Consider the following 45,326-nt stretch of genomic DNA (forward strand, 5'->3'; position numbering starts at 1 on the left):
GTAGACACCCGGATTCAGGTTCGTCGCGACCGACACCGAGACCGCGACCGGGGTCGTGGCCTTCGGCTCGGCCACAAAGCTGGCTGGGTCGTACGTGATGGACGGAAAACGGGGATCCGCCCCAACCCTGACGTCCAGGACGCCATTGTTCTGGGGGACGGCCGTCGCCGGGGCGACGGTCACCGGGATCGGCGTCGCCGTCTGGTTGGTGACCCAGAACGTCCCCTGCGCTCTCGATCCAGGGGTAGCGATGGTCGGAACCGAGGTCGGGAGCCACGAGACCGTGATCCCCACATGGCTGGCCGGGCCGCTGACAGCTCCGGGCGGCACGACCTGGGCCCCGGCCGGGGTTACCGCGCCGCCGCCGGCGGCCAAGAACAGCACGCCGATCGCCGCAGCGAGGATGAAGGCCCACTGGACGCTGCTAGCATGAACCCGGCTCACCGCCGTCAGCCCGCCATGAGGCCGGTTACGCCCAGCTCATGGCTCAGTAGCCCGGCGTGAGCAGGTAGTTGATCGTGCCCGTGTAGGTACCTGCCGCCTGGGTGGCCGAGATGCTGGCTGCGTTGGTGGGGGTGATCGTGTCCCCGCTGGTGGGACCGGCGTAGGCCACGAGGGGGCTCGAGGGCGCCCCGCCGCCGGTCGGGGTGACCGAGCACGTGGCGGCGTAGCCGATGTAGGTGCTGCTCGACCACGGGCTCTGCAGGGACGCCGATCCCCCCGAGACCGAGGCCGTGGCGCCGAAAGCCGAGCCGGTCAGCCCGGCGACCACCGTGGACTGCTGGGGAATCGTGTTCGAGTGGCCATCAGACAGCGAGGCGGCGCAGGCGCTCAAGGTGTAGCCGCTCCGCGCGTTCGTCGACACTGTAAGGGTGGCCGGGGTCTGCTCCACGGCCGGCGTCCCGGGAACGGGGGTGAGGGTGATCGAACTCTTGTTGTTGGTGAAGGTGAGCGACTCGGGGACGATCACCGTCACCGAGGTGGTGTTGTTGGCGAAGTTCGTCGAGGCGGTGCCCGAGTCGGTGTTCGTGCCGTCCGAGGTCGTCACGGTGGTCAACTTGGACCCGGTCGCCGTGCCGTTGGTAAAGCCGGCGATGGCCACCTCGACCGAGGTGCCCGCGGCGATCGACGCGCCGCCGGTCAATGTCAGGGTCGCGGTGGTCCCTGTGAGCGCCGCTGACGCGCTGTCGCCACCCAAGCCGTAGAGACCGGGAACCGTCAGGCTGGCGCCCGTCGTCCCCGTTGGGACCGTGAAGGTGATGCTGGTCAAGGTCAAGGTCGTGGCCGTCGTGAACGCCCACGTGTAGGTGGCCGCATTCCCCTCCGCCGCTACGTTCGCCGTGTTGTTGCTGACCGACCAGCTGACCCCCGTGAGGCTGCCGTTCGTAGCGAAGGCCGGGCTCTCACTGAGCACCAGCCCACCCCCGACCACGGCAGCGGCCATGAAAGCGCCAGCAAGGATTCTTAGCTTAGTAGCAGTTCGACTTTCGCTCGTTTTTCGTGCGCTTGACTGAAGCCTCATCCGGTTACCCTGCCCCCCCCTCTGTCAAATTCCAGGCCAAGGGGGAGCCGCGGTTTGAAGCTCGCCCTGGCCAGCGTGCGAAGCGTGCGAGCCCCTGCGGATAGGTTGCCACGCGCGTGGAAGCTGCCGCTGGGCGCCCTTCAGATAACCGCTGCTGGCCCCGCGAAGCTCCGCAACTGCGCCGCCCCCTCGGCAGCGCGCGTCCTCGAGATCTTCGACGACGTCCGACGTCACCGCCTGATCAGCGAGGGCGAGGTCGTCCAGGTCTTCGAGCCCAAGCTCACGCCGTTAATCAGACAGTCCCCGAGCCCGCATCCGGACTCGACCCGGGCGCGCGCGTCGCGCTGCAGAGTCTGCTGCGGAATCTCGCCGCACAGGGTCGCACCGTGCTGGTCTCGAGCCATGTGCTCAGCGAGCTCGAGGAGTTCTCCGATGCCGCGGTCTTCATCGAGGCCGGAACGACCGTGAGCGCCGAACGTGTCGCCGCGGCCCGGGTCGGGCGCCGCGAGTGGCGGATCTTCTCGCCCTCACCCGATCGTCTGCGCCAGGTGCTCGCCTCGCTCGCGCTGCCGCCAGGGTCGAGCCGCGAGGCGAACGGCTCGTTCTACATCGTGATCGAGGGCGGTGAGAGCGCGGCGGCCGCCCTGCTGGAGCGCCTGGTCGCCGGCGGCGCCCCCGTCGCCGTCTTCGCCCCCGCCGTCGGCGAGCTGGAGCACACCTTCCTCGACCTCCAGCAGGGGGGTCGATGATGGCCGCCTGGCTTCGCCTGCTGTGGACGGTGACCTCGATCGACCTGCGCCAGCGGGTCCGCGGTGCCGCCTGGTACGTACTGCTCGGCGTCTTCGTCGCCCTGGTCTTCGCCGTGACCGCGCTCGCGACGATCGCCGTCGGCTTCGAAAGCCAGGGGGGCGGCGGCGTCTACTCGACGGTCATCTTCTTCGTCCTCCTGCTCGCCTCGCTCGTCAGCCCCGCCCTCAGCGGCAACGCCATCAACGGCGACCGGGATGCGGGCACGCTTGCGACGACCCAGGTGACGCTCGTCACGACGACGCAGCTCCTGCTGGGCAAACTGCTCGCGTCGTGGATCACGGCTCTGGCATTCCTCGTCGCGGCTGTTCCGCTCATCCTCTACACGTTCGCCCTCGGCGGTGTAGCCCCTGGGACTGTGGCGATCTCGATCGGAATCCTCGCCCTCGAACTCCTCGCCGTGGCGGCGTTCGGCGTGGGGCTCTCCGGGCTGCTGCGCCGGCCTCTCTTCTCCATCGTGGTGGCGTATCTGGTCGTCGCCCTGTTCAGCGTCGGAACGCTGATCGCCTTCGGGCTCGGCGGGCTCGCCATCCACACGACCTTCACCCAGGAGCAGCGCAGCGTCGACTGGAACGCCGTCGGCGGCAAGGGCATCGACATCTACGATCCGGTGACCGGAGTGCCCGATCCGAAGTACTGCACCGTCGTGTCGGAGACGAGAGTCACTGTCCCGCGATTCGATGCCGTGTGGTGGATGCTCGCGGCCAATCCGTATGTGGTGCTCGCCGACGCGGTCCCGACCGCGTACGGAGACGGCGGCTACCCGAGCGATCTCTTCGGAGTGATCAAGCTCGGCGTGCGCTCCGCGCAGCTCACGCCCCAGATGAGGCCGTACTACTCCGACTGCGAAGCCACCCCCGCCGATAGCAGGAGCCCTCGCGCGATCATCGACTCGACGGTGCCGGGCTGGGCGGTAGGCCTTGCGATCGAGCTCGCGATCGCCGCCGCGCTGATGGCAGGGGCCATAGCCGCGACGAGAGCCCCGGCACGCCGCCTCGGCGCAGGGAGCCGAATCGCCTGAGGGGTTGACGCGCGCCGGCGCTCGATGCCGGCGGCGCTAATCCGTCGGCGCGACGAACGCGGCGAACTCGGCGAGGTGAGCCGGCTCGATCCGCGCCCGCACCCTGGTGCCGTCCTCGGCGTACTCCGTCGACAGGACGCGGCCGCGCTCGTGCACGGCGGCGATGACGTCGCCGCGGTCGTAGGGCACGAGCAGCTCGATCGCGACGGAGTGATCGGGCAGCATCCGCTGGATGGCGGCGAGCACCTCGTCGACGCCTTCGCCGGTCGTGGCGCTCGCGAACACCGCATCCGGCTCGAGACCGCGCAGCACCAGACGGGTGGAGTCGTCGATGAGATCGGCCTTGTTGAAGACGACGAGCTCGGGGATGTCGCGGGCGCCGGCCTCGCCGATGACGTCGCGCACGGTCTGGATCTGCGCGGCGGGGTCGGGGTTCGACGCATCGACGATATGCACGACGAGATCGGCGCCCTGCACCTCCTCGAGCGTCGAGCGGAACGCCTCGACGAGCTGGTGCGGCAGGTTGCGGACGAAGCCGACAGTGTCGGTGATGGTGTACGGGCGGCCGTCGGCGGTCTTCGAACGGCGCACCGTCGCATCCAGCGTCGCGAACAGCGCGTTCTCGACGAGCACCCCGGCACGCGTGATGCGGTTGAGCATCGACGATTTGCCCGCATTGGTGTACCCGACGATCGCGACGGACGGCACAGCGCCGCGGCGGCGGCCTTCGCGCCCCCGCGCCCGGGCCGGCGCCATGTCCTTGATCTGGCGGCGCAGCTTCGCCATCCGCGAGTGGATGCGGCGGCGGTCGAGCTCGATCTTGGTCTCGCCGGGCCCGCGGGAGCCCATGCCGGCACCGCCCGAGACCTGGCCGCCCGCCTGGCGGCTCATCGACTCGCCCCAGCCGCGCAGGCGCGGCAGCAGATACTCGAGCTGGGCGAGCTCGACCTGCGCCTTGCCCTCGCGGCTCTTCGCGTGCTGGCTGAAGATGTCGAGGATGACCGCGGTGCGGTCGATGACCTTGACCTGGGCCACGTCCTCCAGGGCGCGGCGCTGGCTCGGCGCGAGCTCGGTATCGGCCACGACGGTGTCGGCACCGAGGTTCGCCACGATCGCCTTGAGCTCTTCGGCCTTGCCGCGGCCGAGGTAGGTCGACGGGTCAGGGTACGGCCGGCGCTGCAGCACGCCATCCAGGACCTCGGCGCCGGCCGTCTCGCACAGCGCGGCGAGTTCGCGCAGCGAGCTCTCGGCGTCCTCGACGGAGCCGCCCGGATAGACGCCGATGAGCACGACCTTCTCGAGGCGCAGCTGCCGGTATTCGACCTCGGTGACGTCCTCGAGTTCGGTGCGCAGGCCGCCGACGCGGCGGAGCGCGGCGCGCTCCTCACGGTCGAACTGCTCCCCGTCGAAGTCGATCCTGTCGGCGTCGAGGAGGCTCTGCGGGGCCTGGGACATTCCGTTAACTGTAGTTCGCGAGTGTGCGGTACCGTGACGGCTATGTCGATTGGCGATCACTATTTCAGTGCATCGCCGGAAAGCAATCCGAAGTTCCGACCGCTCTCGGTGACGCTCGCCGGCCGTGACCTCGAATTGACCACCGCCTCAGGTATTTTCAGCCCCGACCGGGTGGATTCCGGTACCGCGGTGCTGCTGTCGTCCGTGCCCGCTCCCCCGCCGGGCGGCAATCTGCTCGACCTCGGCTGCGGCTGGGGGCCGATCGCTCTCACGCTCGCCTTGGGGTCCCCGCACGCGACGGTGTGGGCCGTTGATGTCAACGAGCGCGCACTGGAGCTCGTTCGGCGCAATGCGGATGCCGCGGGCGCCACCAACATCCGGGCGCTCACCCCCGAACAAGTGCCCGCCGACATCGAATTCACCGCGATCTGGTCGAACCCGCCGATCCGCGTGGGGAAGGACGAACTGCACCGGCTGCTCGCCGCCTGGCTGCCGCGCCTCGAACCCGAATCGGACGGATGGCTCGTCGTCGGCAAGAACCTCGGCGCGGACTCACTGGCGCGCTGGCTCGAGGGTGCGCTCGGCGACGAGTTCCACATCACGAAGCCCGACAGTGCGAAGGGCTTCCGCGTCCTGCGCGTGCGCCGCCGCTGAGGCTGCGGTTATTGCCGCGCCGCCGCCGCGGCGCGGGTCGCTGCGCGATCCGGCGTACGCGCCGCCGGATCGCTATGACCGGTCAGGTGCGCACGTCACCTGGGCGCCGCCGCCGCGTCACCTTTCAGAAGGGCGGCAAGGGCCTCGGGGGTGGCGCCGGCGATGTCGACGATCTTGGTGCGCGCGGTGCGGCCGCTGACCAGCTCGACGTCGCGGCGCTTGACCCCGAAGGCGGCGGCGAGCGCCGCCAGTGCGGCATCCGTCGCCCTGCCGTCGACCGCCGGAGTCGCGACCGCCACGACGAGCGCACCGTCGTGCGCGCCGCCGACGCGCGTGCGCCCGGCTCCCGGTTTGACGCGGATCGTCACCCTCATCGGTTCTGGACGCCCGGCGGTCAGCCGAGGGAAAGCTCGCCGTCGTATACCAGCTCTGCGGGGCCGGACAGTGCGACGTGCTCGCCGTCCTCCGCCGGGAACATCCGCACCGCAAGGCGGCCGCCGTCGACCTCGACGCTCCAGTCGTTCGGTGCCCCCTCACCCGCCCAGTAGCGGGTCGCGAGGGCGGAGGCAACGATGCCGGTGCCGCAGGAGAGCGTCTCCCCGCTGCCGCGCTCGTGCACCCGCATCCGGATCCGGCCGACCCCGTCTTTGACGAGCGGATCGCGTGGCACGACGAACTCGATGTTCGCACCCGCCTCGGGCGCCGGCTCGAGCACCGGCGAGTAGGCGAGGTCGAGGGCGTCGAGATCGTCGTCACTCGGCAGGGCCACGACGACGTGAGGATTGCCGACATTGACGCCGAGACCGTCGAGCGCCAGGCCCAGCCCCTTGGCGCGCACCTGCGGCTCGCCGCCGTCGAGCTTCCAGCGGCCGAGGTCGACCTGGTAGCCGAGGATCGAACGCTGCACATCGCGCACGCCGGCGCGCGTGCCGATGGCGATCGTCTCGCCGGGTGCGAGGGTCGCCAGACCGCTCGCGATGAGGAACTCGATGTAGACCCGGATGCCATTGCCGCACATCTCGGCCACCGAGCCGTCGGCATTGTGGTAGTCCATGAACCACTGGGCGTCCGGATCCTCGGCAAGGGCCGCCGCCCCCTCGGGCAGACTCACCGAGCGGACGGCGCGGATGACGCCGTCGGCGCCCACCCCGAAGTGGCGGTCGCAGATCGCGACGATCTGCTCCGGGGTGAGCTCCAGCTCGCCGTCCGGGTCGGCGAAGAGCACGAAGTCGTTGCCCGTGCCCTGCCCCTTGGTGAATCGCAGCGTCACTCCCACGTTTCCAGCCTATCGACGGCCGCGCGCACCCTCTCGGCGGGCGTCATGACGCTCGTGTCGAGCCAGACGGCGCCCGGATAGCGTCGGAACCAGCTCACCTGGCGGCGGGCGTAGCGTCGGGTGAGCGCTTGCGTCTGCGCGATCGCGGCGGCCTCGGTCGCCTCGCCGCGCAGTTGCGCGAGCGCCTGCGCGTACCCGATGGCACGGTTCGCCGTCACGCCCTGCTCGATGCCGAACTCCCTGAGGCGCTGCACCTCGTCGAGCATCCCGTTCGCCCACATCCGCTCGACGCGGCGGTCGAGCCGTTCGACGAGGATGTCGCGCGGCGTACTCAGGCCGATGATCAGCGTCGGCCGCCACCGCCGCGGCTCGTCGGGAAGCGCGGCGCCGTGCCCGGTCTCGTCGAGTTCGAGCACCTCGAGGGCGCGCATGACCCGGCGGCCGTTGGCAGGGTCGATGCGCTCAGCGGTGACGGGGTCGCGCTGTCTGAGGCGTTGGAAGAGGACGCCGGGCCCGAGAGCCGCCAGTTCGTCCTCGAGCCGCGCGCGCAGTTCGGGATCACGGGCGGGGAACCGGAAGTCGTAGATCGCCGCCGAAACGTAGAGCCCCGACCCGCCGACGAGGATCGGCGTCTTAGCTGCGACGACCACCGCCTCGATCGCGGCCCGAGCGGCCGGCTGATAGGCGGCGACGCTCGCCTCTTCGGTGACCTCGAGCACGTCGAGGAGGTGGTGCGGGATGCCGCGCCGCTCGGCCACCGGAACCTTCGCAGTCCCGACGTCCATCCCCCGGTAGAGCTGCATCGCGTCGGCGCCGACGATCTCAGCCGCCGCCGCGCCACCCAGGGCTTCTGCGAGGGCGAGGGCGAACTCCGACTTTCCGGTGCCCGTCGCGCCCACGATCGCGACCAGCGGTGCGCCGGCACCTCGATTCCCAGACGGGCCCGCGGCGCTGCCCAACCGTCGGCGCTCCTAGCCGCGCAGCGTCGGCATGCCGATCGAGACCGGCCCGCCGGCGACGTCGTGCGAGTGCCCTGTCGGGATCTCGCACGCCTCCGCCTGCTCGCGGTCCCACGCGTCGCCGGCGCGGGTCCGGCGGATGCGCAGCGGGGTGCCGTCGGCGGAATCCGCGAGGAGATGGAACGGCGCGGCGTGCGTCACCTCGACGGTGACGACATCGCCGGGACGGGGCATCTCAGAGCCGGCGGGCACCTCGAAGTGGACGAGGCGGTTGTCTTCGGCGCGGCCGCTGAGGCGGCGGGTCTCGCCATCCTTCTTGCCCTCGCCGATGGCGACGAGCACCTCGACCGAGCGGCCGACCACCTTCCGGTTCTCCTCCAGCGCGATGCGGTCCTGCAGGATCGCGAGACGCTCATAGCGCTCCTGCACGACCTCCTTGGGCACCTGGTCCGCCATCGTCGCCGCCGGCGTGCCGGGCCGGATCGAGTACTGGAAGGTGAAGGCCGAGGCGAAACGCGCCTGCTCGACGACGCGCAGGGTGTCCTCGAAGTCCTCCTCGGTCTCACCGGGGAAGCCGACGATGATGTCAGTGCTGATCGCCGCGTTGGGGATCTTCGCGCGCACCCGGTCGAGGATGCCGAGGAACTTCTCGGACCGGTACGAGCGGCGCATCGCGCGCAGAATGCGATCCGAGCCGGACTGCAGCGGCATGTGGAGCTGCGGCATGACACTCGGAGTCTCGGCCATCGCGTCGAGGACGTCATCGGTGAACGCAGCAGGATGCGGGCTCGTGAAGCGGATGCGCTCCAACCCGTCGACCTGCCCGGCGGCGCGCAGCAGCTTGGCGAACGCCTGGCGGTCGCCGAACTCGACACCGTAGGAGTTGACGTTCTGGCCGAGGAGGGTGACCTCGATGGCGCCGTCGGCGACAATCGACCGGATCTCGGAGAGGACGTCGCCCGGGCGGCGGTCGCGTTCCTTCCCGCGCAAGCTGGGGACGATGCAGAAGGTGCAGGTGTTGTTGCAGCCGACCGAGATGCTCACCCAGCCGGCGTAGGTCGACTCCCGCTTGGTCGGCAGGGTCGACGGGAAGACCTCGAGGGATTCGAGGATCTCGATCTGCGCCTCGTGGTTGTGGCGGGCGCGCTCGAGCAGACTCGGAAGGGCGCCCATGTTGTGCGTGCCGAAGACGACGTCGACCCACGGCGCCCTCTCGAGGATGACGCTCTTGTCCTTCTGGGCGAGGCAGCCGCCGACCGCGATCTGCATGCCCTCGTGGCGACGCTTGACCGAGGCGAGGTGGCCGAGCGTGCCGTACAGCTTGTTGTCGGCGTTCTCGCGCACCGCGCAGGTGTTGATGACGACGATGTCGGCCTCTTCGCCGTCGGCCTTGACGTAGCCGGATGCCTCGAGCGAGCCGGCAAGGCGTTCGGAGTCGTGCACGTTCATCTGGCAGCCGAAAGTCCGCACCTCGTAGGTGCGTGCGCGCTCGGGAAGAACAGTGCTCATGACGAGCCCATTGTATTTCGAGAAACGCAGCCTACTGTCGGGTCCGCATCGCCTCTGAGACGGCATAGCGCACGGTGTCGGCCTCGTAGCCGCGGCGTTGGAGGTAGCCGATGAGCCGCCGCTTCGCGGCATCGTCCGCGACGGAACCCATCTGGCCGATGCGCTTGACGGCGAGTGCGGCAGCCCGCTCGCGCTCACCGTCAGGCAACCGATCGAAGGGCTGGCCCGGAATCGCCCAGCCGTCATCCGCCCGGCTGCCGGCGTCCGTCGGCAATGGCGCCCCGGTCGCAGCCGTACCTGCCGCAGGCCCCTCCTCGGAGGTGGGAACGGCCCACGGCAGGTACGTGACGTTGTCGCGCTCGGACACTAGGCCCCGCGGCGCTGCTGCAGCTTCTCGGTGATCTCGGCCACGGGCGCCTCTGCCTCGACGGCGGCGACCTCGACGGCGGCGACCTCGGGGGCGTTGGGATCCTTCACGACGCCGAGCTTGATGAGGAGCTTGCGCTCGATCTCGGCGGCGATGTCCGGGTTCTCGATGAGGAAGGAACGGGAATTCTCCTTCCCCTGGCCGAGCTGGTCGCCGTCGTAGGTGTACCAGGCGCCGGACTTCTTGACGATGCCATGGTCGACGCCGAAGTCGATCAGGCTGCCCTCGCGTGAGATGCCGGTGCCGAACAGGATGTCGAACTCGGCCTGTTTGAAGGGCGGGGCCATCTTGTTCTTGACGACTTTCACACGGGTGCGGTTGCCGACGGCGTCCGCCCCGTCCTTGAGGGTCTCGATGCGACGGATGTCGAGGCGGACCGAGGCGTAGAACTTCAGCGCCTTGCCGCCCGAGGTGGTCTCCGGACTGCCGAAGAACACGCCGATCTTCTCGCGAAGCTGGTTGATGAAGATCATCGTCGTGTTGGTCTGGTTGAGCGCGCCGGTGAGCTTGCGCAGCGCCTGGGACATGAGACGCGCCTGCAGCCCGACGTGGGCGTCGCCCATCTCGCCCTCGATCTCGGCGCGGGGCACGAGTGCAGCGACGGAGTCGATGACGATGACGTCGATGGAACCCGAGCGCACGAGCATGTCGGCGATCTCGAGCGCCTGCTCGCCGGTGTCGGGCTGCGATACGAGCAGGGAGTCGATGTCGACGCCGAGCTTCTTGGCGTACTCGGGGTCGAGGGCGTGCTCGGCGTCGATGAACGCTGCGATGCCGCCGGCGCGCTGCGCGTTGGCGATGGCGTGCAGCGTCAGCGTCGTCTTGCCCGAGGACTCAGGGCCGTAGATCTCGACGATGCGACCGCGGGGCAGACCGCCGACGCCGAGGGCGACGTCGAGCGCGATCGAGCCCGTCGGGATGACCTCGATAGGGGCGCGCTCATCGCTGCCGAGGCGCATGACGGAGCCTTTGCCGAACTGGCGGTCGATCTGGGCGAGAGCGGTTTCAAGAGCCTTATCGCGGTCGGCAGGAGTGGGCATTTCGTTATTCCCTTCGCAGGACTGCTGTGACGGCTAGACGCTACGTGCGGGGTACGACATCGATGCGCAGCGCCCGCGATACGAGTGTGAAACTCGGCCCGGACACTCGGTTGTGTGTGCCGAGTTGCCGGTACGCACAGCATACCGATATTCGAATTGGTGTTCGATCGCGATGCGGCGTGTCGTGACTAGCGCCGACGCGGTTCGGGCACCCCTGCGCCGTACCAGCGCGTCTTCGGAACGTCCATCGCAGCGCAGAGCGCGAGCCAGACATCCCGCGCCGGAGCGCCGGCTGCGAGAGCGGCCGACGCCGTCCGTCCGCCAAGCTGAGTCAGCACGAGATCGCGCACCAGCACTCGGCCGTAGGCCGCGCCGAACTCGTCGTCGACGGCGCGCTCGAACTCGGAGAGGCGCACCTACGCCTTCGAGAGGAGGCCCGCGTCGAAGCCCATCGCGAGGTCGTCGAGCGAGTCGGGCACGATGGAGTCGAACCCCTCGACGACGGCGATGCGATCGCCCACCTCGCGCATGATGACCGAGATCGGGATGTCGAGAGCATCGGCCACCGAGGCGAGGATCTCGCTCGAGGCCTCCTTCTGCCCGCGCTCCACCTCGGAGAGGTAGCCGAGCGCCACACTCGCCCGTGTCGCGACCTGGCGGAGGGTCTGACCCTTCTGCAGCCGGAAGTCCCGAAGCACGTCGCCGATTTCCTGACGAACCAGAATCATGGGGACCCTCCTCACCGTCCGACGGTTGCTTGAACTGTAATTCACGAATCCTTCGCGACTCATGTTAATTCGTAGAACTGTAACGCGACAGAAACCGTCGTATTCCATCAACGGCCTCCGACACGCTGCGAGCGCGGATCGCGGCCCTGTCCCCTTCGAGAAGCAGGGTCGTCACGTCCGCACTATCGGCCGTCGCATAACCGATGTACACCAGCCCGACCGGCTTCCCGTCCTGCTCGTCGGGACCGGCGACCCCGGTCGTCGCGATGCCGAGGTCGGCCGGGCGGGTGCCGACGGCGAGGCGCTCGCGGATACCGCGCGCGAGCGCGAGCGCGACATCCGGGTCGACCGGCCCGCGCTCGGCGAGCAGCGCGGCGTCGACGCCGGCCAGGGTGTGCTTGAGTTCGGTCGCGTAGACGACCGCTCCCCCGAGCACGACGCGGGAGGCGCCGGCCGGACGGGTGAGCTCCGCGGTGAGCGCACCGCCGGTGAGCGATTCGGCGACGGCGATCGTCAGGCCGCGCGCGGCGAGGTCCTCGAGCAACGCGGACGTCGCGTCAGGCATCCGGCCCGCTCCCGTGCGAGCGCGCGAGCCTCGCCGCGTTCCACGCGTAGTCGAGCCCGGAGAGAACGGTGAGCAGGAGGGCCAGACCCATGAGGACGAGGTCCGGCCAGAACGTGACGCCGGAGCCGAGCGTCTGGGTGAACGGCAGCAGCGCGGCCGAGATCGCGATCGCCTGGAGGAGCGTCTTCGCCTTGCCGCCCCGGGAGGCCGGAATGACCCCGCCGCGGATGACGGCGAAGCGGTAGACCGTGATGCCGACCTCGCGCACCGCGATGACGATCGCCACCCACCACGGCAGCTCGCCGAGGACACTGAGGCCGATGAGCGCGCCCAGGGTGAGCACCTTGTCGGCGATGGGGTCGAGCAGCTTGCCGAGCTCGGTGACCTGGTTGTTGCGCCGAGCGAGGTAGCCGTCGACGCCGTCGGTGGCGATGCCGACGATGAAGAGCCCGCCGGCCCACCAGCGCTCGCTCCCGCCCTGGCCGGCGTCGGCGAGCATCAGCCAGAGGAACGCCGGAGCGAAGAAGATCCGGACGACCGTGATCGCGTTGGGTGCGTTCCAGTTGGACGGCTTCGCCGCGGCCTCTGTCACGACACCAGGCTAGTCGCGACCCGTCAGGCCCCAGGCGTCCTCGTCGGATTCGGGCTCGACCTCGTCCAGGCCCGCGTACTGGGCGGCGACGGGGTCGGGCGCGGAGTCTTCGCCACGGAGCCGGGCCATCACATCGGCCAACTGGTCGGGGCTCACCAGCACGTCGCGGGCCTTCGAGCCCTCCGACGGGCCGACGATCTCGCGCGATTCGAGGAGGTCCATGAGGCGGCCCGCCTTCGCGAAGCCGACGCGCAGCTTGCGCTGCAGCATCGACGTCGAACCGAACTGGGTCGACACCACGAGCTCTGCCGCTGCCAGAAGCAGCTCGAGGTCGTCGCCGATGTCACTGTCGATCTCGCGCCGCTCGGTCGGGGCGGCGACGTCCTGCCGGTAGTCGGGGCGCGCCTGCTGCTTGACGTGCGCGACGACCCTGTTGATCTCGGCCTCGCTCACCCAGGCCCCCTGCACGCGCACGGCCTTCGCCGCCCCCATGGGCAGGAAGAGCCCGTCGCCCTGGCCGACGAGCTTGTCGGCACCGGGCTGGTCGAGGATGACGCGGGAATCCGTCACCGAGGTCACCGCGAACGCCAGCCGCGACGGCACGTTCGCCTTGATCAATCCCGTCACGACGTCGACCGACGGGCGCTGCGTCGCCAGGACCAGGTGGATGCCGGAGGCGCGCGCGAGCTGCGTGATGCGGACGATCGAGTCCTCGACGTCGCGCGGAGCGACCATCATGAGGTCGGCGAGCTCGTCGACGACGATGAGCAGATACGGGTACGGCTTGAGCACGCGCTCGCTGCCGGCCGGAAGCTGCAGCTCGCCCGAGACGACCGCCTTGTTGAAGTCGTCGATGTGGCGGAATCCGAAACTGGCGAGGTCGTCGTACCGCATGTCCATCTCCTTGACGACCCACTGCAGCGCCTCGGCCGCCTTCTTGGGGCTCGTGATGATGGGCGTGATGAGATGCGGGACGCCGGCGTAGTTCGACAGCTCGACGCGCTTCGGGTCGATGAGGACCATGCGCACCTCGCTCGGCTTCGCGCGCATGAGCAGCGAGGTGATCATCGAGTTGATGAACGACGACTTGCCCGAGCCGGTGGAGCCGGCGACGAGGAGGTGCGGCATCTTCGCGAGGTTGGCGACGACGAATCCGCCGCCGACGTCCTTGCCCACACCGATGGTCATGGGATGCGTGCTCGACACCGCGGCCTGCGAGCGCAGCACGTCGCCGAGCGACACGATCTCGCGATCGGCGTTGGGGATCTCGACGCCGATCGCGCTCTTGCCCGGGATCGGCGAGAGAATGCGCACCTCGTTGGAGGCGACCGCGTAGGAGAGGTTCTTCGAGAGCGCGGTCACGCGCTCCACCTTGACGCCAGGGCCGAGCTCGATCTCGTACTGCGTCACGGTCGGCCCGCGCGAGAACCCGGTGACTCTCGCATCGACACCGAACTGGTCGAGGACGCCGGTGATAGCGCGCACGATCTCGTCGTTGGCACCGGAGCGCGCCGTGACCGGCGTTCCGGCGACGAGGGTGGATGCCGCGGGGAGCCGGTACGGCGCAGGCGCCACGGGCGGCCTGATGACGGGGGCCGGCGCCGACGAGCCTGCGTCGGCGATGCCATCGGCGGGCAGGATGACGTCGGTCGCGTTGTCGGAGCGCAGGCCGCGCTCGCCGACCTCGCCAGTGAAGTGCCTGACGGCGAGCTCGGCGGCCTGGAGGTCCTCGATGACCTCGGCGGGAGCCGCAAAGCCGACGACCGGAACGGAGGTCGCGGGCGCGATCGGCGAGTCGAAGCCGCCGGTGTGGGAGTCGCCGAAGACCGCGGTGAGCGCGTCCGGCGCAGCACCGAACTGCGGGTCCTGCTCGCGGCCGCTCGTGTTGCGGCGCCACCAGGGCAGCTGGCCGCTGGTCGAACCATCCGGGATCTCGCCGGTCTGGTCGGCGTCGAACAGCGACTCCAGTCCGACGAGCTCGGTGGGAACCGGCCTGCCCTTGAGCGCCTTGCCGCGCTTCGCCTCGTACTGCTCCTCGCTCGGCACGCGGGCACCGAAGAGGAATCCGTAGAGTTCCCGCAGGCGCCGCGCGATGCGATTCGGCGGCGTCTTCGTCACGATGAGGATGCTCATGACGAGCAGCGCGATGACGAGGGCGCACGCGCCGACGGATGTCGTCAGGACGATGAGCGGCTGGCCGAGCATCCAGCCGAGGACGCCGCCGCTTCCGGCGAGCGTCTCCATGCCGGAGGCGGGCTGCGGCTGGCCGCCGACGACGTGGCACAGTGCGGAGATCGCGACGAGGCCGATGACGCCGCCGATGCCGATGCGCGTGTTGTCGTGCACGGAGGACGGATGGCGGAACAGCCAGACGGCGAAGACGAGGAAGACCACGGGCAGCCCGAACGCGACGCGGCCGAAGAGGCCGCCGAAGGTCCACGCCTCGAGTACTCGGGCGGTGCGGTCGTTGATGAGGAACCACTCGACGACTGCGCCCGCGACCGCGAGCAGCACGAGGAAGAACGGCACCCCGTCGCGGCGGTCCTCCTTCGCGAGGGTCTCCGGGCCGAACGCGCGCGCGGCTCCGCCCGACAGATGGGCCAGACCCAGCCACGCGCGGGCCAGAACCCCGTGCTCGCGCGTCGTGGTGGCCGGCACGGGAAGCTTCCTGGTCGGCTGGGCCTGCGCGCGCGCCGTCTGACGCGCAGAAGTGCTGCGGGCGCGCGAAGACTTGGTGCCGGTGGCCATGGCATGAACCTAAACGAGAGGGTGAAGTTAGCCGCGGATCCCCTCGGGAGTGTTCTCAAAGAGTTTCACAAGCCTGCTCACCGCTTCCCGGCCGGCGCGGTTCGCGCCGACGGTGGATTGCGACGGCCCGAAGCCGACGAGCTGCACGCGCGGCTCGCCGAGCACCTCGGTGCCGCGCATCGTGATGCCGCCGAGTTCGCTCCGCAGCTGCAGCGCGTCGAGATGGGCGAGGGATGCCCTGAACCCGGTCGCCCAGAGAATGACATCGACCGGCGTGAACGAGCCGTCCGCCTCCCGCACCCCGCCGGGCTCGATCGCCGCGAACATCGGCCGGCGCTCCAGTGCGCCGCGCGCCTTCGCGGCGAGCGCGTACGGTGTCCAGACGAGGCCGGTGTAGCCGACGACGCTGCCGGGCGGGCGGCCCGCCTCGACGTCGGCGACGACCTTCGCGATGGTATCGCGGCCGGTCGTCTCGGGGCTGAACTCGCCCTCGATGAAGACGGGTTCGCGCCGGGTGTACCAGAAGGTGCTCGCCACCCGCGAGATCTCCTCGAGCAGCTGCACCGCCGAGATTCCGCCACCGACGATCGCGACGCGCCGGCCGGCGAACTCCGCATTCGAGACGTAGTCGCGGGAGTGGAGCTGGCGACCCGCGAAGGCCTCGGCGCCGGGGTAGTGCGGCAGCACCGGGTTGTCCCAGGCGCCGGTGGCGTTGATGACGGCGCGGACGAGCCACGGGCCTGCGGTGGATTCCACGACGAGGTCGCCTGCCGGATCGGAATCCGCCCTGCTCACCCGGTCCACCCGCACCGGGCGCAGGATCGGCAGCGCAAACTCGCGCTCGAACTCGGCGAAGTAGCGCGGTACGGCGTCGCGGCTCGGCTCGGCATCGTCGATGGCCGGTTTGGGGAGGCCGGGGAGGTCGAAGATGCCGTTGACGGTCGCCATCCGCAGGGATTCCCAGCGGTGCTGCCACGCCCCGCCGGGCACCGGGTTCTCGTCGAGCACGACGAAGGTGCGCGGCGCATCGGGCTGCGCCACGGCGCTGACGAAGCCGCGGCGCTGCAGGTGGTAGGCGGCGGAGAGCCCCGCCTGGCCGCCGCCGATGACGGCGACCGTCGCGCGGCGGGACTCTTCACTCACGCCCTGCCCAACGCCGGGAGCCCCCCTGGGATTCCGGCGACGCTCGAGCGCCACCTCCGGTGTCGGCGGCCGGTGCGAGACAGAGCGCAGGGAACTGCACCTGCAGCCCCGGGCCCGGTCAGCGCAGGCGCCTGACCATGATGTCGGAATCCGGGCCCGACGACACGGTGGCGAAGCCCTCGCTGACGTAAAGGCGCCGCGCGTAGTTCTCGCGCTCGACGCTGAGGCTGAGGCGCTGGTAGCCCTGCGTCCGGGCGAGGTCGACTGCGGCGCGCAGCAGCGCGCGGCCCGCGCCCTGCGCCCGCCAGACGCTGACGACACCGAGAGTGAGCTCGGGCACGCGCGGGCCCAGTCCGCCGTGGCCGGCCTCGTCGGGCGCGAACAGCCGGTACCAGCACGCCCCGATCGGGGCGCCGTTGCCGTCGACCGCGACGACGCCGGCGTCGCCGGGCCGCATCCAGCCCTCGATGTAACGGCGGAACTCGCCGTCGGCGACGAGCTGCGCGCGGGGGCGGCGGCGGACGGGATGCCAGTTCAGCGCCTCCACGAGCATGTCGCCGATGAAGCGCGAGTCGGCCGGCGTCGCCTCGCGGATCTCGAAACCGGCCATGAACAGGACGTTACGCCGCGCGAGAGACGCTACGCCTCGACGACGAGGGGGACGATCATCGGCCGGCGGCGATAGCTCGTGTTCACCCAGCGCCCGACCGTGCGCCTGACGACCTGGGTGAGGGCCTGGTTGTCGCGCACGCCGTTCGCGGCCGCCTCGCGCAGCGCCGCCTCGATCTTCGGCTTGACGGCCTCGAAGACGGCGTCGTCCTCGGCGAAGCCACGCGCGTGGATCTCGGGTCCGGCGATGACGCGGCCCGTCGAGGCGTCGACGACGACGATGGCTGAGATGAAGCCCTCTTCGCCGAGGATGCGGCGGTCCTTGAGGTCGGCGTCGGTGATCTCGCCCACGCTGGAGCCGTCGACGTAGACGAGGCCGAGATCGAGTTGGCCGACGATGCGCGCCACACCGTCGCGGAGGTCGACCACCGTGCCGTCCTCGCCGGCGAGGGTGCGGGATGCCGGGACGCCGGTGTCGATCGCGAGTCGCGCGCTCGCCGCGAGGTGGCGGAACTCGCCGTGCAGCGGCAGGACGTTCTTCGGCTTCACGATGTTGTAGCAGTAGAGCAGTTCGCCCGCCGCCGCGTGCCCTGAGACGTGGACCGCGGCGTTCCCCCTGTGCACGACGGTCGCGCCGAGCTTGGTGAGCCGATCGATCACCCGGTACACCGCGTTCTCGTTGCCGGGGATGAGACTCGAGGCGAGGATGACGGTGTCGCCCTCGCCCGGTTCGATCTCGTGGTCGAGGTTCGCCATGCGTGCGAGCACCGCCATCGGTTCGCCCTGCGAGCCCGTCGACATGTAGACGATCTCGTCGTCGGGCAGGTCGGCGGCCGACTTGTAGTCGATGAGGACGCCGGCGGGCACCTTGAGGTAGCCGAGCTCGGCGGCGATGCCCATGTTCCGGACCATCGAGCGGCCGAGCAGGGCGACGCGGCGGCCGTTGCGGGCTGCGGCGTCCATCACCTGCTGCACCCGGTGCACGTGCGACGAGAAGCTCGCGACGATGACCCGGCGCGGGGCGCGCGCAATGATGTCCTCGAGCACGGGGCCGATGGAGCGCTCCAGCGGCGTGAAGCCAGGCACGTCGGCGTTGGTGGAATCCGGCAGGAAGAGGTCGACACCCTCCTCGCCGAGACGCGCGAAAGCGCGCAGGTCGGTGAGGCGGCCGTCGAGCGGGAGCTGGTCCATCTTGAAGTCGCCGGTGTGCAGGGCGAGGCCCGCCGTGGTACGGATGGCGACCGCGAGGGCGTCAGGGATGGAGTGGTTGACCGCGACGAACTCGAGGCCGAACGGCCCGAGTTGCTCGACCTGGCCCTCCTTCACCGTGAGGGTGTACGGCTTGATGCGGTGCTCCTTGAGCTTCGCCTCGACAAAGGCGAGGGTGAGCGCCGAGCCGATGAGCGGGATGTCCTGGCGGAGCTTGAGGAGATACGGAACCGCGCCGATGTGGTCCTCGTGGCCATGGGTGAGGACGACGCCGAGGACGTCGTCGAGCCGGTCCCTCACCGGCGAGAAGTCGGGCAGGATGAGGTCGACGCCAAGCTGATCGGGCTCGGGGAAGAGCACGCCGCAGTCCACGATGAGGATCTTGCCGTCGATCTCGTAGACGGTCATGTTGCGCCCGACCTCGCCGAGACCGCCGGTGGGGATGATCCGCAGGGTGCCCGGTTCGAGTGCGGGCGGCTCGAAGATGCCGTCGACCATCAGCGGGTCGCGCCTGCGACCTTCGGGAGCGCGCCGCCGGCCGCAGCGTTGCGGTCGGGGCGGAAGTTGCTGAAGTCGACGCCGTCGACATCCTTCACGAGGTCGAGCTCCTCCTCGATGAGGGCCGCCTCGAAGTCCTCGGGGCCGACGAGCGGAAGACGCACCCGCGGGCTGCCGATGCGGCCGAGACCGTGGAGCACGTACTTGACGGCCACCGTTCCGGGAACGTGCGTCATGAGCGCGCGTACGAGGGGCTCGAGCTTCTGGTGCTGGGCGGTGGCGGTGGCGAGGTCGCCCCGGTTCACCGCGTCGACGATCGCGCGGTACGGCCGCGGCGCGACGTTGTTGGTCACCCCGATGAGGCCCACCGCCCCGATCGCGAGGTGCGGCAGCACATTGGCGTCGTCGCCCGAGAAGTAGAGCAGGTCGGTGTTGTTGAGCACCCGGCTCACCTGCGCGAAGTCGCCCTTGGCGTCCTTGATGGCGCGGATGTTGGGGTGCTTGGCCGCGCGCAGGATCGTCTCGTACGCGATGGGGATGCCCGTGCGGCCGGGGATGTCGTAGAGGATGACGGGCAGGTCGGTGGCGTCGGCGATGAGACGGAAATGCGCGAGCACGCCCGACTGCGTCGGCTTGTTGTAGTACGGGGTCACGATCATGACGGCGTCCGCGCCGGCCTTCTCGCTCGCCGTGTAGAGCTGGATGGCGTGCGCCGTCTCGTTCGAGCCGCCGCCCTGGATCACCTTCGCGCGCCCGTTCGCGACAGACTTGGCCACCTCCACGAGCCGGAGCTTCTCGGCATCCGTCAGCGTCGAGGTCTCGCCGGTCGTGCCGGACACGACGATGCCGTCCACGCCGTTCGACACGACGTCGTCGATGTGCTTCTCGACACCGGGCCAGTCGACTTCGCCGTCGGCCGTCATCGGGGTCACCAGGGCGGTGAGGACCTGGCCGAACGGGTTCTCGGGAGCGGACACCTCACAAGGCTACCGGCCCCCGTGGTGTAACCGTTCGTCACGACCGGGTCCGCGCGGCCCGTCGCGACCTACCGTGTGAAACATGTCACCGCTCGCAGCAGCAGCAGTCGTCGTCGCGCTCGTCGCCGCGACGACGCTCCTCGGCGTGCTCTGGCGCTCGCGTCAGGGGCGGGTGCGCACGACGGTGCATCCCGCGCTCGTCCGCCCCTCTGACGTGGGCGTCGACGGCGGATTCGGCGAGCGAGCAACCCTCCTGCAGTTCTCCACCGAGTTCTGCGCCTACTGCCCGGCCACGCGGCGCGTGCTCGGCGGCCTCGCCGGTGAGCGGGACGGCGTGGAGCATGTCGACATCGACCTCACCAACGCGCCCGCCGTCGCGAAGCGCTTCAACGTCCTGCAGACCCCCACCACCCTGGTGCTCGACGGCGCGGGGGCGATTCGCGCCCGCATCGGCGGTGCGCCGCGCCCCCGCGAACTCGCCGAGCGCCTCGACCAGATCCTCGGAGAAACCCATGTCGCAGCCTGAACAGCGCGGAATCGACCCGCGCGGACCCCGGTTCGGCGCCGGCATCACCGCCGTGCTCCTGCTCGTGACGATCTTCCTCGCGCTGCTGCCCACCGCGGGAGCGAAGCTCGCCGCGTTCGTCCTCCTCATCGTCATCGCGCTGCTCTTCGCCTGGGGCACGTTCGCCGGCATCCAGCGGCACCCCTACGGACTGCTGTTCAAGAACCTCGTGCGTCCGCGCCTCGCGCCGCCGGCCGAGCTTGAGAATCCGGCGCCGCCGACCTTCGCCCAGTTCGTCGGCCTCCTCTTCACGGGTGTCGGCGTGATCCTCGGCGCGGGCGGCGTCGAGTGGGGCGTCTGGCTGTTCGCCGCCTTCGCCTTCGTGGCCGCGTTCCTCAACTCGGTCTTCGCGTACTGCCTCGGCTGCCAGATCTACCTGCTGCTCGCGCACGCCGGCCTGCTCGGCCGGTCGCGGCGCGGCGAGACACTGCACGCGTAGCGCGCCGCGCGCCCCCTGCTTAGGCTGAGGCCGTCGGCGATCGCCGGCTGAACCGAGCAGGAGGACGCACCATGGCTCTCACCAGCGAAGCATCCGCGGTATGGAACGGCACCCTCGCCGAGGGCAACGGCAGCATGAGCCTCGACTCGTCGCATCTGGCGACGTTCGCGTACAATTGGAAGGCCCGGTCGGAGGGTGAATCCGGGGTCTCCACCCCTGAGGAGCTGCTCGGCGCGGCCCACGCCGCCTGTTTCTCGATGGCATTCTCCAACGAGTTGACGAGCGCAGGATTCCCCCCGGTGCGGGTGGCGACGACCGCCGCCGTCACCTTCGACATCTCCAAGGGCGGCATCACCGGCAGCCACCTGCTCGTCAGCGCCGAGGTGCCCGGCATCACCGCCGAGCAGTTCCAGACGATCGCCGAGGGCGCGAAGACCGGATGCCCCGTCTCGAAGGCGCTCGCGGGCATCCCCATCACCCTCGAAGCCTCGCTCGCCTGACATCGAGATCAGTAGCTGAGCAGCGAGAACACCGACGCGCGATCGCCGATGCGCTCGCGGCCGCCGAGACCGGCGAGTTCGAGCGCGACCGCAATGCCGGCGACCTCCCAGCCGGCTGCCTCGATGAGATCGGCGGCGGCGCACACCGTGCCTCCGGTGGCGAGCACGTCGTCGACGATGAGCACGCGTGAACCCGGCGGAAGTTCGCCGGCATGCACTTCGAACGCCGCGGTGCCGTACTCGAGCGCGTACTCGCGCTTGAGGACGGCGCGCGGCAACTTGCCTGCCTTGCGCACCGTGAGCACGCCCGTGCCGCTGAGGGCGCCGGCGGCGCCGGCGATGAGGAATCCGCGCGCCTCGAGCCCCGCGATCGTGTCGTAGGAGCCCTCGAAGGGCTCGGCCAGCGCGCGGCCGAGAGCCTGCAGGGCCGGGCCGTGGGCGAACACCGGGGTGAGGTCGCGGAAGACGATGCCCGGCGCGGGGAAGTCGGGGATGGTCGCGATGAGGCTCTCTACGAGAGCGGCGTCCCCGGTCACAGCGGCGCGGGTCTCGCGGAGTGCTCGGCGCGTTCGAGCCGCACGGCCTCCCGCAGCGCCCAGCGCGCGCGCCTCCGGTCGCCCGAGGCATCGTAGGCGAGCCCGAGGCGGAACCAGGCGCGCCACGAGTGCGGATCCGCCTCGACCTCGGCCTGGTACTTCGGGAAGGTCTCGTCGGCCGCGGCCCGGCGCTCCAGGCCACGCAGCCGGTCGCCGGACTCATACGGCAGGCCTCCCTCGACATCGAGGCGGGTGACGAGCTGCTGAGTGCGCCAACCGAAGAGCAGCTCGCGCCAGAGCAGCCAGATCATGAGCACGGGGAACACGGCCAGCGCGATGCCGCCGACGATGCCGGCGACTGAGTGCGAGGCGAGCAGGATCACGGCCCGGTCGCCCGCGATGGCGATATAGATGAGCAGCAGCCCCGCCATGACAAGGGCGGCGACGCGGTTCTTCACGAGCGGTGGCCGAGGTCGAGGCCGAGCACTCGGTCGAGGCCGACGACGAGGCCGGTCGCGGTCGGGGCGGCTCGGACGGCAGCGACGATGCCCTTCGAGTACGCCGAACTGCTCACGGTCTCGTGGCTGATCGTGAGCGTCTCGCCGTCGCCGCCGAAAACGACGCGCTGCTGCGCCACGACGCCGGGCAGGCGCAGCGAGTGCACCGGAACCGAGGCGACCAGCTGACCGCGGGCGCGCTGATCGGCATGCGGAGCCTCCACCGGGCCGAGATCACCGCGCGCCGCCTCGATGCTCTCCGCCGTGCGGATGGCCGTGCCCGACGGGGAGTCGCTCTTGCCCGCACCGTGCGTCTCGACGATCTCGACGGCGTCGAAGAACCGCGCGGCATAGGCCGAGAACAGCGTCCCGAGGACCGCGCCGAGCGAGAAGTTGGGGATGACGAGGACGCCGCGCTCGGGGTGCGCCTCGAGCAGGGTGCGCAGCGTTCCGAGGCGCTGCTGCGTCCAGCCGGAGCTCCCGGCGACCACGTCGCGGCCGTTCGCCACCGCGTACTCGACGATCGCAGGGGATGCCGCGGAGCTCGTCGCGTCCAGGACGACGTCGCTAGGGGAATCCGCGGTGCCGAGCATCTCGTCGAGGGCGCTCCCGGAGCGCAGTTCGGCGACCACCTCGATGCCTTCGGTCGCCCTCAGCAGGGTCGCCGCCGCAGAACCGAGCTTGCCGGTCGCGCCGACCACCGCTACGCGGATCGTCATGAAGACAAGGCTACCCGGCGGAGATAGGCTCGTCCCGTCCGACCTCGCGGCCCGGCCGCCCTCGAAAGGGGGCAGAATGTGCGGCACAAGCCCCCTAGGATCGCACCCATGCCGATCGATGCGCCGCGCCCGCCCGCTCCTGCCAAGGTGCGTATCCTCGCCGTCGCCGATGAGCTGTTCTACCACGAGGGCATCCGCAATGTCGGCGTCGAGCGCATCCTCGAGCAGGCGAGCGTGACGAGGGCGACCTTCTACAAGCACTATCGCTCCAAAGAGCACCTCATCATCGCCTACGTGCGCGGCCGCCACGAGATGGTACAGCGGGACATCCAGCTGGTGCGGGATTCCGTGGCGAGCCCCGTGGAGGCGCTGCTGCTCATCGCCGAGTTCGTCGGCGACGTCGCCCGGCGCGAGGGATTCCACGGCGACCCGTTCTTCGACGCCGCGGCCTTTTTCGACGATCCGGAACACGCCGTCCGTATCGTCGTCGCCGAGCACCGCTCCTGGGAGCGCGGTGTGCTTCGCGAACTGTTGACCGAGGCGGATTACCGGGGCGACCTGGACGGCGCTGTCGAGGAGCTCATGCTCCTGCGCGACGGCAGCCTGATGGGAACGGATGTCGGCGAATCGGCCGCCGTGGGAGCGGCACTCCACCGTGCTGTCCGCCGGATGCTAAAGGCGGACAGCTAGCCCTCGACCGCGCGATCATCGGCGCGTGACGTTGCGCGATGCGTCTCACTCGAACGATGCGGACACGGTGTTGCGATGATATTCGAAGATGATGCTCGTGCGCGTCGAAGCGACGCTGTGCTGAGCCGACAGGTGCTCGACGACGAATTCCCGTGTCTGGCTCGAATCTGCGACGGCGATATGGACCAGGAAGTCGTCAACACCGCCGACGAAGAACAATTGCAGCACCTGAGGCAGTCGGCGGACGGATTCCGCGAACGCCGTAATGCTGCTCTGGCGCGAGCCTGGGCGGAGCGTGACGCCGATGATCGCCTGAAGCCCCCGGCCGAGACTGTGGTGGTCGACGCTGGCATGGAAGCCGGAAATGATTCCGCGGTCGACGAGCGAGCGCAACCGAGCGTGACATGTGGATGCCGCGATGCCGAGACGCGAGGCGAACTCGGCATTCGCCATCCGACCGTCGGCGGCCAGCAGCTCGATGAGCCTGAGGTCAGTGTCGTTCAACCCGCCCCGCGGGCGTGAAGATCCTTCGCTCGAGTGTTCGGCATACGGAGACTCGCTTTCTGTTTCAGCTGCAAACCCCGCGTTCTGGCGAAGAATATTCTGATTTTACGTTCCAGAAACGGAGTCTCATCGATCCTTGTCAGCGACGACGATCATCTTCGTCGAACAGGAAGTGAAGGAGTCACCCGTGGACGTCGGCATCCCCGTCGAGATCAAGAACAACGAGAACCGCGTGGCGATCACCCCTGGCGGCGTGGATGCCCTGGTGTCCGTCGGCCATACGGTGCGCGTGCAAGCCGGGGCCGGCGCCGGCTCGCGCATCGACGACGCCGCCTACCGCACGGTCGGCGCGCTCATAGTCGACACCGCCGACGAGGTCTGGGTCGAGTCCGACCTGCTCGTCAAGGTGAAGGAGCCGATCGCGGCCGAATATCCGCGGCTGCGCGAGGGCCAGACTCTGTTCGCCTACCTGCACCTTGCCGCCGACCGTCCGCTGACGGAGGCCCTGCTGGCCGCCGGTACAACAGCAGTCGCATTAGAGACTGTGCAGCTGCTCGACGGCAGCCTTCCGCTGCTGGCACCCATGAGCGAGGTCGCCGGACGGCTGTCGATCACCGTCGGATCGCAGGCGCTGCTGCGCACGGCTGGCGGTCGGGGCACCTTGCTCGGCGGAGTGGCGGGCACGCCCAAGGCTAAAGTCGTCGTCATCGGTGGCGGCGTCGCCGGTGAACACGCGGCCGCCAACGCACTGGGGTTGGGCGCCGAGGTCACCGTGCTCGATGTGTCGCTCCCCCGCCTGCGCGGGCTTGAGAAACGCTACCCCGGCCTTCAAACGCGCGCATCAACCCGCTACGAGATCGCCGAGCAGCTCGCTGGCGCCGACCTCGTGATCGGCTCGGTGCTGGTCCCCGGGGCCGCAGCTCCCAAGCTGGTCACGGACGACATGGTCGCCGCGATGCGACCGGGTTCGGTACTCGTGGACATCGCGATCGATCAGGGCGGATGCTTTGAGGGATCCCATCCGACGACCCACGACGACCCCACGTTCGCCGTGCACGACGCCCTCTACTACTGCGTCGCGAACATGCCCGGCGCGGTACCGGAGACCTCGACGCGAGCGTTGACCAACGCGACGCTGCCCTACGTCCGTGCCATCGCAGACCACGGCTGGGAGGCCGCGGCCAGCAATGACCCTGCTCTCGCCAACGGACTCAACATCCACGCCGGGCGCGTAATGAACCCCGGGGTTGCGGCCGCGTTCGGCAGAACCATCCTCCGAAACACCGACGGCAGACGCTGATGGTAACTATTTTCATTTAGAGCGAATGATAGAAAACAGTTCGCCTACAGTGGCGTGCATGGTCACCCTTCGCAATGCGGAACGCTCCGATCTGGAGCAGATCGTCACGGTGTTCACGGACTGCTGGCGGATCAGCTATCCCGCGGCCCTCCCGGAGGAACTGGTTGCGACCATGACTCCCGAGAAGGCCCGGTCCCTGTGGGCCGATGCCTTGACGCGGCGCGCGTCCCCCATTGTCGTCGCGGTCTCAGACGCCGACCTGCACGAGGTTTGCGGTTTCGTCGGCTTCCGGCTCGAGCCGGACGACGTGGGATATGTGAGTTCTTTGTATGTCTCTCCGTTCCTCCAGGGCGGCGGGGCAGGAAGGCTCCTGCTCGCCGCAGCCGAGACCAGACTGTACGCCATGGGCGCCGCGACCGGGCAGCTGTGGGTCTTTCAGCAGAACGCCCCTTCGATAGCCTTCTATCGCCGTCAGGGCTGGGAGCCCGACGGGCGCGTGGAAACCCTCGCCGAGTGGGGCCAGCCGCAACTGGGGATGGCCAAAACGCTCGGCGGATGAGCACGGCGGCTTCCGCCGCCGCAGCCGCTGGACAAGGCTAAAGCGTGTCGTTCTTCCGCGGCCGACGCCGGCCTGCGACAGCAGCGAGCGTGCGAGACAGCAGGTCGGAGATCGCCTCGGGCTTGCGCTGCGCTACGCCCATGAAGATCACATCGACGATCATCAGCTGAGCCATGCGGCTCGACATCGCCCCATAGCGGAAGCGCGTCTCGCGCGAGGCCGTGGTCAGGACAGCGTCGGCGATCTGCGCCAGCGGCGAGTCCGGAAAATTGGTGACCGCCGCCGTGAAGGCGCCGCTGCGGGCTGCAGTTTCAATGGACGAGATGGCCTCTTCCGTCTCGCCCGAGTGCGAGAAGGCGATCGCAACGGCATTGGGCGGCAGTACTGCGGCGCTCGTGAGCGCAAGGTGGACATCGGTCCACGCGTTGGCCTGATAGCCGATGCGTCTCAGCTTCTGCTGGAGGTCCTGCGCGGCGAGTCCAGAGCCGGCGGAACCATAGAGGTCGATCACGGGGGCACCGCTGATCGCGGCGACGAGGCGATCGACCTCGGCGAGGTCGAGCATCGCCGCGGTCTCCTCAACAGCGCGGGCCTCCTGATAGGCGAGCTTGCGGACGACCTCGGCGGTGGTATCCGTCGGGTCGATGTCACCCTCCGAGATACCGAACTCGACGCGGCGACCGCTTTCGTCGACCGCCGCGCGCGCCAGCGCAAGGCAGAAGCTCTTGTATCCGTCGAAGCCGATGTTGCGGCAGAAGCGTGCGACCGTGGTCGTCGAGGTGTCGTTTCGCGACGCGAGCTGAGTGATGTTCAGGCCGGAAACTCCGGCGGGATCCGCGATCGCGGTTCGCGCTATTCGCTGCTCGCTGGGCCGCAACGCCGGCAGCTGCTGGCGCAATCGCACCAGAACGTCCTCCGTCATCAGCTCACCCCATCCGTGCTCGTGTAGGACATCACCGTATATCGAATCGCGCGGTCGCTAGGGGACCGCGGCAAGCCGCGGTTCGGCTCTCCGGAGCCGGATGGTCCATAAGTTGACGTTGGCCCCAACACCATGTAAAAAAATTTACAGCTTAGAAACAATTTGGGAAACAAATTTGCCATAACGTCGATGCTGGCAGCGCCGCCAGTGTTGCCGACCACAGCAGGCGCATCACCCGATACCAAGGAGACCCCGTGAATCAGGTCAGCCGCTCCACCCGCCGTGCGCTCGTCGCCGGCGCCGCGGTTACCGCCGCCACTCTGCTGCTCGCAGGGTGTTCCGGCACCAGCAACTCCAGCACCGGCTCGTCGAACTCCGGCAGAACGCTGGTCTTTGGCATCACCGCCGACCCCACTCAGATGGTCCCGTGGACACTGACGTCCGAGCAGTCGCTGCAGGTGCTGTCGCAGCTGTACAGCCCGCTGCTGGACTCGAATGCTCAGAAGGAGCCGATCGCCGGCCTCGCCGACCTGCCGAAGGTGTCTTCCGACGGCTTGACCTACACCTTCACCCTCCACAGCGGCGTCAAATTCGCCGACGGATCCACGCTGGACTCGACCGATGTGAAGTACACGTTCGACAAGATCATGGATCCCGCCTCCAAGGCGAGTTCGACGTCCTACTTCGCCTCGGTCGCGAGCGTGGAGGCCCCGGACCCGCAGACGGTCGTCGTGAAGCTGAAGAAGGCGGACGCCTCGTTCCCCGCCGGCCTGACCCAGCCGAACACCGGCATCGTGCCGTCTGACGTCTCGGTCGACAGCCTGCAGACGAAGCCCGACGGCTCCGGCCCGTACACGTTCGTCAGCCGCGTCCCGAACGAATCGATCACGCTCAAGCGCAACGCCGACTACTTCGGCGGCGAGCCGGGAGCAGCGGGACTCGAGTTCCGCATCATCCCCGACGATCAGTCGATGGTCCTGGCGCTGAAGACCGGCGCCGTGGACATCGCGGTCTTCGACAACCCCGTCACGGCGAAGACGGCAACATCACCGACGGTGACGACCGATTCGGTCGGCTCGCTTCAGTACCACGCCCTTCAGCTGCGCGCAGCGTCCCCGGTGCTCTCCAATGTAAACACCCGCCTCGCGATCCAGTGCGCGATCTCCCGCCAGGACGTCGTCGACTCGGCAGCTCTCGGCGCCGGTGACATCACCGGCCCCATCACGTCGCCACAGTTCAAATCCGACACCAATGATCAGCCCTGCCCGACGCAGGACCTCGCCAAGGCGAAGTCGTACCTTGCCAAGGCCGGAACGCCGAACGGCTTCACGTTGAACCTCATGACTTCGCAGGGCCTCTACTCGAGCGCGGTCGACGAGGCCCAGAACATCCAGGCGCAACTCGGCAAGGTCGGTATCAAGGTGAACGTCCAGACCCTGGACTCCAACACCTATGTGCAGAAGTGGCTGGCCGGTGACTTCGACGCCGCCATCGCGCAGAACAGCGGCAGCCCGGACCCGAACACCATGTACGCCCGATACTTCACATCGACGGGCACATACAACAAGGTCGCCGGCTACCGCTCACCGGAACTGGACAACCTCTTTGCCCAGGGCATCGCCACCACGGACACCGCACAGCGCACGGCCATCTACAAGCAGATCTCCGAGCAGCTCGTCAACAACGCGGCATGGATCTGGCTGTTCACCCCGAAGGAGTACATCGTCCTCAACACCTCGGTTCACGGGTTCGAGCCACGGGTCGACGCCGACCTGATGACGTTGTGGAAGGCATCGATCTCCTGACCATCCAGTGTGGGGCGGGCGCCACGCGCCCGCCCCACACTCTCCGCTTAAGACGTATCCCATGAACCAGCTCCGCGCCGTTGCGCGCCACCCCGTCACCCGCCGAGTCGGCGAGACGCTCCTGACCCTTCTCGGGATCTCGATTCTGACGTTCATCCTGCTGCGCGTCGTGCCGGGCAACCAGATCACTGCCGCCTACGGCACCGCGGCTGGCGAGTTGACCCCTGCGCAACTCCATTCGCTCGAGATCTACTACGGTCTCGACAAGCCCCTGATCGCCCAATACTTCAGCTGGCTCGGCGGAGTCCTGACCGGCAATCTCGGAGTATCCGCAACGTCTCATCTGAGCGTTCTGCAGATGACCGCCCAGTCGCTGCCGAACACCCTCGAACTCGCGGTGCTCTCGATCGTCGTCGGTCTCCTGCTCGGCGTGCCACTCGGCGTACTCGCCGCCAGTCGGCCGGGGAAGACGCGCGACAACCTCACCCAGTTCGGCAGCCTTCTCGCGCTGTCGATCCCCTCGTTCCTGCTGGCAACAGCCGTCGCGAGCTGGCTTGCGAACACCTTCAACTGGTATCCGAACGGCGCCGGCTACAACACCCTCCTCGAGAACCCCGCGCTGAACCTCGAGCAGATGATCCTGCCGGCGCTCGTCCTCGGCATCAGCATCGCCCCTCCGGTGATGCAGACCGCCCGCACCGCCATCCTCGACATTCGCGCTGAGGACTTCGTGCGCACCGCCCGCGCCAAGGGTGTCCCCGAGCGTCGGCTCCAATTCAGGCACATCCTGCGCAACGCCCTCATCCCGGTCGTCACCATGAGCGGTCTGCAGTTCGGATTCCTGCTCGGCGGAGCGCTCGTGGCCGAACAGATCTTCTCCATCCCCGGCATCGGACGACAGGTCCTGCTGGGCCTGAACGAGAAGGAGTACGCAGTCGTGCAGAGCACAGTGCTCATCATCGCGACCATGTTCGTCCTGGTGAACCTGCTCACTGACCTCGTCTATCGCGTGGTCGACCCGAGGGTGCGCGTCCGATGAGCAACACCGCCAAAACGATCGATATGACGACCATCGTGATGGGCTCCGCACGCCGGAAGAGCGTCTGGCGTGCCGCTTTCCGCACCCCTTCCGGGATCGCCTCCGTCGTCCTCATGACCGTGATCGTCATCTTGGCGATCATGGGCCTGTTCGGGTTCACCCCGCATGACCCCGCACAACAGACCGTCTCGAGCGCGCTGGAGGGGCCCGGCAGCACGCACTGGTTCGGGACCGATCAGTTCGGCCGCGATGTTTTCGCGCGTGTCGCGTCGGGGCTCGCCAACTCGCTTCGGATCGCCATCGTCTCGGTGGCCGCAGCAGCCCTGGCGGGAACGACTCTCGGTGTCCTCGCCGGCTACTATCAGGGCCTCATCGACCGGATCGTCGGCGTGATCACCAACGTCCTCTTCGCGTTCCCTTCGCTTCTGCTCGCCCTCGCCCTCGCCGCCACCCTGCAGCGCAGCTGGGAAACGGTCGCCTTGTCGATCGCGATCGTCTACCTGCCGATCTTCGCCCGCGTCGCCCGTGGACCGGTGTTGACTCTGCGCAGCGCCGACTACGTGATGGCGTCCACCGCCATCGGCCGAAGCCGACTGTCCACCCTGTTCGAGCACGTCATCCCGAACATGCGCAGCATCCTCGTCGTGCAGATCACGCTCTCCCTCTCCTGGGCGATCCTCACGGAGGCGTCCCTGAGCTTCCTCGGCTTCGGCACACCGCCGCCAGCTGCCTCCCTCGGCGGCATGGTCGAGGACGCGCAGTCGCTCACTTCGGTCGCACCCTGGATGCTCTACTTCCCGGGCACCGCGATCGTCATCGCGGTCATCGGGCTCAACCTCCTCGGCGACAGCCTGCGCGCCGCACTCGACCCCAAGACCGGAAGCCACTGATGACCACTAATCCTCCGAACACCGACCTCGACGATCTCGTGACCGAGGCCGTCGCCGACGACTCGCTCATGCTCGACGAGCTCGGCGTCGCCGAGCTCGTCACGCTCATGAACGATCGCGACGCTACGATTCCCGTCGCTGTTCGGGAGGCTCTGCCGGTCATCGCCACCGCGATCGAGGCGACCATCGACAGGATGCGGCGCGGAGGTCGGCTCATCTATGCCGGTGCCGGCACCTCGGGCCGCCTCGGAGTGCTCGACGCATCCGAGATCCCGCCCACCTTCGGTGCCGACCCCGGTGTCGTCATCGGCCTGATCGCCGGAGGCCCTGCCGCACTCGTCAGCTCGGTCGAAGCCGCGGAGGACAGCGACGACGCGGGCGCCGCGGACGTGGACGGCCTGAACCCGACTCCACTGGACGTGGTGCTCGGCATCGCCTCAAGCGGCCGCACGCCTTATGTCATCGGCGCGCTGCGTCGCGCCGGCGAACTGGGTGCGCTCACCGTCGGGCTGTCCTGCAACCTGAACACCCCGGTATCGGCGGCGGCCGACTTCGGTATCGAGATTCCGGTCGGCCCCGAGATCGTGACCGGATCCACCCGGCTCGCCGCGGGGACCGCGACGAAGATGGTCCTGAACATGTTCTCCACCGTCAGCATGATCAAGCTCGGCAAGTCGTACCGCACCCTGATGGTGGACGTCAAGGCCACCAACGCGAAACTCGTCCGCCGCGCCATCCGCATCGTCGTCATGGCCACCGGCGCCGATGAGGAGACTGCGAGAGAAGCACTGGACCGTACCGACTGGCATGCCAAGGAGGCCATCGCGATGATCGCTACCGGAATGGACGCCGAAGAGGTTCGCGCCGCGCTCGAGGCAGCGGGCGGATTTCTGGGAAAGATCGTCGGCCGCTGATGCGTATCCTCGGGATGATCTCCGGCACTTCGCACGACGGCATCGACATCGCGGTCGTGGACTTCACCGAAGACGGCGAGAAGCTCACCGGCTCGGTCGAGTACACCGACTCGATTCCTTATGACGCGGACCTACGCTCGAGTCTGCTCCAGGCTCTACCGCCCTCGCGCGTCGGCTTCGAGACCGTCTGCGAGCTCGATACCCGCATTGGACAGGCATTCGCCGCCGCGGCCCATAACGCACTCGAGGCGCATGCCGCACTGCCCTGGTCCGGTCCTGTCGACGCTATTTGCAGTCACGGACAGACTGTCTTCCACTGGGTGGACGACGGACACGCCCTCGGCACCCTCCAACTCGGACAAGCCGCTTGGATCGCCGAGATGACGGCCTTGCCAGTCATCTCGGACGTGCGCGCCGCCGATATCGCCGTCGGCGGCCAGGGCGCTCCGCTGGTCCCGATCCTGGACCAGTTGATCCTGAGCCCGGCCCGCGCTGCGGGACAGCGCGCCGGAGCTTTGAACCTCGGCGGCATCGCCAACGTGACCGTCTGCGCACCCGGCCACGCTCCGGTGGCCTGGGACATCGGACCGGCCAATGCCCTCATCGACGCCGTGGTGACCGCCTCCCCCGTGACGGACGACACCTTTGACCGGGACGGCGCCCTCGCGGGAGCCGGTGTCGTCGACCAACGACTACTGCAGACGCTGCTGGAGGAGCCGTACTACGCGCTCCCCGCCCCCAAGAGCTCCGGGAAGGAGCTCTTCCATCACGATCATGTGACCGCCGCGATCGCACGGGCCGGCGTCGATCCACGGCTTCCCGACATCGTCGCGACACTGACCGAGCTGACCGCGGTCACGGTCGCGGACGCGATCCGCGCCGCCCGTCTCGATCTCCTGGTCGTCTCGGGGGGCGGACTTCACAACCCGGTGCTCATGGAGCGCATCAACGCACTCCTGCCCGAGGTGCAGGTGATCGCCAGCGATGTTCTCGGCGTGCCCGCCGACGACAAAGAGGCGATCGCCTTCGCGCTCATCGGCTGGGCGACGCTCCACGGACTGCCCGGCAACGTCCCGAGCTGCACCGGTGCCACCGCCCCCCGCGTGCTCGGCCGTCTCACGCCTGCACCGACTGGCGGTTTCCCGCCACTGATCCGCTCCCCCCAATGGCCGACAGGGCTCACCGTGGTCCCGGTAGCGGATGCCGGATGATGACCCACCTCAGCTCCGCCGTCGACCAACTGCTGACCCTCGGCGATGACAATCGCCATCCGGCCAGCGCCATCATCGGCGTCCGCACCTCGGCGGGAACAGATGTCGCCGCCGGAGGCTGGGCCCGGCTTCCCGCGGCGGGCGCGCCAGGTGTGCCGATGACGATCGACCTGGACCTCGACCTGGCCTCGGTCACCAAGGTGGCGTCGACCACCGCCCTGACGATGCGTCTCGTCGCCGAAGGCGAGCTCGACCTCGCGGCGCCCGTCCAGCGCTATCTGCCCGATTTTCGGGGCGAGGGCAAGGACGATGTCACCCTGGAACAGCTGCTCACGCACACCGCGGGTCTTCGAGCCTGGTGGCCGCTGTACCTCGAGACGAGCGACCGCGACACCGCGCTCCAGTGGGCGCAGACTCTCCCCCTGGACCTGCCCCCCGGTACCGCCTGGCAGTATTCCGACCTCGGCCTCATCCTCGCCGGCATCGTCATCGAACGGGTCACCTCGCTGGAACTCGCGGAGGCGTTCCGTTCCCTCATCGCCGAACCACTCGGTCTGAGCGCGGGCTACGGCCCGCGCCCGGCTGCGGAGACCGCAACCAGCAGCGATAGCGACGCCTACGAATTCGCCATGATCGCCACCGGAATCCCGTATCCGGTCCCTTTCGCCGTCGATCAGTTCGCTGGCTGGCGCGACTATCCGCTGCGCGGGCAGGTCAACGACGGCAACGCCGCACACGCGCTCGGCGGTGTCGCCGGCCACGCCGGCCTCTTCGCGACGGTCGAAGAACTTCTGATCCTCGGCGCAGCGTTACGCGAGGGCGATTTCGTCCCAGGCCCGGTGCTCACCAGGTTCGCGACGCCGACTCCGATCCATCCGGAGCAGGCGGTCGGCTTCCGCCGGAGCACCCGTCCAACGCCCGACGGCGAGTTGACGCTCTTGGGCCATGGCGGTTTCACCGGCACGTGGTTCGGGATCGGCCTCGAGCAGGAGCTCGTCATCGCTGGCGGCGCGATGCGCCTGCACGGGACGGTCGGGCCGGTCCGCAGAGGCACCACGGATGCGCGCGAAGGACTCGTCACGGTCGTCCAGATCCAGGACGCGCTGCTCGACGCCGGCCTCGCCGCCCTCTCCACCCGTCCGCTCGCGATTTCCCCGGAGCTACCATGATCGCCGTCCCGGCCCGACAGCCTGTGCTCAGCGTCCACAACCTGTCCGTGACCTTCTCGACCTCTCGGGGCGAGGTAGAAGCCATCCGCGGCGTCAGCCTCGACATCGCGGCCGGCGAGACCGTGGCGGTCGTCGGCGAGTCAGGTTCCGGTAAGTCCACGCTCGCAGCCAGCGTTAACCGTCTCCTGGCCGAGAACGGGCGCATCTCGTCCGGCACGATCATGCTGAAGGATCTGGACACCACCACCGCCAGCGAAAAGACCATGACGAGCGTCCGCGGGAACCGCATCGGCCTGGTCCCGCAGGACCCGATGACGAATCTCGACCCCGTGATGAAGGTCGGCAAGCAGATCGTCGAGGCCCTTGAGGTGCATGGGCACGCCAAAGGGCGTGCCGCCGAGACGGAGGCGATCCGGCTGCTCGGCGAGGCCGGCATCAGCACACCGGAGATCAGGTTCCACCAATACCCGCACGAGTTCTCCGGCGGTATGCGCCAGCGCGTCCTGATCGCCATGGCACTGGCCTGCCGCCCCGAGGTGCTCTTGGCCGACGAACCGACATCTGCGCTCGACGTCACGGTGCAGCGGCTGGTCCTCGATCAGATGGGCCGCCTCGCCGCCGACCTCGGCGCCGCCGTTCTCCTGATCACCCACGATCTCGCGCTGGCCGCCGAGCGCGCCGACCGGGTCGTCGTCATGTACCGCGGCGAGGTCGTGGAATCAGGCCCGGCTGCTGAGATCGTCGCCAACCCTCACCACGAGTACACCAAGCGGCTGCTCGCCGCCGCCCCCAGCATGGCCAGCCTCAAGGTCGCCCCTGCTGTCGACACCAGCGACCGCGATACACCCGAAACACTGCTGGAGATCAGCGGCGCCGTCAAGAAGTACCGTCTGCGCGGCCAAACCGAACCGTTCTTCGCCGTCGACGGGGTGAGCCTCACCGTACCGCGAGGGCAGACGATCGCCATCGTCGGCGAATCCGGCTCGGGCAAGTCCACGACCGCTCGGCTGGCGCTCAGACTCGAGCAGGCCGATGGCGGCACGATCCGCTACCGCGGAACCGACACCGCGAGTCTGCGAGGAAGGGCGCTGCTGGCTTTCCGTCGTTCCGTCCAGCCGGTGTTCCAGAACCCTTACGCCTCGCTGGACCCCCGGTACACCATCGCCCAGGTCATCGCAGAACCGTTGAGAGTGCATAAGATCGGCACTTCCGCGTCGCGGGAGAAGACCGTCGGTGAACTGCTGGACAAGGTCGCGCTGCCCGCCTCGTTCGCCGATCGGCATCCGCATGAGCTCTCCGGCGGCCAGCGCCAGCGAGTCGCCATCGCACGAGCGCTGGCGCTCAATCCCGAACTCGTGGTCATGGACGAAGCCGTCAGCGCCCTCGACGTGCTGGTGCAGGAGCAGATTCTCGACCTGATGGTCTCACTCCAACGTGAACTCGGCCTGTCGTACCTGTTCATCAGCCACGATCTCGCCGTGGTGCGTCTGGTCGCCCACCGCGTCTACGTCATGCACGCCGGAAAAGTCGTCGAATCGGGGGAACCCGACGAGATCTTCCAGGCGCCGCGCGATGAATACACGAAGCAGCTCATCGCCGCGATTCCCGGCCGCACCCTGACCGCAGCCTGACCGGCCCGAACGGGAGGATCCGTTCCGCCCGCTGCATACCCACCAAGGAGCACCGTTGCCCACCCCGACCCTCACCCCGAAGCTGACCGATCAGATCGAAGCGCTCGCCGCGGGAAGCCTGCGCATGCGCGCGACCGACCGGTTGGCGGCCGCCCATGACGCCTCGCACTTCCTGATGATGCCGGCCGGAGTCATCACCGTCAACGATGCCGGCCACCTCGCCGGTCTCCTGCGACTAGCCCACGACAGCGGAATCCCGGTGTCCTTCCGTTCCGGTGGCACCAGTCTCTCCGGCCAGGCCTCCACCGACGCGTTCGTGCTCGACACCCGACGCAACTTCCGCGCCATCGAGATCCTCGACGGCGGAGAGGCGGTGCGTGTCCAACCGGGCGCCACGGTCCGACAGGTCAATGCCCGCCTCGCCCGGCACAAGCGCAAACTCGGACCCGATCCCGCGAGCGAAGCCGCCTGCACCATGGGGGGGGTCATTGCAAACAACTCGAGCGGGATGTCCTGCGGCACCGAGTTCAACGCCTACAAGACGATCCGCTCCGCCGTCCTCGTCCTGCCCGACGGGACGCGCATCGATACCGCCGCTCCCGACGCCGACGAGCAGCTGCGCACACGTCAGCCCGCACTGTGGGAGGGTCTGCGCGGACTGCGCGATCAGATCCGCAGCAACCCGGCGTCCGTCCAGGCCATCGCGACGCAGTACGCGTTCAAGAACACCATGGGCTACGGACTCAACGCGTTCACCGATCACGATCAGCCCGTCGAGATCCTGCTGCACCTCGTCATCGGTTCCGAAGGCACCCTCGCCTTCGTCGCTGAGGCGGTCCTCGACACGCTTCCGGTGAAACCGCATGTCGCGACCGGCATGCTCTACTTCCCGACTCTCGACGAGGCCACCAGCGCGCTGACCGCACTCGTCGCGTCAGGTCTCGCCACCATCGAGTTGCTGGATGCGACCGCGCTTCGTGTTGCGCAGCGCGACCCCGCCGCCGACGAGGAGCTTCTCGCCCTCCCCGTCGACCAGCACGCTGCGCTGCTCGTCGAGTATCAGGAGGAGAGCACCGAGGATCTCACCGCCCGACTTGACGCGTGGGAACAGCTTGCAGCGCATCTGCCGCTGGCGCATCCTGCCGTCCTCACCCAGGACGCCGCGCGCCGGAACGCCCTCTGGCACATCCGCAAGGACCTCTATGCCACGGTGGCCGGAAACCGACCCTCGGGCACGACCGCACTGCTGGAAGACATTGCAGTCCCCGTCGACCGACTCCGCGACACCTGCAAGGGGCTCATCGCTCTCTTCGACAAGCACGGCTACGACGACAGCGTCATCTTCGGCCATGCCAAGGACGGCAACATCCACTTCATGCTCACCGAGCACTTCGCCGATCCCGCCTCGCGCGCACGCTCGGCTGCGTTCACCGAGGAGATGGTCGAGCTGGTTCTCAGCCAGAACGGCACGCTCAAGGCCGAGCACGGCACGGGCCGGATCATGGCGCCCTATGTGCGCCGCCAGTTCGGCGACGAACTCTACGACATCATGTGCGAAGTTAAGAGGCTTGTCGACCCGGCGGGCATACTCAACCCGGGGGTCCTGCTCAACGAAGACCCCGACGGTCCGCTGTCATACCTGAAGCTCACACCCAGTGTCGAAGAGGAAGTCGACAGGTGCGTGGAATGCGGCTATTGCGAACCGGTATGCCCGAGCAAGGACCTCACCGTCACACCGCGGCAGCGCATCGTCCTACGCCGCGAGCGCGCTCGCGCACTGCTGGCCGGGGACGCTGGCCTGGTCGCGGAGATCGATAAGGATTACGGCTACGACGGCCTGGACACCTGCGCGGCTGATGGCATGTGCTCCACTGCCTGCCCGGTGAACATCGACACCGGCAAACTCGTCAAAAGGCTTCGAAGCGAGCGGAACAACGCGCTCGCTGAGACGGGCTGGAACCAGGCGGCCAAGCGCTGGGGGGCTGTCACCAACGTCGCGGCTCTGGCGATGAACACTGCCAAGGCGATGCCAGCGCCGCTGGTATCCGCGACGACCGGGCTCGGCCGTGCGGTGCTCGGTGCCGACACCGTGCCGCGCTACAGTGCCGACCTCCCCGCCGGTGGCAGCCCGCGGCACCCGCTCGCCGCTGCCGACCCCGCCGCCGTCTATGTCCCGTCCTGCATCGGCACCATGTTCGCGCCCGCAGCCGGCGGAGTCGGAGTCCGCGAGGCGTTTCTCGCCCTCTGTCGCCGGGCCGGGGTCGAGGTGCTCATCCCCGAAAGGATCGGTGACATGTGCTGCGGCACGCCGTGGGCCTCGAAGGGCTTCCACGCCGGGCACCAGACTATGACCGAGAACGTGGTCCCTGAGCTTTTCGCGGCCAGCGATCGGGGCCGACTCCCGGTGATCTCCGACGGTGTCTCGTGCACGGAGGGGTTCCTGAACCTGGCCGCGGAAAGCGGACTGCGAATCATCGACGCCGTCGAGTTCGTCGAACAGCAGCTTCTGCCGCGTCTGAACATCACGCGGCGTCTCGACTCGCTCATGATGCATCCGACGTGCTCCTCCACCCAGCTCGGGGTGACCGATCCGCTGATCAGGATCGGCGAAGCGATCAGCGTCGAAGCGGTCATCCCGGACGACTGGGGATGCTGCGGATTCGCCGGAGACCGGGGGATGCTCCATCCCGAGCTCACTGCATCCGCCACCCGGGCCGAGGCGGCGGCGATCGGGCAGCGCGATTACAGCGCCTACGCTTCGGCCAACCTCACCTGCGAACTCGGAATGAGCCGCGCCACCGGGCAGCAATACCGGCACATCCTGGAGCTCTTGGAAGAAGCGACGCGGTGATCGACGGGCGTGCTTCTCGACCGGGCCGTCCGTCGTCCGTCGGCTCGACCGGAATTCCGGCCGGATCCGTCAGCGTCTGAGCCCGAGGATTCCCGTCCCCGGCTCCCCCGACAAGCGGAGAAGTTCGGCCTGGTACAAGACGCCGCCCTGCGCCGGACTGCTCACCAGCCACAGCCCTGCGTCGAGATCCTGGGGCTCGTCGGGGGCGACGGCGGAGGCGAGCGCGGCCGCCGCAGCGATACCGACGTGGGTCTCGGACATGCAGCCGATCACGACGCCGACCTCGTTCTGCCGAGCGAGAACGGCGAGTTCGATCGCCTCGCGCAGGCCGCCCGTCTTCGCGAGCTTCACGTTGATGAGATCTGCGGCCCGCACGCGAAGCACTTCGCGCAGATCCCGTCTCGCCCAGACCGTCTCGTCGGCCAGGATCGGCGTCGACACCACCTCGGTGACGTGCGCGAGGCCTGCCACGTCATCCCGGTGCACCGGCTGCTCCACGAACTCGACGCCGATGCCGTCATCCTCCCAGGCCGAGATGATTCGCACGGCCTGCTCCGGCTGCCACGCCTGATTGGCATCCACTCGCAGTGCGACTTCCGGACCGACAGCCGCGCGGACTGCGGCGACAACCGTCCGGTCGTCGGTTCCGGCTCCGACCTTCACCTTCACGGTGGTGAAGCCATCGTCGACGTGCCGGACGGCACTGCGCACGAGCTCGTCGACCTCGCGCCCCGTCGCCGCCGCGGAAACGGTCATGTCGGTGCGCACCACGTCACGCTCTCCGCCGAGGTACCTGTAGAGCGGAAGATCGGCCTGGCGCGCTGCGAGGTCGTACACCGCGCAGTCGACGGCCATACGCGCCGAGGAGTTCCGCACCACCGCTCTCTCCAGAGCCGCGCTCACCGCTACCGGGTCTTCCACCGGCATACCGCGGATGGCCTCGTAGAGCGGTCCTTCAATCGCGGCGGTCACACTCGCGTGACTCTCGCCGGTGACCCGCCAGCTGGTCGGAGCCTCCCCCCAGCCGGAACGTCCGTCGCTGTCTTGCACCTCGACCAGCAGGGCATCGACCGTGTAGGCGGTTCTCACGGCTGTCACGAAGGGTCGCACCAGAGGAATCTCTCGACGGTGCATGATCACGCTCTCGATCCGCGACACGGTGGTCCTTTCATTCATCCGACATACGGCATTCGAATCGCTCACGGCATGGCGGTCTTGAGCGCAATGTACATTATTTTCCTAGTTGTACATTTCAAGGTAAAGGACTCACATGCCCGCCAGTTCTTCGCTCCGTCTGATCGTCGCCGACCGCGATGAGGCGTCCCGACAGGCGGCGGATCTGCTGGCGGGTGTGCTCCGGACGGAGAGTCCCGTCCTCGGCCTGGCAACGGGCTCGAGCGTCGAGGCCGTCTACGAAGAACTCGCGATACTCGTCTCCGGCGATCCGGAACTGCAATCCGGCGTCTCCCGCGCGCAGGCATTCGCCCTCGACGAATACATCGGTCTTCCTCCGGACGACGCGAACAGCTACCGTGCCACGCTGTTGCGCCAGTTCGCAGAACCGGTCGGCCTCGCCCCCGACCATCTGCATCTGCCATCTCCACAGGCGGTCGCTGCTGCATACGATGACGAGATCGCACGGGCCGGCGGAATCCGCCTGCAACTGCTCGGCATCGGCAGCAACGGACACATCGGCTTCAACGAGCCCGGGTCTCTGTTGAACTCCCGCACACGCCTGGTCGATCTGGACGAGCGCACCCGGCGCGACAACGCGCGCTTCTTCGGGGCCTTGGACGCGGTGCCGATGCAGGCGATCACGCAGGGCATCGGGACCATCCTTAATGCTGCAACTCTCGTCGTGCTCGCGTTCGGTTCGGCCAAAGCAGAAGCCCTGACGGCAGCGATCCTGGGCCCCGTCACGCCCGATCTGCCCGCGTCTGCACTGCAGCACCACCCGGATGTGATCGTCCTGGCCGACGAGGAAGCGAGCCGAATGCTCCGCCCGGGCGGCTAGCCCTCGACCGCGCGATCGAGGTCGAGGATGTCAGAGCGCGTGAGGCGCACCGCTGCCGCGGTCATGATCGCGTCGATCTGCTCAGGGCGGGTGACACCCACGATCGGTGCTGCAACGCCGCGTTTGGCGAGCAGCCAGGCCAGCGCGACGGCGATCGGGCGGACGCGGTGCTCGGCGGCGGCGCGGTCGAGGACCGCCGCGACGCGGTGCTGACGGCCGCGTCCCAGCAGATCGACGGCGCGCTCGCCCGGCGCGCGGGTCGGCAGACCGAGGCCGAGGATACGGCTGGCGAACTCCTTCTGCGGCAGCGGCGGCGCCGACAGGAGCGAGGCGGCGAGGCTCGCATCGGGCAGGATCGCGAGATTCTGCGCGGCGATGGCCATGCCGACCTCGCCGTCGAACGCGCTGCGTTGGAGCGGGTCCCAGTCGCCCAGGACGCCCACGAAGCGCGGCAGGCCGTTCGCCGCGGCCAGCACCCGTGCGCTGAGCAGTTCGTCGGCCGTCGCGCCGGCGACGGCCGCGTACCGCGCCCGGCCGGCTGTTGCGAGGCTGTCGATGGCCGCGAGACCGTGCTCGAGGGTGATGCCCGGCGTCCGCAGGTCCACGATGACGAGGTCGACGCTGTCGACGCGGAGCCGCGCGATCGCGCGGGCGACTGCGGCGATGAGCGACTGGGCGCTCGGGGCGGCGTCGCGCTCGAGCACGCCGGCAGTCGGCGACATCCTGATGGAGAGCTGCATGCGGTCGGTGAGGCGACGCCTCTCCAGCCACTCGCCGACGAGCGCCTCGCTGCGGCCGCGGCCGCCGTGGCTCGCGAGGTCGATGAGGGTGCCTCCGCGGGCGGCGAAGCGGTCGAGGATGGCAAACGCCACGGCGTCGTCGAGCGCGGCGAGGCGCGCGGCGCCGAGTGCGATCGGGAACACGTCGAGTTCGGTTTCGCCGACCCGGCGGCGCGCGACGATCGCGACAGGAGCGGTGCGGTCGGCGTCGCCGGCGAGCAGAGCGTCAGAGCGCACCTGGAGTTCGTCGGCGTCCAACTCGGAGGCGCGCGCGGGGACAGCCGGATCGGCGTGCTTCTCGACCATGCCCGCCCCCATTTCCCTCAGCGCTTTGGATGAGGGTAAGTCACTCTCCCCCCATCCTCGGAGGGCGCACCCGAACCGTTACGAGAAATTTGCCGAGTTGTGCGAAAACGCCATCCCCAAAAGAGGGGTCTGGTACGCCGAGGGCGCCACACGGAACACTCCGCGCAGCGCCCTCGGGCTTTAAGGTACCGACTACTCGACAGCGGCCTCGAGGACAGCCTCGGCCGACGCGCCGCCCTCGCCATCGGCGACGACGGGAGCCAGCGACAGCTTGCCGCGGTCGTCGATCTTCGTGATCTCGACGAGGATCTTCTGGCCGACGCTGAGCACGTCCTCGACGTTTTCGACGCGCTTGCCGCCGGCGAGCTTGCGCACCTCGGAGATGTGCAGCAGGCCGTCCTTGCCGGGCAGCAGCGAGACGAAGGCGCCGAACGCGGCAAGCTTCACGACGGTGCCGAGGAACTGCTCGCCGACCTCCGGGTTCGTCGGGTTGGCGATGGCGTTGACCTGGGCGCGGGCGGCCTCGGCCGACGCGCCGTCGGTGGCGCCGATGTAGACGGTGCCGTCCTCTTCGATCGAGATCTGAGCGCCGGTCTCGTCCTGGATGGCATTGATCGTCTTGCCCTTGGGTCCGATGAGTTCGCCGATCTTGTCGACCGGGATCTGCACGCTGATAACGCGAGGCGCGGTGGGCGCCATCTCGTCGGGGGTGTCGATGGCGGCGGTGAGCACCGAGAGGATCGTGGTACGCGCCTCCTTCGCTTGCTGCAGCGCACGGGCCAGCTCGGCCGACGGGATGCCGTCGAGCTTGGTGTCGAGCTGGATCGCGGTGACGAACTCGGACGTGCCGGCGACCTTGAAGTCCATGTCGCCGAGGGCGTCCTCGGCGCCGAGGATGTCGGTGAGGACCGCGTATTCGGTGCCGCTTTCGGTCTGCTCCGAGATGAGGCCCATCGCGATGCCCGCGACGTGCGCCTTCAGCGGGACGCCCGCGTTGAGCAGCGAGAGCGTCGAGGCGCACACCGAGCCCATCGAGGTCGAGCCGTTGGAGCCGAGCGCCTCGGAAACCTGCCGAATGGCGTACGGGAAGTCTTCGCGGCTCGGAAGCACCGGGACGAGCGCACGCTCGGCGAGGAATCCGTGGCCGATCTCGCGACGCTTCGGGCTGCCGACCCGGCCGGTCTCACCGGTCGAGTAGGGCGGGAAGTTGTAGTGATGCAGGTAGCGCTTGGTCGTCACGGGCGACAGCGAGTCGATCTGCTGCTCCATCTTGAGCATGTTGAGCGTCGTGACGCCGAGGATCTGCGTCTCGCCGCGCTGGAAGATGGCCGAACCGTGCACACGCGGGAGGACCTGGACCTCGGCGTCCAGCGGACGGATGTCCCTGGTGCCGCGGCCGTCGATGCGGATGCCCTCGCGGAGCACGCGGGTGCGCATGACCTTCTTCGTCACCGACTTGTAGGCGGCGCTGACCTCGGAAAGCGCCGACTCGGGCAGCTCGCCGAAGCCGACCTTGGCGGCGATGTCGGCCTTGACGCGGGTCTTGAGCTCGTCGTCAGCATTCTGGCGCTCGATCTTGTCGGCGATCTGGTAGACCTTCGCGAGGTCGTCGTGCGCGAGCGCGTCGACCGCGGCGTAGGTCTCGGCCCTGTAGGGCAAGAAGACCGGGTACTCCTGAACTTCCTTCGCCGATTGGGCGGCGAGCTGCTCCTGCGCGGCGACGAGGACGCGGAGGAAGGGCTTGGCCGCCTCGAGACCTTGCGCGACGACGGCCTCGCTGGGCTTGGTCGCACCGCCCTGGATGAGCTCCCAGCTGTGTTCGGTCGCCTCGGCCTCGACCATCATGATGGCGACGTCGGACGAGCCGTCGGCGGCCTTGACCACGCGGCCGGCCACGACCATGTCGAACACCGCGTCGAGCAGCTGCGACGCCTTGGGGAACGCGACCCACTGGTCGCCGATGAGCGCGACGCGCACGCCGGCGATCGGGCCGGAGAATGGCAGGCCCGAGATCTGGGTCGACGCGGATGCTGCGTTGATGGCGAGCGCGTCATAGAACTCGTCCGGCGCGATGGCGAGGACGGTGACGACGATCTGGATCTCGTTGCGCAGACCGTCGATGAACGAGGGGCGCAGCGGGCGGTCGATGAGACGGCAGACCAGGATGGCCTCCGTCGAAGGGCGACCTTCGCGGCGGAAGAACGAGCCGGGGATCTTGCCGGCGGCGTACGAGCGCTCCTCGACGTCGACGGTGAGCGGGAAGAAGTCGAACTGCTCCTTCGGCTGCTTGCTCACGCTCGTCGCGGAGAGCAGCATCGTCTCGCCGTCGAGGTAGGCGGCGACGGCGCCCTGCGCCTGCTGAGCGAGACGGCCGGTCTCGAAGCGGATGACGCGCTTGCCAAACTTGCCGTTGTCGAGGACAGCCTCGGCGTATTTGATTTCAGGACCTTCCATTGAGGTCTTTTCTCCTGTCTTTTCCCCGGCCGCCGGATGCGGCATGCGGGGTTGCATGCAGGAGCAGGATGCAGGCAGGGCCGAGCCCGAAGCTCTTACTGGCCACCAGTAGAAGGTCTCGGCACCGCGTCCGAAATCCACCACCGAGGACCAGCGCCTGCCGGCCTACTCCTACGAACGGCAAGGCTATCAGAGAGGTCTGGGCGAACCCCGTCAGTGGCGCCGGAGCCTCTTTGACGCGGCGAGCGCGAACCCGATGCCGATCACGACCCCGATCGCCCCGCCGAGCGAGTTCGACGCGACGTCGCGGATGTCGGAGACGCGGCCCGGGATGTACCGCTGCACGAACTCGATGGCGCCGGTCGACGCGATGCTGAGGGCAAGCCCCACCCACCATCGCCGCCACCCGAGCAGCAGCACGGGGAACAGCCCGATCGGCAGGAACAGCACGACGTTGAGGGTGAACTCGAGATGCGGGTACGTCGCCCAGTGCGCCAGCACGGACGATGATCCCGCGTAGCGCTGGATGTGCACGTAGAGCCAGAAGACGGCCGTGTCCTTCTGGCCGACGTTGCCCGGGGTCAGCGTGACCCAGGCCACGGCCGCGAGGTAGGCGATCGTGATCGGGGCGATGACGGGATGACGGCGGAACATCCCCTGACCTTATGAGAGACGGCCCGTCGCACACTGTGCGCCGGGCCGCTCTGAGGCTTGGCGAGCTATTGACTATCGGCTCGCGCGCCGGAGGCGCGGAACTATCGGCGGAGCCCGAGGCGCTCGATGAGCGCGCGGTAGCGGCTGACGTCGATCTCCTGGAGGTATCCGAGGAGGCGGCGGCGCTGACCGACCAGGATGAGCAGACCACGACGCGAGTGGTGGTCGTGCTTGTGCTCCTTGAGGTGCTCGGTGAGGTCCTTGATCCGCTTGGTGAGGATCGCGACCTGCACCTCGGGGGAACCGGTGTCACCGGGGTGCGTCGCGTACTCGTCGATGATCGCCTTCTTGGCCTCTGAATCAAGTGCCATGAATAGGATCCCCTTTCGTTTTGCTGCGCGGTGCCCGGGCCTTCTGCCCTGACGCTCTCTGCCCGCGGCCGTTAGACGGCAACCTGTTGACTCTAACAGAATGGGCAGGATGACTTCCCCCGGGCCGGGGTTCTGGGCGGAAGCGCAACGCCTCGTAGGTTGTGGTTGTTCACGCCGACGACCGGAGGGGTTGCGCTTCCTTGACCGCACATTACCGACACCTGACCTTGGATGACCGTGTCGAGATCGAGCAGCTGCTGGAACGGGG

General features: G+C 68.6%; 46 protein-coding genes. 18 read left to right on the forward strand and 28 right to left on the reverse strand.

Annotated features, from left to right (window positions below; translation table 11 throughout):
• Together M7D61_RS00365 and M7D61_RS00370 are read right to left on the reverse strand one after the other, a co-directional pair.
• Positions 1–444: hypothetical protein (locus tag M7D61_RS00365; protein ID WP_298226442.1), on the reverse strand; the 444-nt coding region annotated here is incomplete at its 3' end.
• A 43-nt stretch (positions 445–487) separates the two neighbouring features.
• A complete protein-coding gene (locus M7D61_RS00370; RefSeq protein WP_298226444.1) occupies positions 488–1,414 on the reverse strand; it encodes a hypothetical protein in 927 nt (308 codons plus the stop codon).
• A gap of 494 nt (positions 1,415–1,908) precedes the next feature.
• Between M7D61_RS00370 and M7D61_RS00375 the strand changes: the two genes are divergently transcribed.
• Both M7D61_RS00375 and M7D61_RS00380 read left to right on the forward strand, forming a co-directional pair.
• Entirely contained in the window at positions 1,909–2,271 is a 363-nt protein-coding gene (locus tag M7D61_RS00375; RefSeq protein ID WP_298226445.1) for a hypothetical protein, read from the forward strand.
• Positions 2,271–3,350: an ABC transporter permease gene (locus tag M7D61_RS00380; RefSeq protein WP_298226447.1), complete on the forward strand. Its 1,080-nt coding sequence runs from the start codon at positions 2,271–2,273 to the stop codon at positions 3,348–3,350. Before M7D61_RS00375 ends, M7D61_RS00380 begins: the two co-directional genes overlap by 1 nt.
• 36 nt (positions 3,351–3,386) lie before the next feature.
• Here the strand turns inward: M7D61_RS00380 and hflX are convergent, their stop codons facing one another.
• On the reverse strand, positions 3,387–4,805 hold the full coding sequence (gene hflX, locus M7D61_RS00385; RefSeq protein ID WP_298226449.1) for a GTPase HflX: 1,419 nt from the start codon (positions 4,803–4,805) through the stop codon (positions 3,387–3,389).
• Positions 4,806–4,847: 42 nt separating this feature from the next.
• Here hflX and M7D61_RS00390 point away from each other — a divergent pair, with 42 nt between their 5' ends.
• Positions 4,848–5,459 (forward strand): methyltransferase, encoded by a 612-nt coding sequence (locus M7D61_RS00390; RefSeq protein WP_298226451.1) that lies wholly within the window; start codon positions 4,848–4,850, stop codon positions 5,457–5,459.
• 95 nt (positions 5,460–5,554) lie between these two features.
• Here the strand turns inward: M7D61_RS00390 and M7D61_RS00395 are convergent, their stop codons facing one another.
• From M7D61_RS00395 to dapA, 15 genes are all read right to left on the reverse strand, one after another.
• The gene (locus M7D61_RS00395) at positions 5,555–5,833 is read right to left on the reverse strand and encodes a DUF167 domain-containing protein (protein WP_298226453.1); all 279 of its coding nucleotides are present in this window, start codon (positions 5,831–5,833) and stop codon (positions 5,555–5,557) included.
• Positions 5,834–5,853: 20 nt separating this feature from the next.
• Positions 5,854–6,729: a diaminopimelate epimerase gene (gene dapF, locus M7D61_RS00400; protein ID WP_298226530.1), complete on the reverse strand. Its 876-nt coding sequence runs from the start codon at positions 6,727–6,729 to the stop codon at positions 5,854–5,856.
• The gene (gene miaA / locus M7D61_RS00405; protein ID WP_298226455.1) at positions 6,726–7,694 is read right to left on the reverse strand and encodes a tRNA (adenosine(37)-N6)-dimethylallyltransferase MiaA; all 969 of its coding nucleotides are present in this window, start codon (positions 7,692–7,694) and stop codon (positions 6,726–6,728) included. The genes dapF and miaA overlap by 4 nt, the downstream gene beginning before the upstream one ends.
• Positions 7,695–7,706: 12 nt before the next feature.
• Entirely contained in the window at positions 7,707–9,203 is a 1,497-nt protein-coding gene (gene miaB, locus M7D61_RS00410; RefSeq protein ID WP_298226457.1) for a tRNA (N6-isopentenyl adenosine(37)-C2)-methylthiotransferase MiaB, read from the reverse strand.
• A gap of 31 nt (positions 9,204–9,234) precedes the next feature.
• Positions 9,235–9,570, reverse strand: coding sequence for a RecX family transcriptional regulator (locus M7D61_RS00415; RefSeq protein ID WP_298226459.1), 336 nt, complete (start codon positions 9,568–9,570; stop codon positions 9,235–9,237).
• Positions 9,570–10,670, reverse strand: a complete 1,101-nt coding sequence (gene recA, locus M7D61_RS00420) for a recombinase RecA (RefSeq protein ID WP_298226462.1) — start codon at positions 10,668–10,670, stop codon at positions 9,570–9,572. The genes M7D61_RS00415 and recA overlap by 1 nt, the downstream gene beginning before the upstream one ends.
• A gap of 188 nt (positions 10,671–10,858) precedes the next feature.
• Positions 10,859–11,086 carry a DUF3046 domain-containing protein gene (locus M7D61_RS00425; RefSeq protein WP_298226464.1) on the reverse strand — a complete coding sequence of 76 codons (228 nt, stop codon included), beginning with the start codon at positions 11,084–11,086 and terminating at the stop codon, positions 10,859–10,861.
• A complete protein-coding gene (locus M7D61_RS00430) occupies positions 11,087–11,398 on the reverse strand; it encodes a helix-turn-helix transcriptional regulator (protein WP_298226466.1) in 312 nt (103 codons plus the stop codon).
• Between the two features lie 64 nt (positions 11,399–11,462).
• Positions 11,463–11,963 (reverse strand): nicotinamide-nucleotide amidohydrolase family protein, encoded by a 501-nt coding sequence (locus M7D61_RS00435; RefSeq protein ID WP_298226469.1) that lies wholly within the window; start codon positions 11,961–11,963, stop codon positions 11,463–11,465.
• Positions 11,956–12,555, reverse strand: a complete 600-nt coding sequence (gene pgsA, locus M7D61_RS00440; protein WP_298226471.1) for a CDP-diacylglycerol--glycerol-3-phosphate 3-phosphatidyltransferase — start codon at positions 12,553–12,555, stop codon at positions 11,956–11,958. The genes M7D61_RS00435 and pgsA overlap by 8 nt, the downstream gene beginning before the upstream one ends.
• 9 nt (positions 12,556–12,564) lie before the next feature.
• A complete protein-coding gene (locus M7D61_RS00445; protein WP_298226473.1) occupies positions 12,565–15,303 on the reverse strand; it encodes a DNA translocase FtsK in 2,739 nt (912 codons plus the stop codon).
• A gap of 27 nt (positions 15,304–15,330) precedes the next feature.
• Positions 15,331–16,446, reverse strand: a complete 1,116-nt coding sequence (locus M7D61_RS00450; RefSeq protein ID WP_298226475.1) for an NAD(P)/FAD-dependent oxidoreductase — start codon at positions 16,444–16,446, stop codon at positions 15,331–15,333.
• Positions 16,447–16,564: 118 nt separating this feature from the next.
• On the reverse strand, positions 16,565–17,056 hold the full coding sequence (locus M7D61_RS00455; protein ID WP_298226477.1) for a GNAT family N-acetyltransferase: 492 nt from the start codon (positions 17,054–17,056) through the stop codon (positions 16,565–16,567).
• Positions 17,057–17,085: 29 nt separating this feature from the next.
• Positions 17,086–18,762, reverse strand: a complete 1,677-nt coding sequence (locus M7D61_RS00460; RefSeq protein WP_298226480.1) for a ribonuclease J — start codon at positions 18,760–18,762, stop codon at positions 17,086–17,088.
• Positions 18,762–19,739 (reverse strand): 4-hydroxy-tetrahydrodipicolinate synthase, encoded by a 978-nt coding sequence (gene dapA / locus M7D61_RS00465; RefSeq protein ID WP_298226481.1) that lies wholly within the window; start codon positions 19,737–19,739, stop codon positions 18,762–18,764. The genes M7D61_RS00460 and dapA overlap by 1 nt, the downstream gene beginning before the upstream one ends.
• Before the next feature lie 82 nt (positions 19,740–19,821).
• Between dapA and M7D61_RS00470 the strand changes: the two genes are divergently transcribed.
• From M7D61_RS00470 to M7D61_RS00480, 3 genes are all read left to right on the forward strand, one after another.
• Positions 19,822–20,265, forward strand: coding sequence for a thioredoxin family protein (locus M7D61_RS00470; RefSeq protein WP_298226483.1), 444 nt, complete (start codon positions 19,822–19,824; stop codon positions 20,263–20,265).
• On the forward strand, positions 20,252–20,743 hold the full coding sequence (locus M7D61_RS00475) for a DUF4395 domain-containing protein (RefSeq protein WP_298226485.1): 492 nt from the start codon (positions 20,252–20,254) through the stop codon (positions 20,741–20,743). The genes M7D61_RS00470 and M7D61_RS00475 overlap by 14 nt, the downstream gene beginning before the upstream one ends.
• Before the next feature lie 71 nt (positions 20,744–20,814).
• Entirely contained in the window at positions 20,815–21,243 is a 429-nt protein-coding gene (locus M7D61_RS00480; RefSeq protein ID WP_298226487.1) for an OsmC family peroxiredoxin, read from the forward strand.
• Positions 21,244–21,251: 8 nt separating this feature from the next.
• On the opposite strand, the gene M7D61_RS00485 is transcribed toward M7D61_RS00480, so the two are convergent.
• From M7D61_RS00485 to dapB, 3 genes are read right to left on the reverse strand one after another with little or no spacing between them, the layout of a single operon-like run.
• On the reverse strand, positions 21,252–21,779 hold the full coding sequence (locus tag M7D61_RS00485; RefSeq protein WP_298226489.1) for an adenine phosphoribosyltransferase: 528 nt from the start codon (positions 21,777–21,779) through the stop codon (positions 21,252–21,254).
• On the reverse strand, positions 21,776–22,210 hold the full coding sequence (locus M7D61_RS00490; RefSeq protein WP_298226532.1) for a hypothetical protein: 435 nt from the start codon (positions 22,208–22,210) through the stop codon (positions 21,776–21,778). Before M7D61_RS00490 ends, M7D61_RS00485 begins: the two co-directional genes overlap by 4 nt.
• Positions 22,211–22,233: 23 nt before the next feature.
• Positions 22,234–22,995, reverse strand: a complete 762-nt coding sequence (gene dapB, locus M7D61_RS00495; protein WP_298226492.1) for a 4-hydroxy-tetrahydrodipicolinate reductase — start codon at positions 22,993–22,995, stop codon at positions 22,234–22,236.
• Positions 22,996–23,103: 108 nt separating this feature from the next.
• On the opposite strand from dapB, the gene M7D61_RS00500 reads away from it, so the two are divergent.
• Positions 23,104–23,685 (forward strand): TetR/AcrR family transcriptional regulator, encoded by a 582-nt coding sequence (locus tag M7D61_RS00500; protein WP_298226495.1) that lies wholly within the window; start codon positions 23,104–23,106, stop codon positions 23,683–23,685.
• 45 nt (positions 23,686–23,730) lie between these two features.
• Here M7D61_RS00500 and M7D61_RS00505 read toward each other — a convergent pair whose 3' ends face one another.
• On the reverse strand, positions 23,731–24,189 hold the full coding sequence (locus M7D61_RS00505) for an Lrp/AsnC family transcriptional regulator (protein WP_298226497.1): 459 nt from the start codon (positions 24,187–24,189) through the stop codon (positions 23,731–23,733).
• A gap of 187 nt (positions 24,190–24,376) precedes the next feature.
• Between M7D61_RS00505 and ald the strand changes: the two genes are divergently transcribed.
• On the forward strand, positions 24,377–25,489 hold the full coding sequence (ald, locus tag M7D61_RS00510; RefSeq protein WP_298226499.1) for an alanine dehydrogenase: 1,113 nt from the start codon (positions 24,377–24,379) through the stop codon (positions 25,487–25,489).
• A 58-nt stretch (positions 25,490–25,547) separates the two neighbouring features.
• Entirely contained in the window at positions 25,548–26,048 is a 501-nt protein-coding gene (locus M7D61_RS00515) for a GNAT family N-acetyltransferase (RefSeq protein WP_298226501.1), read from the forward strand.
• Between the two features lie 37 nt (positions 26,049–26,085).
• Here the strand turns inward: M7D61_RS00515 and M7D61_RS00520 are convergent, their stop codons facing one another.
• On the reverse strand, positions 26,086–26,970 hold the full coding sequence (locus M7D61_RS00520) for a MurR/RpiR family transcriptional regulator (RefSeq protein ID WP_298226503.1): 885 nt from the start codon (positions 26,968–26,970) through the stop codon (positions 26,086–26,088).
• Between the two features lie 254 nt (positions 26,971–27,224).
• Between M7D61_RS00520 and M7D61_RS00525 the strand changes: the two genes are divergently transcribed.
• From M7D61_RS00525 to M7D61_RS00560, 8 genes are all read left to right on the forward strand, one after another.
• The gene (locus M7D61_RS00525; protein ID WP_298226505.1) at positions 27,225–28,775 is read left to right on the forward strand and encodes an ABC transporter substrate-binding protein; all 1,551 of its coding nucleotides are present in this window, start codon (positions 27,225–27,227) and stop codon (positions 28,773–28,775) included.
• 61 nt (positions 28,776–28,836) lie between these two features.
• Complete coding sequence (locus M7D61_RS00530; RefSeq protein WP_298226506.1) at positions 28,837–29,814, forward strand: ABC transporter permease; 978 nt, start codon at positions 28,837–28,839, stop codon at positions 29,812–29,814.
• Positions 29,811–30,704: an ABC transporter permease gene (locus M7D61_RS00535; protein WP_298226508.1), complete on the forward strand. Its 894-nt coding sequence runs from the start codon at positions 29,811–29,813 to the stop codon at positions 30,702–30,704. The genes M7D61_RS00530 and M7D61_RS00535 overlap by 4 nt, the downstream gene beginning before the upstream one ends.
• The gene (gene murQ / locus M7D61_RS00540; RefSeq protein ID WP_298226510.1) at positions 30,704–31,618 is read left to right on the forward strand and encodes an N-acetylmuramic acid 6-phosphate etherase; all 915 of its coding nucleotides are present in this window, start codon (positions 30,704–30,706) and stop codon (positions 31,616–31,618) included. The genes M7D61_RS00535 and murQ overlap by 1 nt, the downstream gene beginning before the upstream one ends.
• Entirely contained in the window at positions 31,618–32,829 is a 1,212-nt protein-coding gene (locus M7D61_RS00545; RefSeq protein WP_298226512.1) for an anhydro-N-acetylmuramic acid kinase, read from the forward strand. The genes murQ and M7D61_RS00545 overlap by 1 nt, the downstream gene beginning before the upstream one ends.
• Positions 32,826–33,998 (forward strand): serine hydrolase domain-containing protein, encoded by a 1,173-nt coding sequence (locus tag M7D61_RS00550; protein ID WP_298226514.1) that lies wholly within the window; start codon positions 32,826–32,828, stop codon positions 33,996–33,998. The genes M7D61_RS00545 and M7D61_RS00550 overlap by 4 nt, the downstream gene beginning before the upstream one ends.
• Positions 33,995–35,629: an ABC transporter ATP-binding protein gene (locus M7D61_RS00555; RefSeq protein WP_298226516.1), complete on the forward strand. Its 1,635-nt coding sequence runs from the start codon at positions 33,995–33,997 to the stop codon at positions 35,627–35,629. The genes M7D61_RS00550 and M7D61_RS00555 overlap by 4 nt, the downstream gene beginning before the upstream one ends.
• A gap of 55 nt (positions 35,630–35,684) precedes the next feature.
• Positions 35,685–38,480: an FAD-binding and (Fe-S)-binding domain-containing protein gene (locus M7D61_RS00560; RefSeq protein ID WP_366083703.1), complete on the forward strand. Its 2,796-nt coding sequence runs from the start codon at positions 35,685–35,687 to the stop codon at positions 38,478–38,480.
• A 69-nt stretch (positions 38,481–38,549) separates the two neighbouring features.
• Here the strand turns inward: M7D61_RS00560 and M7D61_RS00565 are convergent, their stop codons facing one another.
• Complete coding sequence (locus tag M7D61_RS00565) at positions 38,550–39,656, reverse strand: dipeptide epimerase (RefSeq protein WP_366083704.1); 1,107 nt, start codon at positions 39,654–39,656, stop codon at positions 38,550–38,552.
• A 94-nt stretch (positions 39,657–39,750) separates the two neighbouring features.
• Here M7D61_RS00565 and M7D61_RS00570 point away from each other — a divergent pair, with 94 nt between their 5' ends.
• Positions 39,751–40,494: a glucosamine-6-phosphate deaminase gene (locus M7D61_RS00570; protein ID WP_298226518.1), complete on the forward strand. Its 744-nt coding sequence runs from the start codon at positions 39,751–39,753 to the stop codon at positions 40,492–40,494.
• Here M7D61_RS00570 and M7D61_RS00575 read toward each other — a convergent pair.
• The 4 genes from M7D61_RS00575 to rpsO form a co-directional block, all read right to left on the reverse strand.
• Positions 40,491–41,579, reverse strand: coding sequence for an aldo/keto reductase (locus tag M7D61_RS00575; RefSeq protein WP_298226520.1), 1,089 nt, complete (start codon positions 41,577–41,579; stop codon positions 40,491–40,493). The genes M7D61_RS00570 and M7D61_RS00575 overlap by 4 nt on opposite strands.
• Positions 41,580–41,771: 192 nt before the next feature.
• The gene (locus M7D61_RS00580) at positions 41,772–44,033 is read right to left on the reverse strand and encodes a polyribonucleotide nucleotidyltransferase (protein ID WP_298226522.1); all 2,262 of its coding nucleotides are present in this window, start codon (positions 44,031–44,033) and stop codon (positions 41,772–41,774) included.
• A gap of 213 nt (positions 44,034–44,246) precedes the next feature.
• Positions 44,247–44,687: a VanZ family protein gene (locus M7D61_RS00585; RefSeq protein WP_298226524.1), complete on the reverse strand. Its 441-nt coding sequence runs from the start codon at positions 44,685–44,687 to the stop codon at positions 44,247–44,249.
• Between the two features lie 101 nt (positions 44,688–44,788).
• On the reverse strand, positions 44,789–45,058 hold the full coding sequence (gene rpsO, locus M7D61_RS00590; RefSeq protein WP_298226528.1) for a 30S ribosomal protein S15: 270 nt from the start codon (positions 45,056–45,058) through the stop codon (positions 44,789–44,791).
• Positions 45,059–45,326 lie beyond the last annotated feature (268 nt).

The sequence above is a fragment of the Gryllotalpicola sp. genome (genome assembly GCF_027352875.1).
Classification (GTDB): domain Bacteria; phylum Actinomycetota; class Actinomycetes; order Actinomycetales; family Microbacteriaceae; genus Gryllotalpicola.

What these genes read in the sequence shown, in the direction of transcription:
- M7D61_RS00380 (WP_298226447.1), top strand. Translation starts at nt 2,271, where the DNA reads ATGGCCGCCTGGCTTCGCCTGCTGTGGACGGTGACCTCGATCGACCTG.
- hflX (WP_298226449.1), bottom strand. Translation starts at nt 4,805, where the DNA reads ATGTCCCAGGCCCCGCAGAGCCTCCTCGACGCCGACAGGATCGACTTC.
- M7D61_RS00390 (WP_298226451.1), top strand. Translation starts at nt 4,848, where the DNA reads ATGTCGATTGGCGATCACTATTTCAGTGCATCGCCGGAAAGCAATCCG.
- M7D61_RS00395 (WP_298226453.1), bottom strand. Translation starts at nt 5,833, where the DNA reads ATGAGGGTGACGATCCGCGTCAAACCGGGAGCCGGGCGCACGCGCGTC.
- miaB (WP_298226457.1), bottom strand. Translation starts at nt 9,203, where the DNA reads ATGAGCACTGTTCTTCCCGAGCGCGCACGCACCTACGAGGTGCGGACT.
- recA (WP_298226462.1), bottom strand. Translation starts at nt 10,670, where the DNA reads ATGCCCACTCCTGCCGACCGCGATAAGGCTCTTGAAACCGCTCTCGCC.
- M7D61_RS00430 (WP_298226466.1), bottom strand. Translation starts at nt 11,398, where the DNA reads ATGATTCTGGTTCGTCAGGAAATCGGCGACGTGCTTCGGGACTTCCGG.
- M7D61_RS00435 (WP_298226469.1), bottom strand. Translation starts at nt 11,963, where the DNA reads ATGCCTGACGCGACGTCCGCGTTGCTCGAGGACCTCGCCGCGCGCGGC.
- M7D61_RS00445 (WP_298226473.1), bottom strand. Translation starts at nt 15,303, where the DNA reads ATGGCCACCGGCACCAAGTCTTCGCGCGCCCGCAGCACTTCTGCGCGT.
- M7D61_RS00455 (WP_298226477.1), bottom strand. Translation starts at nt 17,056, where the DNA reads ATGGCCGGTTTCGAGATCCGCGAGGCGACGCCGGCCGACTCGCGCTTC.
- M7D61_RS00460 (WP_298226480.1), bottom strand. Translation starts at nt 18,762, where the DNA reads ATGGTCGACGGCATCTTCGAGCCGCCCGCACTCGAACCGGGCACCCTG.
- M7D61_RS00470 (WP_298226483.1), top strand. Translation starts at nt 19,822, where the DNA reads ATGTCACCGCTCGCAGCAGCAGCAGTCGTCGTCGCGCTCGTCGCCGCG.
- M7D61_RS00475 (WP_298226485.1), top strand. Translation starts at nt 20,252, where the DNA reads ATGTCGCAGCCTGAACAGCGCGGAATCGACCCGCGCGGACCCCGGTTC.
- M7D61_RS00480 (WP_298226487.1), top strand. Translation starts at nt 20,815, where the DNA reads ATGGCTCTCACCAGCGAAGCATCCGCGGTATGGAACGGCACCCTCGCC.
- M7D61_RS00490 (WP_298226532.1), bottom strand. Translation starts at nt 22,210, where the DNA reads ATGGCGGGGCTGCTGCTCATCTATATCGCCATCGCGGGCGACCGGGCC.
- dapB (WP_298226492.1), bottom strand. Translation starts at nt 22,995, where the DNA reads ATGACGATCCGCGTAGCGGTGGTCGGCGCGACCGGCAAGCTCGGTTCT.
- M7D61_RS00500 (WP_298226495.1), top strand. Translation starts at nt 23,104, where the DNA reads ATGCCGATCGATGCGCCGCGCCCGCCCGCTCCTGCCAAGGTGCGTATC.
- M7D61_RS00515 (WP_298226501.1), top strand. Translation starts at nt 25,548, where the DNA reads ATGGTCACCCTTCGCAATGCGGAACGCTCCGATCTGGAGCAGATCGTC.
- M7D61_RS00520 (WP_298226503.1), bottom strand. Translation starts at nt 26,970, where the DNA reads ATGACGGAGGACGTTCTGGTGCGATTGCGCCAGCAGCTGCCGGCGTTG.
- M7D61_RS00530 (WP_298226506.1), top strand. Translation starts at nt 28,837, where the DNA reads ATGAACCAGCTCCGCGCCGTTGCGCGCCACCCCGTCACCCGCCGAGTC.
- M7D61_RS00535 (WP_298226508.1), top strand. Translation starts at nt 29,811, where the DNA reads ATGAGCAACACCGCCAAAACGATCGATATGACGACCATCGTGATGGGC.
- murQ (WP_298226510.1), top strand. Translation starts at nt 30,704, where the DNA reads ATGACCACTAATCCTCCGAACACCGACCTCGACGATCTCGTGACCGAG.
- M7D61_RS00545 (WP_298226512.1), top strand. Translation starts at nt 31,618, where the DNA reads ATGCGTATCCTCGGGATGATCTCCGGCACTTCGCACGACGGCATCGAC.
- M7D61_RS00550 (WP_298226514.1), top strand. Translation starts at nt 32,826, where the DNA reads ATGATGACCCACCTCAGCTCCGCCGTCGACCAACTGCTGACCCTCGGC.
- M7D61_RS00555 (WP_298226516.1), top strand. Translation starts at nt 33,995, where the DNA reads ATGATCGCCGTCCCGGCCCGACAGCCTGTGCTCAGCGTCCACAACCTG.
- M7D61_RS00565 (WP_366083704.1), bottom strand. Translation starts at nt 39,656, where the DNA reads ATGAATGAAAGGACCACCGTGTCGCGGATCGAGAGCGTGATCATGCAC.
- M7D61_RS00570 (WP_298226518.1), top strand. Translation starts at nt 39,751, where the DNA reads ATGCCCGCCAGTTCTTCGCTCCGTCTGATCGTCGCCGACCGCGATGAG.
- M7D61_RS00575 (WP_298226520.1), bottom strand. Translation starts at nt 41,579, where the DNA reads ATGGTCGAGAAGCACGCCGATCCGGCTGTCCCCGCGCGCGCCTCCGAG.
- M7D61_RS00580 (WP_298226522.1), bottom strand. Translation starts at nt 44,033, where the DNA reads ATGGAAGGTCCTGAAATCAAATACGCCGAGGCTGTCCTCGACAACGGC.
- M7D61_RS00585 (WP_298226524.1), bottom strand. Translation starts at nt 44,687, where the DNA reads ATGTTCCGCCGTCATCCCGTCATCGCCCCGATCACGATCGCCTACCTC.
- rpsO (WP_298226528.1), bottom strand. Translation starts at nt 45,058, where the DNA reads ATGGCACTTGATTCAGAGGCCAAGAAGGCGATCATCGACGAGTACGCG.